Raw genomic sequence first — 57,671 nt, 5'->3', positions numbered from 1 at the left:
ACGCGACCAGTAAGATTATTCCAGCCATCGCAGCCCACAACCATTTTAGCTTAATTAAGGATCTAATCGACATCTGACCGTTAACTCTCCACCTTAAAATAAGCGGCGATAACTAGGCGATGTAAAGGTCTCGCTCGTTGGCTAATTTCCATCTGTTCAATCACGATTTTGTTAGAACTCGCTTCCAGCTGCTGTAAAAATTTGAGACTACGGGTAACATCGAAGGCCGTATCAATTTGACCTGCGATTCGAAAGACACCAGATTGCCCGTTAACGCCCAGTGGCTCCTCGAGTCGAATTTGCACATTATTCAATTCGTTTTGTTGCGCCCAGTCGGTCAATGTTTGGAACAAAGTAGCTTTAGCGATACCTGGCGAAGGGGCTTTCCAAAACGCGGCATCGATTGTTTCGGCAACTTGGTTCAATCGTTCGGCTCGCTGAAACCATTCTTGCTCGTTCGCAGTGCGTAAAATTCTGGCTTCTCGTGCTAGTTCTTTCTCTATGTCACTGTGAATATCCGCATTAAAATCGCTCAGTACTAACAATGGGTAAACAATGACTAACAGCGCGATAAACCACAAGCTAACGCGCAGCCGGGCACTAGAGGAAACTTGCTCCTTTGCTTGTTGCCAATGTTCGTTAAGTTGCTTTTTTAAAGTAGCCATGACTTATCTCTGCGACTCCAAGGTCAAAACAAAGCGATTCTGATTTCGGTTACGTAAAGATGATACGGATACACTCCTTACCCAATCCAAAGTTTCCATACTTTTAACTACATCTAGTGTGTTTACATTACCTTGCGATACAACCTCTAACGTAGAACCTTTGAAGTCCCATTCGTTCAATACTAAATTGAACTCCATGAATATTTTACCTAGCTCTATCATCATACTTGATTGTGATGGGTAATCGATGAGTAAGATCTGTGATTGAACTTGCTGATTGAGGGTTTCAGCTGTTGAGCGTGCATCTAAGACAGCCTCAACCTCCGCAGCGACTAAATCGGCACGCTGTGTTATCGTGCTGAGCGACATAGAAGCAAAAACCGTAGAAGATAAGACCCACACGTATCCAGCAAGTACCGCAGCAGCACCGGACAATAGAAGGCTGTGTTCCCATGGCAATTTTTGCACTATTGAAAGTGTCTTGTTCTTCGCTCCCCATGGCGTCGCAAGCCTTGCAATCTCCTCAAGTTCGGCGGCCTCGAGGCACAGCTTTTGCAGCTTCGCCCACTCCATGGCCAATGATGCCGGCAATGCTAATGAACGTAAGAAAAGGTCAAATTTAGGTGTGTCAGGCTTTTCCGCAAACCATTTTTCGGCGACTAAGACGCCGTTTAACCAGAGTTGAAAAATCTTGCCAGTATCGACTGATGGGAGCCATTGAGCTCTGGTTTCGTCTTGTCTGGGTAAATATACCGATTCGGGAAGAGTCGAAATAGCTTGAACGCCCACTTCTTCAATCGCTGATTCAACTCGCTGCGCATCCCACGCCCATACCCCTACACAGTGGTCAGTCCATACCGCGTGATATCCTACCTGGGAAAAAGGTGCCCAGCGCTTGACCAGCAAACTCAAAGCGTTTTCACGGTTTTTTTCAGGCAGTGCCGATAACTCAAAAGTTCGGTAAAGACACAGACTTCTGCCGATTATCCACTGAGCTCGCGTGGTCAGGTTCTCTGGGAAAATAATCTCCCGAGACGCTTGAACATACTGATTAGCGGAGAAGGTGTGTTTGAGATTCACGGGGTTCAACAAAGGCTTCAGATTCCGATACTGGGACTATTAGATCTCTGCTAATGACCCAAGGTAGATCACCAGCACGAACGACGACCGGGAAGTATACATCAAGTTCTCGTTTAAGTCTCGTTCCAGGATACCAAAATGAGAGCCTGAAACGCGACGAAGGATTAAACTCGAGTCTGTCGAAATAGGGGTGAAGGGGTAATCCGGTCCGGTCTACCATGTCTTTAAAATGACTGAATTTCTTTTGCTTCCCTTCTTCAACCAATAAACTTGCGTCAGCAGGCGATAGGCCTAAAACAACCTGCGCTAAAAGAGGACTCATTGCGTTGACGTTATATCGGTCAATTGTCGATGCTGCCAGTGAATTGTAAACAACAGAATTATCCCACAAGGTCTCAAGCTCTCGCCAGCCAATAACATTCTTTAGCTCGAATCGCGTGAGCAATTGACCGTTCGGCGGTGTAGGTAGTCCGCGCTGTTGATACTGGAATAATTCAGCGCCGTTGGCATTTAGCTCATTGTCTTTGTCTATGTAGTCTTGCAAAGTCATTGTGAGCTGCCGAATGCGAGCTGGCTCCAGATCTAAATGCGTTAAGAGCTCTGCGGTGAATAGTGGTGAAGTGGAGTTGATAGGAATCAATCCAGATAGGTCTAAAATCGAGAACAGAGAGTCGTTAATACCCTTATATGGACTGCCGTCAACGTACAACTCTGACCCTTCAATAGTCACAATTTTCGAACCCATATCATCAATTACAGCACCGCCCAAAAAGTCATCCAAGGTCACATTTGTCAGCTCGCCAGCTGACTGTTCAAGCGGTACTTTAATGCCAGCTTGAGTAGTTCCTTGAGTGGCAATTAGATATAACAAGGTAGACTGGGTTGAGGTGGCATGAATTTCCATATTAGCGCGATGGTTCTGACGCAGAGCCTTTTCTAAACTGCTCTCTACCCATATGGCAAACGCACTAACCATCATAATGAGAATGGCCATAATCCATATTGATGCGACAAGAATAAAACCTTGTTGTCGTGCTGGACGCGGGATCATAGAGCTAGATCAACCTCTGGCAGGGTGTTGTTAGAAATTGACACATACCAAAATAAAACACTTTCAGAAGCATCATCTATTATTGCCACACCTTGTGGCAAAGCCGTATTATCTGGATTTTCAAAAAGATCAAAAGGTAGCCCTTTGTCTTGACTATCATTTGGCCACGAACTTAGCAATTCCCCTTGCGCATCTAAAAACCGAAACTCTGGAGTCGCATTTTGCCAGACCATGATAGGAATGGGGTCATGGTCGGCTTCACTATAGAATAGGGTGGTTTTATCCTGCTGCGGCTCGAGATGCCAAGTGACTTTGGTTGGTAATCCAAGTTGTTGGACGAGAGGTTGTAGAGTTAAACCGCTAAATTCGCTACTGTTGCCAGTAAATTGCGCGTTATCAGACTTTCTCCCTCGGTGCATGGCCCGCACCGCGATACGAAACCACTGCTCTCGAAGCTCCACGTCTTGAACTTGCACAAGTTGCTTGCGTATTCTTTCCTGTAGGCCGGTAACAAAACTAAAGCCCTGCATCATCAAGACGGTGATCAAACTCACTAATACTAGGACTACCATCATTTCAAGCAGTGTGAATCCACTGACTTGCGCTTGAGAATAAGCATTAGGAGACTTAGAAAATGCCATCTGAAAGTGCTCTATAGCCGACTTGTGTGAGCTCAAATACGGCTCCCTCTCCTTTGATATCTTCCACGCTCACTGATACCCGGTATAAACCAATTTCGAATGGTGTTTTACCACCATTAACACTTTTCCCTCTTTTGATTGGCTCAACTAGATTAGCAGTCCAATTGATTGTGACTCCACCATAACTTTTACTACCCTGCGGTTGCGCCATCATATTTACATCAGACAGATATTCGGTCACGTTGCGTTTCATAACATTGCGGTAAGCATTGTCTTCAATTTTGCTGATGGACAACAGTAAATTACTTATCCAAGCAAACGTTGCCATGCTTACCATGGTAACTAAAAGCAGTGCAACTATTGCTTCTAATAAGGAAAACCCGTGGTTTGAATAAATCGGAGTTGCTCGCATAGATGCTAGTTACAACACGGTTGGTCGACACATAGGAGCATCTAATTGTACTCGCAGGCGTCGATTCTCTTTAATAAATGTTGCTTCGCCACCTGAGCAAAATCCCAGTGAATTATAGGTCACATCAGTAGTGCCAATTTCGTCTAATTGCCACCCGTCTGGCAAGGTAAGGATATCAGCTGTTGAAGCGTCATTAAGCTCTAATAAACTGAAGCTCTCCCCGCGTTGAAATACGATAAAAGGAATGCTTTGTAATTGGAACAGCAGGTCGTCTCGTTGTAATGAGAAGTTTACTGAATCATACATTTGCGCTAGCCGTGGCGCCGTTAGGCCCATAAGCAAACCCATCAACACCAGAACGATCAGTAACTCCAACAGTGTGTACCCGTTGCAAGATTGCTTCTTTGCTAAATGGTGCATGGCTTGTGCTCAATCACTATCGCTCTGCAATATAGCCTATATCGGCGTCATAATCGTCGCCACCCAATTTCCCATCTGCACCATACGAGAAAAGCTCAAACGGCTGGTTTCTGGTCTTTTGCGAAGAGTACTGATAAGGGCGATCCCAGGGGTCGAGAGGCACTTCATCATCTAAATAGGGGCCATCCCAATTTGGATCTGCGGGATTACTATTGTTGATCAACAGCCCAAGTCCTTCTTCCGTCGTTGGAAAGCGATTGATATCTAAGCGCATAGTTTGCAGCGCGCCCTTAAGCATTGTGACTTGAGCTTCTGCAGTTTGTACTTTGGCTTTGTCAGCTTGCTTAAAGACTCTAGGACCAACTAATCCCATCAACAAACCAATAATCACTAGAACCACAATCATTTCCAGTAATGTGAAACCAAGATTTCTAACTCTCCGCATTACAACCTCTTCAATAGATAACGTTAACTTCTTAATTAAATGGCGATGTCATTCGCACTAGTAATGGCTAGAATGATACCCATAATAATCACGCCAATCACTACTCCGATCACTAAGATGGCGATTGGTTCAATCAAGGCCAAGAGAGTTTGCATACGTTTTTTGCTCGCTTGGTCGTAGAGACGCGAGACCGATGCCAGTGTCGAAGACATATCGCCAGATTTTTCGCCGACTTTAACTAAATTGACGGTAGTTGCAGACACTACCGCCTCTTGTTGCAGAGCAGCTGATAGCGATACTCCTGATTTAACGCTAGCCTTGACTTGTGCTAAACGCGCTTTTCGCCACGGAATTCTGCTGGATTTCGCGGCGAGTGTTAGTGCATCTAACATGGGTACTTTGCTCGCTAGTAATATGCCGAGCATTTTTGACCATACGGCCATATCGCTCTCATTAAGCCAATTACCAATCACCGGCATTCTACTCATGAAATTCAGCAAGGGGATCCTGAAACGTTCCTGAGTAAACACCATGAACACTGCGAAAAATAAAGCAATGAGACCTACTAACATAGCTAGCTTATTATCATTCACCCAGACACCCGATGAGATGACCAACCATGCGAGGAAGGGCATTTCGTCAGCGCTACTAAGCAGCGACGAGAACTTTGGTACAACAAATAAGAACATTATCCCAACGGCAATTACGCCAGATAACACCAGTATACTCGGATAAATAAGCGCACTGCGGGTTTCTGATTGAACCTTAAGATCATACTCCATTTGCTCAACGCCTTGCTCAATTGATGCAGCCAAACGCCCTGTGATTTCACCCGATTCAATTAAATAGTACATGTAGTCGGGCACTTTTAGCGCAGTATTGCGCACTGCGACGGAAAATGCGGTACCACTTTTCAATTGCTTAAGTAAGCTTTGAAATATACTCAGCACTTGCTCGGAGTGACTTGAATCACATTGGGCTTCAACTGCTTCTTTTAGGCTAACGCCGGCTCTGAGCATGGTGGCAATCTCGTAAAAAACAAGAATTACATCATTCTTAGAAATGGCTTTTCTTGACGATTTGACTGATTTCTCTGGATTGCTACTTACTGGATCTAAAGCAATAATCTTCAAATTTCGACTTTCAAGTTGTCTTGCAGCTGCACGAAAGCTGTCGGCATTGACCACACCCGTGGTTTTTTCGCCCGTTTTATCAACACCCTCGTAAGCAAATTGACTCATAATTCGCTCGCTTCACTGGTGCGGCACACTCGATAAACTTCTTCCACACTGGTAAGACCCATATAGGCTTTGAGCATGCCATCTTCATACAAGTTCCGATAACCTTGAGATTTGGCCAATCGATACAACTCACTGGCTGGTTTTTGATCGAGTATTAAGGCTCGCATCTTTTCTTTAATCTCGATTAATTCGTAGATACCTATTCGCCCCTTATAACCGGTTCCCTGACACTCTTTACAGCCAACAGCAACCTTCCAGTTAGCTGGTTGCTCAAGCCCCATTTGTTGTGCGATAGCTAAAGTTGATTCTGCATCCTGAGGGAGCGAGGTTGCTGGTTGCGCACAGTGCGTGCAGAGTTTGCGGAGCAGTCGCTGTGCTTGGGTTGCGATAATTGGGGTTGCTGCCATAAATGGCTCAATGCCCATATCGATTAAGCGGGTAAATGAACTCAATGAGTCATTGGTATGCAATGTAGACAACACTAAATGGCCGGTTATTGCTGCTTGCATGGCTATTTCGGCGGTTTCTAAGTCACGGATCTCACCGATCATGATTACATCAGGATCTTGGCGTAAAATGGTGCGCAAACATGCTGCAAAAGTGAGCCCAATTTCCTCATTTGTTTGGGTTTGGGTAATACCCTCTAGTTTGAATTCGACCGGATTTTCTACCGTTATGATTTTCTTATCATTCTCATTGGATTCATCTAACGCGGTATAAAGCGTGGTTGACTTTCCTGAGCCGGTAGGTCCGGTGACCAAGATAATTCCATGGGGCTGACGAACTAACCGCTCCATCATTGTCATCTGATCAGGAAGCATGCCTAGCTTTTCCATACTTAAACGCTTTTTATCCTTTGGCAGTAGGCGTAAAACCATGGATTCACCGTAAACGCCGGGCAACGCGGATACACGAATATCAATCTCTAGCCCGCCTGCACGAGTTGATATGCTGCCATCTTGCGGTAAACGTCGCTCTGCAATGTCCATTCCTGAAATCAATTTGATCCGAGATACCAGCGCATCAAATTTCTCTTTGCCCAAGGTGAGTTTGGTGGTGAGTACACCATCGCTTCTAAACCTAACCCGAAAACTGCTTTCTTCTGGTTCAAAGTGAATGTCAGACGCACCGGCATCGACTGCTTGGGCGAACAAGTTGTTAACTAATTCAATCGTGGGGGCTTCTTCCGCCAGTTCCTTTAAGTAGGATTCGCTTTCGGATTTACTGCCGGAGTAATCGCCCTTTATTTTGTCGATACTGCGGGTGAGTGAGTCAAAATCTTGAGAGAATATAAAGCAGGGTATAATTGATGCCTGCGGGCAAATCATTTCCAATGACGATAGTAAATATTCTGACAATGGGTCACGCGACGCGCAATAGATTGTTAGGCCTGAATTATCTTCTGACCATAGAATCGCTTGTTGGTCGAGCATCCACTCTACGTCTATCTTGGCATCGCGGCACGTATCTATCACGCGAGAAACGTCGGGAAGTTGCAAATTATCACCGACTAGAGGCAAATGTAGTTGCGCGGCAAGTGTGCGCACAATAATGTCTTCTGATGCTGCGCCAATCCGCATCAGGATCGCGCCGAGTTTACCGCCTATTTCCGATTGAATGTTTAAGGCTTTTTGTAAATCTGCGTCAGAAAGAATGCCTTTTTCTTGTAACAATTCACCAATGGGTTTAGTCATCTATTATCGTGCCTGGGTAATTTAAGATGTTTGGCAATGTAACAGCCAGCGCGCAATGGTAATGCAATCGAATTATTAACTCAATGTGATTACCATCTCAACACACGCAGTTACTTTTTGTTCTATGGAGGTGGTTAATTAAGACCAATCGAAAGCGTCTATCACAAAAATGTCCATAAACTCACTTATTGGTAAAAATAAATACTTATATTTTGCTATACGCTGTTCTACGTAACGAAACTTTCAATTGCCCCGCGTCACTTAATTGCCAATGCTGAAAATAAGTGTGCTTTCGCTGATGAATATCGAGATAGCATTTGCAAGAAAGCTTATGTACAAACACAAAATGCCGACTATAATATGAACGATAAGGGGCGCTCAAAATCATTTAAAGCTTTACATTTCAAGGTTTTAAATCGCTTTTTTGAGAATGTGGGAGTTCTTACATTCCCAGTCGATTGGGAGGGGGGTTAATATTAGCCGGAACTCTGGAGAGAAAATCCTTGATTCCGGATTAACTAATTAAGAGCATAAAACATTAATAGCTCAGTAATTAGAACTGACTATTTATCTGAAAAACTTAATTTAATTAAGGAAGAGCCCGAATCAAAGGGTTGACTTCTGAAATGGTAATAATAGAATCGCTCTTTGTGAAAGGCGCATCGATTAACCGGGTGCCCTATCTCAATTGATGCGTTTAGTAACATGTTTAGGCATTTAAGCCGGTGCGCTAACTGTGAATTAAATGATCTAAACGGCTATAGCTTTATAACTATATTTAAGGATTTACAAATGAAACTATTTAACAAGACAGCACTTGCAGTAGCATTGTCTGCCATGGCAGCAGCTCCTGTTGTTGCTAAAGACTTGGTGTTTACTAACAACATCGCGACAAACACAGATGAGACCGTGGTACTTGCTGATGTTATTTTTGGTAACAACAATCCGGGCGTTGGTTCTGAAGAAACGCTAATCACAGCTCCAGAAGTATCCTTCGATTTGACGCTAGGTGCTACAGAGCCAGGCGATATCGGTGATGCGGCATCCGTAGCCACAGTTAAGTTTACTCTAGGTGGTGGTGCTGTCTTCGGTGAAGATTTGTCGACTACGGCTTTGGTTGATGCAGCTAACGGTACTAATGGCGTATTCCACTTGGTGGATTCTACTGGTAGTACGTACGCAGGTACGAACGTAGTTACATACTCAGTGGTTCAAGGTGGTGCTATCGGTGATAATACAATCACTTTAGAGCTAGACTTTGGTGGTGGTGAGACAGTGACAAGTGTTTCTTTGACTGGTTACGCAGTTAAGAATTTAACGAGTGCACTTAACCCTAGCAGCTCATCTAAGATGGTTCAGTTGGGTGTTGAGTACGTTGAAGCGGTAGATGCAGGTAACACTGACGCTATTACTAACACAGCGACTGATACGCCAATTGTAATTTTTGGTTCTCAAGCGCCTACTGATTTGACTGCCACCCCAGTTGATTTTGTTGGTACCGCTCCATTCCTTCGTATCAACGTAGGTGCAAGCGAGCAGCTATTTACTTCTGGTACAGGTGATGGTCGTTCTGATTTCGATGGTTCGGATGACATTTCTTTGATCACGTTAGGTACGTTGGAGTTGAGTCTTGAAGCTATTGATTTGGTGACTTTCCCGCTCGCAACAGCCGGCATCATCAAGAAAGAAAATGGCGATGACTTTGATTTCCAAGGTGGTGATTCGCATGAAATTACTTTCTCAGTAGGTTCTGGTTCACTTCAAGCTGGTTCAACTGTTTATTTGCATACAAATGCGGACTGTACATCTGGTGATACACTAGCTGGTTCTACTACAGTATTGACGGCAGCAGAAACAACCTCTTTCAGCATGACTGTTACAGGTACTACTGACGAGTTAACAACACCTTATAATGTATGTTACTCAGTTAAGACTGGTGTAAATGCAGACACAATCCCTGAAGTTGGTCAAATTTCTGCTACTTGGAACGTTGATTTCTTCAACGCTCGTTATGACAACATCGCAGAGCAAGACGGTGTGTTTGGTGATTTACTACGTAATGGTTGTATCGCAAGCTTCTTCAATGTTCCTGCTGTAGGTAATGCTGATACTGCTTACATTCGTTTGACTAATACGTCTACCACTAACGAAGGTGATATCCGTGGTACGCTTTACGCGCAAGACGGTACTGTTCTTGGTGAAGATTTGACTATCGCTCCAGACCTAGCAGTTAGCGCAACTCAAGTATTCTCTACTGAAGGTGCTAACCGTACTACTGCAGCTGGTCAAGACATCATCGATATCGAAACTGCATTCGGTGTAACTGGTTCAACTGACTATAAAGGTCGTGCACGTCTAGTACTTAAAGGTGCATTCGATACTTGTGAAGGTCTAGGCCTAATCCGTACTGGTGAAGGTTCACTGTTCAACATGACAGCGACTACACAAGGTAACGAAGCAGGCGGTGCTAACGACGGTAACAACGGTAACTAATAGTTACTGCGTTACAAACGTTAATGTGAAAAAGGTGGCCTCGGCCACCTTTTTTGTTTTCATTTGCAAATTTTCGAAACTCACAATTGTATGTAAATACGTGTTTGTGTTAACTAACTGCGCATATATTCAACCTATCCTTATACCTAAAGGCTACTAACACATTTCTTCGTGTAACGTTATGGACGATGTAGAAGCCTAAATTGGTCCGTCGCATTGTTTACTTATAGTAATGTGAGATCAATTGACCTTTCCCCTGAACTAGCACCGCTCTCTCGATGAGATTTTCATATTATGCTGCCTGTTTTGCATACTCAACAGGCGGCAGATAATTCAGTGAGCTATGTGGCCGAACATGGTTGTAGTGCTCACGCCATAGGTCTATTTCGTATCTTGCCTCGTCCATTGTTCTAAACCAGTGCTGATTCAAACATTCGTTTCTGAACTTGCCGTTAAGGCTTTCCACGAAGGCATTTTGTGTCGGTTTACCAGGCTGAATAAAGCCAAGCTCAACACCCGTCTCCTTACTCCAGAAGAACATCGCCTTGCTGGTAAACTCTGTTCCGTTGTCGCAAATCACCTTTGCAGGCTTTTCTCTTTGCTCGATGAGCTGACTAAGGAAGCGTGCAACCTGACGACCGCTGATAGAAACGGACACAAGCTGCCCAACCATTTCGCGCGAGTAATCATCCACCACGTTTAGCACTCTGAAGCGCCTGCCATTACTAAGTTGATCAGATACGAAATCCATTGGCCAGCGTTGATCTGGTGCTGTTGGCACCTCAAGTGGTTGTCTTGGTCGAGTCAGCTTCTTGCGCTTCTTCGTCCGCACCTGCAACGCCTCTTCGGTATAAAGCCGGTAGGTATGCTTGCGGTTTACAACAAGCCCTTCGCCTTTTAACAAGCCATGCAGCATCAAATACCCATACCTAGGATACTGTGACGCTAATTCTTTCAACCGTGCGCGCACAGCGCTATCTGGCTTTGTCTTATGGCAATATCTGAAAGCGGTTCGGCTTACACCAGCAAGCTTACAAGCGACCCGTTCACTGAGCTTAAACGCATCAATAAGGTGACGGGCAACAGGTTTTCTTGCTGCTGGCGTTACCACTTTTTTGAAAGTACATCCTTCATCGCTTCCACTTCTAAGAGCTTGTCAGCCAGCATCTTCTTCAGCTTGTTGTTCTCAGACTCAAGCTCTCTTAAACGCTTCGCTTCATTTACTTCTAGGCCCGCATACTTGCTGCGCCAGTTGTAAAATGTTCCTGTTGAGATACCCATCTCACGGCAAATGTCGTCTACCTTCGCACCTGCCTCATGCTGTTTGATGGCTCTGATGATTTGTTCTTCGCTGTAACGTTTCTTCATTTTGAGATCTCCATTGTCTCCAGTTTATTGGAAATCTCATCGATGTCATGGTGTTATTTTTGGGGGAAAGGTCACAATGAATCATTGAAAAGGGTTGATGTACGTCCTGGTCATCTATAAAGTCACCGCTTTATTTATCAAAACATCATGTGAATATTTTTATAAGGAATCATAGAGTGGCAATGAAGTTTCTTTTTGGAATTGGAGTAGAGAAGTGTGGTACCACTTCTCTAAATGACTTTTTTAAGCGTGAAAGTCAATTTTTAACTCCGCCTAAAAAGGAAACGTTCTTTTTTAATTCTCACTATGGCAAGGGATTGGAATATTATCAGCAGCAATACAATACTGACTGGGGGTCCGTGCCTGACGGGGATTACATCGTTGATATAACACCGTCTTATTTTCGCCGCGTTGAAACGCTACAACGCTTGAATGAGTTCGAAGCAGATAAAAAATACTTGATTTGCCTAAGAAATCCTATTAAGCAGGCTTTTTCCTTGTATGTCCATGATTTGATATTTCATTATACCAAAGGTCAATACTCTCAGAACTTTGAACAATTTATAGATGCTAATTTCAAACGGTATTTTAAAAAACGTCATCGGTATTATTTTATCCGCTACAGCGAGCTTTTGGTCAATGCGTATAGCATTTTAGGCCGAGAAAACTGTCACGTGATGCTGTTGGAAACCCTACTTAGCAAGCCGAAACAGGAGCTAAGTCTTTTGTCTGAATTCCTTGAGCTCACGAACGAATTCGTACAAGAGAAGTTGCCGCACAGTAATGAGGCGAAACTCATACCTCATTTCGATGACTACGAAGTGGATGGGCAAGGGAGCTACGAACTGTTGGTTTCTAGAGGAAAGAGTGACTTTAATTTGGTTGGCTTATCATGGCAGCAAGTCGTTAACGCTTTTGCGATGCAAGGTACTTATTCTTTGGCACTAGATGAGCTCTATGTACAGAAGATGCTCGATGATTTTTATACAGAAGATATTTTAAAAACCCAAGATATCCTGAATACAGATTTATCAGATTGGTTGGCACCCATTCCTTTGAGTGCCCAAATGGCAGGCTAACTTAACAACTATTTTTGTTGTTGGCCTCTTATTTCCCAACAGTAATAGCCTTTACCTTGGTTGACCTTTGAAGAATGTTTAGATGAATAAAAGTAGGAAGGGTTGCAGTTTTTAGGGCAATAGTGAGTGACTAGACTTTTACGAGTATTGTCAGTCGTCACTTTGCTCCCACCATGCGCTAAGTCCGCACTCCAAATAAGTACATCTCCCTTTTTAGGCAAGAATTTTTGTAGTGGAAGCCCCATTTTTTTTGCGTGTTCATGTAGCGAATTTAAGAAAGCCTTACCTTCTCCTGCACTTGGCGCGTTATTAGGTTTCCATTTAGCGTCTTTGTCCCACAAAAAGTCAGGAAAGAACTGGCTTCCAGGGTAGTACTCTAGTTCCCCTGAGCCCTCTACAATATCCTCTAGCGCTACCCAAGAAGCACACAACTCCATAGGTGAGGTGACCTTTACGTAAGCGGTATCTTGGTGAACAGGTTGTTCAGTACCACGCCAAAAAGATAAACTTTGGAATGCTAATGGAGGACGTTTGAACACAAGACTAAGAAAATCAACAATGCTATCGTTCAGTGAAATGTTTCTCGCTGCGTCTGAGACACTATATAGATCGAGTAACTTTACATTATCATTTTCATAAGTTTTTGTGGCAGGTAGGAATACTTTTTTATTATTCTCAAATGTTTCTATCCATACGTTTGGACGCTTCCCTTCCACAACTTCTTGCCACTCATTTAGTACGGTATCGATATGCTCTGGTTCAATTGCTTTTCTTAAGATCACAAATCCGTAGTCGATCCAGTGGTGCAAGAGTTCACGTTTAGCATCGTCGATGTCTCCCAATTCGTACATACCCTCTGTAACATCATGAGCGTTGTCTAGATCTGTCCAGAGGCCTGAAAACTTACTCCTGAATTTGGGTATCCAGGGGGGGGGTAACTTGCCTATCGGGCCTGATGATTTGGGAGTTTCAACAGATGAATCTATTCTCAACGCTTTTTCATTAACTTTTAATTCTATCTGGCCGCACGTTATCTTTAGATTTTTTACTTGATAGTCTGAAAGTTGGCGGTCAAAGGTGATTCTGAAACCCCCGCCTTTTTGAGTGAGCCCACCTTTAACTAAATCTGGCCTTTCTACGTCATTTTCAGTTCTACCTATACAGTATTTCCCGTCATAGACTGTTATTTCTAAAGGGCCTTCTGCTGTCGGATCTATGATCCATCCACTGAGTCGGTAGTTGTCGAGCAATTCGACGTTGTATTTCATTTTCTATCCCTTGTTTCCATGTATGGCTATAAGTATATTCAAATTGGCTGCAAGACTTACAATGTTGACCATATTCAACTTCGCAGACGATGCTTTGTTGCCGTTATAAAAGCTGCTCTCAATGCACCTTTTTGTTGAAAAAATCATTTTATTGTTGCTTGAATAAGCGAGTGTTTTTTCTGAATGACTAACAGAGTTTATCGCTTCCAGCTTAACATGATTTTGGAGTGAGGAAGAGAACCAAGCCAGTTATAAGCGCTATATTTGATGCAAATCAAGAAGCAAATTAACCGTATTCACCGGTGTAAATTAATCGATTCCAATTGTTCAACAAATTTTACCTCAAATCCGTTTTGCTGAGCGACTAAATGAATGATTCGCTCCACCGCATGCATCAAAGTGCCATCAGTTTGTCCCTCTTCTGTAGGAAAGATCAGTCCATCAGTTTCATATTCAGTCAAACTTCGAAGAGCCGCAGGGCGGTACCAGAACATAGAGCCGGCGACAAATTCACCTACATGCTCCTCCAACTTCAATCCTAACCGCCGTGCCAACTCTTTTGCATGTTCGAGATTGTCTCCCCACGTTAAACTACTGACGATACGAGGGTGGTAGTTCGGCATAACCAAACCCAAATTAGGGTAGGATTCAAATGCGCGTAAAATGTGGGTGCTGAAAGCCGGATCCGTTAACTGCCATAGCAGTTGGCTTCGCCAACCTCGAAGTGACGGTTCATGCGGAGTTTTTTTAGTATGCAATTTCAATACTAGCTCGCACTGGTTAAGCTCAGAGTTAGCAAGTTTGAGCCACGGAAGTATATCTCTACCTTTGTTTTCAAAAGCTGTAACTTTGATTTTTGGATTACCGCTAAATAGGTGACGGAGTTCATCTTCGAAACCTAAAGGGCAGGAAATAGCAATATGCTTAATATTAGGTATTAACTTAATGTTGGCAAAAATTTGTGGAAGCAATTGAGGATAAAATGCGTGAATACATATACCGACTTCAGGGGAACTGGCCCGATCAATTTTAGGCAATGAATAAAGCGTTGGATCCCGCCATACAATTTCTTCAGATAACAAAAACTCGGGCCACAAGAAGTTCTTATCAAAAAGTCTTTCGAAATGAGAGAATAAATAATCGAGATAACAAACTTGTGAATATAACGGTAATTTTGATGTTGCTTCTATTATCCAGTTACGGTTTTCACGAAGTACGAACGCGCTTTGACACATATAACGATCTAATGCCATGCCCTCACTTCTATCTGAGGTCATAGCATCCACAACCTGCTCATAGTGATCGATGGTTAGCATTAATCCAGTTTGTGTATTCTTTTGTTGGTGCTCTTTATTATTTGAAGCCTCATGCGCAGCTAGCATTTCTTCGAAGTACTTTTTTGAATGCAATACCGCCGGTTTAGTTTCGTCTAGGGTTTCGGCCTTATGCAAATACTCTTTAGCTAAAGGGAAGTTTCGCTGTGTAGTCGCGAGTGAAGCTAGCCGAGCGAAGCACGTTGCATTGTCTGGGGCTAATTCAAGTGCTTTGTTGAAAAACTTGCTCGCTTCCTCAAACTTTCGAACTCTCATATAGATATCACCGGCATTTAAGAATCGCCATGGTTGTGGTTTGATATCTAAAGCTCTCAAAGCAACATCTTGTGCAAGGTCATGCATACGCCACTTCATTAGTAGTGGAAAAACCTTATCTAACTGGTTTGGATCAAGAGTATTGATCATCTCTAACCAATTTACCCTACTAGCCTGTTGAGCTGAAAACGACCGTAAGCAATCCAATGTATCTTGCCATGAGAGACTGTCAAAATTTGGTCGACAACTAAAAGCACTGGGTAAATCACCAACGGTTTTTGACTTTCTCGCCTCATTTAATAGAGCTCTACTTAAAGTGTGGCGGGGAGAATAAGTAATGTTTTCGTGTTCGCAAACATCACTTAATTCTTGTAGTTCAGTTTGCAGCGATTCACACTTTTGTATTACGTTTGGACTTAAAGCATCGAGCAATGAAACAGGAATAGTTTGTTGTAGTAGCGATTTTTCAAATGTATTTGCGGAGAATATAGAGCAATCAAATCCCTTCTTTGCTGCTATTTCGGTTATGTCTGGCTGTTTAGTTATGAATGATGGTTGATCAAACAAAAGCGAGTTATCGCCGTGTCCTTTGAACCAATCAATAATGGCTTGTGAAGCATTTATCCACATTTGCGCTGCAAGATCAGGCGTTTTCCAGAACTGGAGATCCTCTTCTCTGTTTAGAGCTGAGCCGCTATATTGAATAATCTGCCTGCTGTGCCTTTTCAGTAATGAAGAAATAGAAAGACGCCAATCTCTGAATACAAAAATGAGTTTTAAATTGCCCTCTAGTACACTGTCCCACTGCTCCAAAAAGAGCAACGCTCGAGGATCTTTGGCACCTATTAGTTGCCCTTGTTTTCTGTCAGCTATGCGCTTTAAATAATAGTTTTCGAAATCATTGGTTAGGCAACTAGGGACGTGTAATGGCTTATCCATGCAATAGCGCCAGTCGGTAGCATTTAGATTTAATGCTCTGTCATGCAAGTCGACTAATGCGTTGTCTTCGAAATGCCCTTTGGGATTCGCGAAACTCGCTCCCATGAGGCTTTCACCCATATTGACGCCACTAGCGCTCATTGTTCCCGCCACCAAAGACGTGCCGCTTCTATGGAATCCAGTACATAAATAAAACGGTTGGGATTTCAATTTACGTCCTATTGCTCATACGTATATTCACGCTGTTTATGCGCCACTGTTTGCAAGTTTAAGCAACTCAGGGTTAACAGATAATGTGTTGGAGTGTAAAAATTCAACATAATTTTGGGCATTCTTGATTCTCACAGAATCATAGTTAGCTGCATCTTCTAATTTCCAACGACACGCAGCTATCAATGATTCAGCACCCATGTTTTCGACATCCTTATAGTGAACAACTGGGATCCCAGTTGTCACAGCCAATTCTTCAGTACGTGAATCGATGCTAATTACTTTGCCTGGTACGCCTGCCTGAATTGGTAAAGCAACGCCATGGTAGCGAGGGCCAATTGCTAAGGTAAAGTGACGCGAATAGTGCATCCAATTTTGTGCATCGGCAAAAAATACGCCGAAGCTCTCGAACCAACCTTTTATTTTGGTCCAGTTGCCAATACGTGAATATACCTTTTCTAGTAGGTCGACTTTGTTCTTGTCAATACTTTCAGCCTCGCCAATGGCTAATTGGATTAGAGCTGCTGGGTGCTGCAATATATAATCGCCTTTATATTTCTCAACAATTTCGGTGAGAACGTTTTCTAAGCTGGATGATGGGTGCCACGGATTTCCTGCAGCGGTCATGATTCTATCGTATTGAGTGCGTTGTTGATGTTGATAACAACGTTGACCTAAGCCGTTTTGTAATGAAATAAATTGAGATGGGCAACCAAACGGAGACGATTCAACTCCGTAGTGCTCAAGAACTTGGCTCGAAAATGTTCCGCGCGTAATAATGTTTGATTTATTGGGGTCTGCTCTCAATGAACGGCTCAACTGTATGAAATCTTTTGAGCCTTCAGGAATATTGGGTATTTCACCAATGGCGTTGCTTTGTGCACCTATTCCTATAAGCGTCGTTGGTAGATCAAAGTGTCGCAAGCGGTCAGCCCAACCACTTAAATCTACATGAGAGCCTATTTGATTGGCACAACAGATAACAAGATGGTCATAGTGCTTATTGACTGCTTTAGGATTGTCTCCCCAATATACAATGCCAATTTCGTTATCTAGGATATTTTGAACCCCCTCAACAAATGCGACGTTCCCAGTATTTCCACCGGTTGCCGTCATCCATTCCTCAGAGTTGGCTTCGAAAAGTCTGTTTTTGATAAACTTTTCAATATGTACCAAATTTGTGACGAGTCCAATTTTCATTCGTATATCCTAATTTTTAACAGCATGAAGACTACCCTATTACAATATTTTGCAGCCTCTTTTAATGGAGCTGAGTTTATCACTTTTGCTTGAGAAGTTTCTTTAAGTCACTATATTTTTTTAAAAAATACAATTGAATGCGCTGCCAGACAGTGAACTTAAGTTTTTCTATTAACTCTGGGGCTCTGGAGTGTGACGAGGTTTTTAGTTCTGATACTAATTGCTCGGCTAGACTAGGGTTAAATTGTTTTAAAGCCTTTAGCAAAGACGTTACGTCGACGTTTTTATCTAGAGAAACTTGTTCTTTGTTTGAAGCTATATTGGAGACTAAATAAGTAACTTTATCCAAATCTAGAGGCACGATAGTTGATACATTCTTGGCTATGTCAATTAGTGGGCTTATATGTTGCTCAATAGAGCACGTTTCCAAGAAAGAAAAAGGAGGTTTGTCTTTACTGTATTTTTGGAAAAATGAATCTAGTCGCTGACGTACTTCCTGACTGGCAAACTGATTTAACAAAAGCATTAGTTCGATCGCTTCAAGGCAATACTGACTATTGACCCGTTCTTCTTTAACTGAAATGTCTATTCGTTTTGGCAGCTTTGACTTGAAGTCGGCTAATAGGGAACCATTGAAGAAAAGCTCTTTATCGAAATACCCCAATGTTACTTTTGCTGGTAGCTCTCGAATAATTGAGGCTAAAACCTCTATTGATATAAAACGTACTTTTTTTGGTAATTCAAACCGGTTCGTTCTTCCATGGCGTTTTATTTCTTGGTGGAACGCCGACTCAATAATATCTAGCGGATTTCGTATATAAAAGACATAAGACGCGTCGGGCAAATGCGCGAATAGCCATGGTAAATAGTAATAAAAGTGTTCAGATGACAACAATAAAGTTTCATATTCACTTTCACTAAAAGCCTCTAACAGCTTTGTTGTTTTTTCTAAATCCAAATAGGCGACATTTGTTTTCGGATTGAGGCTTATAATTTCATCAACATTTCCGCCACTTACTTTATTCTTGTCGACCCCGTGGCTCGGATAGTACACACCTTCGTCAGCGAGCTTTGGAACGTTGCTGTTTAACCAAAACTGTATTGCAGACGTGCCTGTTTTAGGCGGCCCAACATGGATGACAATGCTTTTATTTTTGGGGATTGTGAGCTGCTTTTCTTGCTGCATTTTGCGAAAACGTTCCTCAAAGAGCACTTTAGCATCATTGAAAAGCGCTACATCTTTGTCATGCAGCTTACTAATATTATTTAGGTCTTCTTCCGATATTTCATTAAATAACGCGGACGAAATATTGTTGTATGGCAGTTTACATAAATCTAGCTTTAGCCAATTCTCAACTAAAAGTAAGCTCTGGTATGGGTGAGTGCCGAGCCCAATAAATCCAATTTCACTTATTGTTATATTGGACATGATCTTTGAGTATAAATTTAGTCGAGAAGGATGTGAGTAAAACTCCTCAAATGTAGGCTTGTTTTGTAATTCCCCGAACATTTTGCTGTAAGCTTGATGCAACCGTTTAGCCGGATGTGTAATAACAATCCCTACTTGTGATAGCGCCAAGTTTTGAGACGGTGATTTATGACCTGCTATAAACGTTTTGTAATCGATATTTTGCAGAATTTCCTCTTTGGACGGCGATGAACGCTCAATCACATCGTAAAGCGAAAATGGAAAACATGCCGGAATATCTATTAGCTTGTATGGAGTTTGAATCACTATGTTGAATTTCAATGGTTAAAGATGGCAAACAAAAAGCGTTTTTGCGACTTCTCACGAAGAAGGGCGTTGATTTTAGCGCAGCTTTGTAAAGTTTGGAATTCATTTAGGTAGAACCAAATAATCAGCTTTTATGATCTAAAACCGACCTTTCGGAAGTGATAAAAAGTGATTCTTCTTTGTGAGCTAGCAATAATGGATGATGAGCCGGTGACCTTAGTTGATGAAAATTAATGTTCACTACTATAGTGTTCTCTGACATTTATAAGATCTTCGTTAATATTTGACCGCCGAACGCCAAAATCCATCTTTCTCGCGCAGCAATCAAATTGATTCACAGACAACAACTATGCTACTTTAAGCCCCAAATTTCCTAGTCCCACCTTATTGAAGCACAGGGTAGTTGTCTTGAAAAAAATGAAATCCTTGGTGAAGCGTCTCATTGGACGATCGGGTACAAATGTATCACCAATTACCGTCGACATTTGCGCAGAAACTGTAAGCGGTTTTGTGGTTATTGGCTGGTATTTATCAGAGGTGGTGAGAGACCTTTCAATGGTTGATGATGCGGGGAGAGCGTTAGATACGGAAACATCTGAAATTACCCGAGATGACGTTATCGCGCAAATAGGCAAACCTGCAAAGGGATTTCAACTCGTTTGTGTCACAGACAAGCCTCTGTCAGAAATAAAGTTAGTCATACATTTAGTCAATGGAGAAACGCAAACCTTAACGCTTAACTTAAGCAGCGGGGATTCTTTCGCTATGCCCACTGTCGCAACGGAGTCTGGTGGCTCAAATATTACGGCCGCTGCATTGGCAGCGAATGCATCATGTGAGTTTGCGATTGTGTCACCCACTCATATGTTGATTAGTGGCTGGATAGTGGACCATGATGTAATTATTGATGGATATCTGTGTAATAAAGGTGGTGATGAAGTAGCGTCAGTGACGAGTCAGTTACGCAGTTCTCGCGAAGATGTTCAGGAAGCGGTTGGTGGTAACACAAAGCTTCAAACGGGTTTTCTAATGTTACTTGAGCGCAAAGATACTAAAACGTATCGAGAAGGCGCCTTGTATATGTCAATTGAAACGGGGGGGCGAAAACGGCTACAAATCCCTGTGAATGAAATATACAGCACCGAATACGATGGCATGATGAACCTCAAGCGTATGCTGTTGCCTTGGGCTCCCCATATTCCGAGTCATTTGAAGCAAGCTGATATGTTTGAACCCATCATAAGAGCGATGTATCCAGCGGATAAAACGGCGAGTGTTAGAAGAGAAGATTTTGGTACAAGGGTTGAAAACCCTAGGGCATCAATCATTATTCCGCTATATGGCCGTTACGACTTTATTAAGTATCAGATCTCACATTTCGCTCGATATAACAACTATCGAGATATCGAAATAATCTATGTCGTTGATCACCCCAAAATTGCCAAACCAGCGAAGTCTCTTGCCAATCGAATGAGCCAATGTTTCGGACACTCTTTTACGATGTTGTTTTTGTCCGACAATGTAGGGTTTGGCACCGCCAATAATATCGGCGTGCAGCATGCAGCCTCTGAAACTTTGATATTAATGAATTCAGATGTATTACCGAAAAATTCTCGCTGGTTGGATCAGATGATGGCGGTAGCGTCTGACGAAAATGTGGGTATCGTTGGTGCTCGTTTACTCTATGAAGACGACACCATTCAACACGACGGAATGGCACCATACACGGTGAACGAGTACCCCGGTTTATATTTTAACGACCATCCGTCTAAGGGATGGCCTAAGCAACTGGCAACCTACAATCATGAGGTAGAAGCGTGTGACTTGTTAACCGCCGCATTATGGGTAATGAAAAAATCAACGTTTGAGCAAGCAAAAGGGTTTGACCCAGCCTACGTGTTGGGGGATTTCGAAGATTCAGATTTGTGCTTTAAAGTTTTGGCGCAGGGAAAGAAAAACTACATTCATCACGGCACCGAGATTTACCACTTAGAACGTCAAAGTCAAAATTTGGTCGAGTCAGGCGGTTGGAAACATAATTTAACAGTGTTAAATGCAATTACATTTAATCAGCGGTGGAGTGAAGAAATTAAACAGCTCGCTAATGCTGGAGTAGCAGATAATGAATAAGGTCGCTTTTATCTCTCACGGACATCCTGAGTTGAGTAAAGGTGGTGCTGAAGTGGCATCATGGAATCTATACAAAACGCTCAAATCAGAGGGCGTTGAATGTCTTTATATAGCTCGAGCTGAAGAGTCTAGCCACGGTGGCTCTACGTTTTCGCAACGTGGTGATGAGGTACTTTTTCATACTAGCATGCACGAGTGGTTTACCCTAAGCACTACAAATACCAAAGAGTTGTTCAATGATCTGGGCAAAATGCTAAAAAAGTTCAATCCAGACATAGTTCACGTGCATCATTATGCCCATATGGGTATCGAAATTTTTGCTGCGATTAAACTGGCTGTTCCCAATGCTAAGTTGGTGTTTACAATCCATGAATTTATGGCAATGTGTATGCACAACGGTCAAATGGTGACCAAGGGAACACTTAAATTGTGTAACAAGGCTGTTTACTCAGATTGTCATAAGTGTTTCCCTCAACACTCACCCGGAGACTTCTTTTTGCGCAGGCAATATTTACTCGATCAATTTGCACACGTTGATGCATTTGTATCGCCTAGTGAGTTTTTGGCGCAGCGATACATAGAGTGGGGATTGCCGGCCAGCAAGATGAATGTCATCGAAAACGTACTGCCAGATATTAACGCTATACCTCCTCGTACATTGGCCGAAGATGAAAAACGCTATAGATTTGCTTTCTTTGGACAGATCAATCCTTACAAAGGAATAGACCTGCTGCTTCAAGCTATAGCATTACTACCCAAAGACATTCGAGCAAAGCTTCGCGTTGATTTGCATGGCGCTAACTTGGATGCTCAAGAAAGTAGTTTCAAAAAGAAATTTATTAAATTATACCGAGAAGTTGAAGACGTCGTACATTTGCGTGGTCAATACGAGGCGGAACAATTACCTAGTCGAATGGCTGAATGTGATTGGGTCGTCATTCCTTCAATTTGGTGGGAGAATTCCCCAGTTGTTATTCAAGAAGCCATCCGCTTAGGACGCCCCTTAATTGGCGCTAATATCGGTGGCATGAAAGAGAAAATTGAGAATATTGCAGGGCTAACTTTCGAAGCGAGAAGCACTGCTTCACTAGCCGATACGATGCTAAAAGCTATGGAGCAGGATGTGTTTGACTATTGGCAGTCGAAGTTGGCTGGACACAGCTGCTCGAAATCCGAGCACTTGGCATTTTTGCGCAGTTTAGCCTAGTCCAATACATTGTTTTGTCATATGTTACTGTTATATATGCAGTCAGTCATTGGTATTAAGAAGTGTAGATAGCGATGCGGATAACAGTATTCGGTGCAGGGTATGTGGGTTTAGTGCAAGCGGCCGTGTTGGCTGAAGTGGGTCATGATGTGCTGTGCATTGATGTCGATGAAAAGAAGGTTGATGGCCTAAACACTGGTAATGTTCCAATTTTTGAGCCTGGTCTGGCCCCCTTAGTCAGTAACAATATTGAGGCCGGCCGCCTGAAGTTCGCTACAGACGCTCAACAAGGTGTTTTGTTCGGTGAGACCATTTTTATTGCGGTTGGCACGCCGCCCGATGAAGATGGTTCTGCTGACCTTTCTCATGTTCTAGATGTCGCAAAAATGATTGCTACTCACATGCATGACCACAGAATTATTGTGGTTAAGTCAACAGTGCCAGTGGGGACTAGTGACCAAGTTCAAACGCAAATCAGAAAGACATTACAACAGCTAAAAAAATCTTGTGGTTTTGATATCGTTTCAAATCCTGAGTTCCTCAAAGAAGGTGCAGCAGTCAACGATTGCATGCGACCTGACCGAATTATTATAGGCACAGACAGTGACTACGCTGAAAAGCGCCTACGTGAGCTTTACGCGCCGTTTAACCGCAATCATGACAAAGTCATCGTCATGGACGTACGTAGCGCGGAGTTAACCAAATATGCCGCCAATTGCATGTTGGCTACCAAAATCAGTTTTATGAATGAAATGTCGAACTTGGCTGAGGCATTTGGTGCCGATATTGAACACGTGCGGCGCGGTATCGGCTCAGATCCTCGGATTGGTTATCAATTCATATATCCTGGTTGCGGTTATGGCGGCTCTTGTTTCCCTAAAGATGTGCAGGCGCTCGCAAAAAGTGCAAAGAGTATCGGGATTAATCCAGAAATCCTGAATGCGGTTGAGTCGGTAAATCAGCGACAAAAGCAAAAACTGTTTGGTTATATTCAAACGCATTATGGGCAAAACCTGAAAGGCAAAACATTTGCATTATGGGGGCTGGCATTTAAACCTAACACCGATGATATGCGTGAAGCATCATCACGCACCCTGATGGAAGCGTTGTGGCAGGCCGGTGCTAAAGTTCAGGCTTACGATCCTGAGGCGATGGAAGAAACTCAGCGAATTTATGGAGAGCGCTCAGATCTCGAATTGGTCGGCACAAAAGAAAGTGCGCTCAAGGGTGCTGATGGGCTTATTATTTGCACTGAGTGGCAGTCGTTCAGAGCGCCGGATTTTACCATGTTAAGAGAGAAATTGGCCGACGCCGTCATTTTTGATGGCCGAAACTTGTATGAACCAGAGTTGATGCTGGAATATGGATTGCATTACTATGGGATCGGTAGAGGATTATCAGTTAAGGAACCACACTCATGAGTCAAGTTAAAAAGGCGGTTATTCCTGTAGCCGGACTAGGAACACGAATGCTGCCTGCGACCAAGGCGATACCTAAAGAAATGCTGCCCGTTGTTGACAAACCATTGATACAATACGTTGTTGCAGAGTGTGTGGCGGCGGGTATCAAAGAGATCATCTTGGTGACTCACGCCAGTAAAAACAGTATTGAAAATCACTTTGATACCAGTTTTGAACTTGAAGCCACGCTTGAAAAACGGGTAAAGCGTCAGCTATTAGCTGACGTGCAATCGATCTGCCCAACCGATGTAACTATTATGCATGTTCGCCAAGGCGTCGCAAAAGGCCTTGGGCACGCGATTTTATGTGCGCGCCCAATGGTTGGCGATGCGCCATTCGCGGTCGTGCTGCCTGATGTAATTATTGATGACGCGGCGTCAAACCTGAAGAAAGACAACATGGCAGACATGGTCGCAAAGTTTAATACCAGTCGTGTCAGCCAAATCATGGTAGAAAAAGTTCCGCACGAAGAAGTGAACAAGTACGGAGTTGTCGATCTGGAAGGTCTTGAATTGAAAGCGGGAGAATCTGGTAAAATTCATGCCATGGTTGAAAAGCCGCCGATTGATGAAGCGCCATCTGACTTAGCCGTAGTGGGGCGCTATGTGCTGTCGGAGGGTATATGGGATTGTCTAGCGTCTACGCCTCCAGGCGCGGGCGATGAAATCCAATTGACTGATGCAATCGCCACATTGATGAATAAAGAACAAGTGGATGCCTATTATATGAAAGGCAAGAGTCATGACTGTGGTAGCAAACTTGGATATATGATGGCGAATGTGGAGTACGCGATGCGTCATCCTGAGTTAAAAGAAGAGTTTAGCGCGTTTATTAAAATGATTTCAGGCAATGAATAGCAATTAAAGAACGTTACTCAACGACTGATATGTTAGGCGATTCGCATCTACTAAGTACATTAAATGCGGGTCGCTGAGCCTGACTTTTATTAAAGCTTTCATACGGTGAGTGATCGCTTTATCTTTACACCTTTTCGTTTAATGAATCATGTTTCCTCATATGAGCCGTACAAATAGATCTGTTGTAACTCTTATACTTACTTTTCTACTCCTGAGTTGTAATGAAATGTCAGAAACAAGTGAGACTAGTAGCAAGCAATGTCCAGACTTAGCCGAGAAAGACATTAGCTTTGATGCTGGTGAGTTCATTATAGGAGAAGCGGGTATATATGATGAGGAAGTTGGAAGGCGCACTGCGATTGTGAATGCCTTCGCAATCAGTCATACCGAGGTCACCAATCAGCAGTTTAAAACATTTGTTGATGCCACGGGCTACAAAACTAGAGCTGAGAGGGGCCTAGACAAAGCCGTTGCGCCGGATTTACCTGAAAGTGCTAGAGTTCCGGGTTCACTCGTATTTGCACCCTTCGCATCAGATGATTATCTTAACCAAATGCGCTGGTGGATTTTTGTACCGGGGGCCAACTGGAAGCACCCATACGGCCCAGCTAGTAATATTTTAGGAAAGGAACGCCATCCTGTTGTACATATCACTTATGAAGACGCAATTGAATATGCCAAATGGGCTGGACGACGGTTACCTTCCGAAGCTGAATGGGAATACGCTGCGCGCAATGCTGGTAAAACTGCTCCCATTTTGGACAGAACGGCCCCTAAAAATGCTAATGTTTGGCACGGAAAATTTCCCTATCATGAAACCACGCTAGATGGATTTCAAGGAACAGCTCCGGTCGGGTGTTATGCGCCAGACAGTAATGGCCTTTACGATATGTTGGGCAATGTATGGGAATTAACCGATAGTACTTATTATCCTAATCATATGCGTGAAAGCCCGCCTATGAGAGAAGGTGCGGTGGATTTTTTCCATTCTGAAGAAGTGCCATTGGTAGTGATTAAAGGGGGATCACATTTGTGTTCAGAAAACGTATGTGCAAGGTATAGACCAGAAGCTCGCCAACCTCAGGATAAATATCTTGGAACATCCCATGTAGGCTTTAGAACAGTAGCGCTCAACTTTCTTTCTCAATAAAGCAGATCTTGATACAGCAAATTCAATATCAAGTGATCGGTTTAAATTAAATACCTTTTCTTGCCAATTGATATGAAATTAAACATCATATCTGCAGTATATAAATTTGCCTCACGTTCTGGGAAACATATGGTCAACAAGGTCTCAGTAGTAAAGTCAACGGTCATATGCTTCATTCTTACAGTATTGATTGGTTGTGGTGGAAGCTCAGGCGACGAAGAAACGCCCAATACCCCGATAATAGACACTGACAAGCCAAACTTCATTTTTGTTCTTGCTGATGACTTAGGTTATACCGATGTGGGTTTTTTTGCATCGCACTTAACAGGCATTCCGGTCGATCAACAGTATTATGAAACGCCTAATATAGATCGACTTGCACAACAAGGAGTGGCATTTACAAATGCATATGCCAATCCACTCTGCTCCCCAACGAGAGCTGCTTTACTAACAGGTAAATTTGCTAGCCGAATGGGTTTTAATACTGCAACACCAAATAGAGAGCGAACATATTTTGGGAATGGTTTAAATCCACCTGAGGGGGTACACCCCTTTGATTTTACCTATTCTAATCGAGCTGGGGCACAATATGCTTTAGCAAACGGTTCCACTCAAACAGCATTAATTTCCGGATCGAGGCTAGATGAAGGCAAGGATGAAATCGTCATTGCGGAAGTTTTACAAGGTTATCGTTCTGCGTTTTTGGGTAAATGGCACCTAGGGGGGCATGGTGCCGAAGGGTATCAACCGAAGGACCAAGGGTTTGAGGAGCTCGCCTACTTTGATGCAGGTGGTTCCGACTATTTTAATTGGCGCGCCAGTTGGACTGCCGAATACTTCAGCTCACTGGAAGTTGGGACTGTTCCTCTGGCAAAGGGTCAACTAGGAAAGGACACAGGTCAATCATTTTTAACCCGGGAACTGACTTCACAAGCAATAAATTTTATTGAAGAGAGCGCTAGGCTTCGTGTGCCTTTTTTCTTGTTTGTCTCCCATTTTGCTGTTCACACTCCTATTCAAGCAGAGGCTAATACAGTTAGTTATTACAGCGCCAAGCAAACTAGAGGTTGGAATCAGCACAACAATCCTACCTACGCGGCGATGGTTGATAGTTTGGATGAATCGATAGGCCGATTGTTTGAGCACCTTACTAGATTAGGGATAGATGATAATACTTACGTTGTGTTTATGTCTGACAATGGTGGGGTAGATTACATTCTCAATCGCAGTGATATTCCACAAAAGGGGGACGCGGATAATCCCCCGCCGACATCAAATACGCCGCTGAAAGGAGGAAAGGCAACGCTTTATGAAGGTGGGGTTAGAGTTCCTCTTCTTATTTGGCATCAAAATAAAGTTGCGGTGGGGAAAAAAGTGAACACAGTAGTAGATGCAACCGATCTGTTTCCAACTATCATGGACCTCTCAGGATTAGATTCTGATGCTTATTCTGAGCAGCATGAAGGCACCGATAATGCGTTAGATGGCCAGAGCCTTTTGCCTTTTCTGACAGATACTAATCAAGAGCAAGAATACCGAAAAGATACTATATATTGGCATTATCCCTTCAATGTGATTGTCAATAATCCGAGCGACGGACTACCTCTGAGTCCCCATTCCGCCATCAGGAAAGGTCCTCACAAGCTGATTTTAGACTGGCATGGTGTTGTGTCACTGTACAATTTAGAGATCGACCCGTTTGAAACGACTAATTTAAAGGATTCGCACATAGAATTGGCAAAAACATTGTGCATAGATTTACTGGAGTGGTTAGATAGTAATGTAGAATCTCATTACTTTCCGCAAGAAAACGTCAACTATGACGCAGATCTAGAACGAAGACTTATACCCTACAAAAATGTGCGAACCCTCAATGAGTGCACAGTTGACTAGCCTCACCATTAATGTGCTAGTTAAACTGTATGATTGGCCTCTCAGTTAGTCTTGCATAGTTGGTGGTTTTTGCTAAATTTCCAGGTAACAAAGGCCTTATTGCTTGAACATTGCAATAAGGCCTTTTCGTTTGCAGCGCGGTAAGCACCTTTTGCCGTTTTACTAAGAAACGAAGCTTTTCAAGTCGGGGCGCGACTCACACTTTTAGTTGCGGCTTTAACTTAGCCAGTAGTTTATCGCCAATACCCCGAACTTCAGTTAATTGATCCACATGGTGGAATTTTCCCACACTGTTGCGGTAATCAACGATTGCTTGTGCTTTGGATTGTCCAATACCTTTGAGAGCAGATAACTGTTCAACAGTTGCAGTATTAAGATCCAGCGCGCTGGGTACAGCGGGGGTAGACGCTACCGTGCTCTCGACCATGGTCTTTTTCGCGGCGACTGCGGGGGAAGCACTAAGTAGGGCTGTTAATGCAATAACGCTAAAGGTTATCAATGTCTTTTTCATATCAATCTCCATTTGATGATGTAGTTAATGGCATACAGTCATGCCCAACGTAGCAATTTATGGGTATCCAATGAATTGCAACATTGTGGCGGTAGCATAAAGAAATTGATTCTTGCTGACGAGATCAGGTTTAGATCAGTTTTATTTATGTGATTTTATGACGCCCAACATAAAAAACGCCCGGTATTCTGACCGGGCGTTGCTTACACATTTTGCCGCTTGTGGCTAACGTACTGCCTTGTGCTTAACTATTCAGGGCTAAGTTGCCTTGCGTTTAGGCACCGCTTGGAAGCTTATAATCTCTCTAATACTGCTTCTGTGAACTCTGTAGTACCAGACTCACCACCAAGGTCGCGTGTGGTGCGGTCACCAGATTCAATCACATCTTTTAGTGCACTGCGGATCTTGTCAGCTTTGTCTGCCATATTGAGGTATTCAAGCATTTGGATCGCCGCCAAAATAACCGATGTAGGGTTGGCTAGGTTTTTCCCTGCGATATCAGGAGCAGAGCCGTGAACAGCCTCGAAAATCGCGCAGTCTTCACCGATATTAGCGCCAGGAGCCATGCCTAAGCCACCAACAAGGCCTGCACAAAGATCGGACAAAATATCACCGAACAGATTGGTGGTTACAATGACATCAAATTGATGCGGATTCATCACGAGTTGCATACAGCAGTTATCCACGATCATTTCTGTAGACTCAATGTCTGGATAACGCTCACCAACTTCACGGGCCACTTTCAGGAACAAACCTGAAGTTGACTTAAGAATATTCGCTTTATGCACGGCGGTGACTTTTTTACGCCCTTCGCGGCGGGCCAGTTCGTAGGCAAAGGTCACAATCTTCTCTGCGCCTTCGCGCGTGATTTTACTCATCGCTTCAGCTTCAGTACCATCTTCGGAAACTACTTGGCCTAATCCTGAGTACATACCTTGCGTATTTTCGCGAACGGTAATGATGTCGATATCTTCGTAGCGTGCTTTTGTGCCTTTAAATGACAAAACTGGGCGTAAATTCGCATACAACTTAAACTGTTTACGCAAACTAACGTTAATTGAGGTAAATCCTTCACCTACCGGCGTAGTGAGTGGCCCCTTCAAGGCAACCTTGTTTTTTGCTATCAAGTCGAGGGTTTCTTTCGGTAGCAATTCGCCGTGGTTTTCCAACGCCATCAAGCCAGCATCAGCATAGTCATACACAAAATCACAGCCCGCTTTTTCTAAGATTTTGATCGTCGCGTCAATAATGTCTGGGCCGATGCCGTCACCACGGATCACCGTGATACGTTGCTGTGTCATGTAATTTCCTCTTTTCTTTCATCAATACTTACAAAGCCGAGCATTTTACTTGATTGGAGGAGTTGGTAACAGAGCTAATCGTCGAAATAAACAGCCGGAATGAAGGTTTAAGCAGCAGTATTACCTAGTGGACAATATAATTGTTCACTGTGGGACAGTCTTAGCGCCTGAAGGGTTGGCTCAGCTATCCCCAAGCGAGCGCACTCTACACCGAGTTCTGCCAAGATCTGCTGATTATTCGAGGAGCCCTGATGCAGCCATTGTCGGGTGAGATAAAGAGACACTCGTAAACAGTCCTGCAGCATTTGGCTGACACGAGTTTTACGCCCGTCTGCCGAAAAGGCACGGATAATATCTGCATCGATATGCCAGGCGCGGGCCAATGTATGAGCTTGCTGGCTATAGTCTATTTGCATGTTAGCCGTCAACAACGAAGCAACATCGGATAGCTCCTTAGTTCCATATTGCCATTCATGTAATAGACGCAATGGCGCAACGGTAAATAGCGCAGAAATATGCAGAAGTGCGGCTAAACTGTATTGTTGCGGGATCCCGACCTTACTCTGCTCAGCCACTTGAGCAGCAAGACTGCGATACAACGCACTGAACGTTTTAAATTGCGGCGCTAACGGAAATTGATTTGCGGTTAAACGTTGCCATAACACGTGTTCAGTTAAAACGGCAGCAATGCGTTCCATGCCATGCGTCATAATTGATTGCTTTAAGCTTTTCACATTGATATTGAGACGGTTCAACTGTGTGGCAGAGCGGCTGAGGATTTCACAGAAAAATGGGTTTTGTTCAATCACGGTGACTAAATTTGCAGGCTCTGAGTTGGGATTACGCAGTGCATCCAACACCTTTAATAAGTCCTGTGGAGGATGCTGGAGACTGAAGTTGGAGATAAAATGGGTGTTGGCTAGCGCGGGCAATTGCAGTTGTTGCAATAAGCGAAAGAACCGGGAGTAGGGCAGACGTTGGGTTAGGATTACATTCGGTAAAAAATCGGCATGGCGAAGTTGTCTAACCGGAATACGTTGTGGGTTTTCAGAGCTTGGTTTTAGCGCGGCGAGGGTAATCTGAGTTGAAGATGCCGCGACTGCAACGTAGATAGATTGTTGCTGTTTAACTAAGAGGCCCATGAACAGCGGAGAATCCGGGCTAAGCAACGGCTCTAACAGGGCAAACACGCGTTTATCCTGTTTGGCATAGCGCCCAATAGTTTTAAACAATAGACCCGAGTCAGGCTTGTCCGTATTAGACAATTGGCGAGCGATAAGCGTCGCGCTGCTGACAATCTGGTACAGATCAGTATTGTAGTGTGTCTGAGCAACAGGGAGCGCGGGGCGTTTGCCGCTTAACGCAAAACGTAGTGACCACAAATATACCTGAAAGTGTTGATTTTGAGTTGCCTGCAAACATTGTTTGCTAAACTGCTTTTTATGCTGTGGTTCACGTAACTTTTTCAGTCCTTCAGCTAAGATTTGCCCTGCGAGTACATGCTGTAAAAACGCGTCACTTACCTGATTGGCTTTGCCTAATAATAGTGTAAGCGCTAATCGTGCCAGCCACTGACACGCTTTATGTTTGCTATAAATGGCTTCACAATGAGGAAAAAATAGAGCGGGGTTAGTTTTCAGCGAACGCATAAAGCCGTCACTGAGTTTTAACGATTCCTGAATCGCTGCACTTGCTGCTGTTGCCTGATTGCAAGCGCGATGAAACTGAACGCTTGCATGCACCAGGCTATCAATAGTGATTTCTTGCGGCTGCGTCATCCTTCAAGAAAGTTTAGATACACGCCATCACCCCAAGCAATAAGGATATCGTCTTCAAACAACAGCGGCGTACATTCATTTTGTGTTGTTATGCCATCGGATTTCATGTGCTGGGTACGATAAAACATGACTTGCATCATGCCATCGCGGGTTTTCTTGGCCTCAGTGATATCTGGCGAACCTAACAGGGCCAGAATTTCCTGTTTCGATGTGCCTAAATTCAACTTTGCTATTTGCACTTTGTTATATTGCTCGCGATCCTCCCAATCCATATCATCCGGACTGTCTGGAAAGAAAGATACAACGGAATAAACAAATATGGCATAAAGAGCAAAACCGGTGATGACCATTTTGATGACTTTGCTATTCATGATTTTCCGTTCGACTCCACGTAATTCTTAAAACCCGTCAAGCTTAAAGTGTGTTTTTAAAAAATTAAACATTAATTGTGTAACAAGGTTCGTATTTACTACCCGGTAGTTTCATCCGCTGCTGATCAACAAAAGATTGTAATAGCTGGTCAATCATTTTCATCAGTTCCGGATCACCTGACAAGCTAAATGGGCCTTGCTGCTTAATCTGTGCGACTGTTGACGATTTGATATTACCCGCGACGATGCCTGAGAATGCTTGACGTAATACTGCCGCCAATTGTGCAATCGGTTGATCGCGGTGCAATGGAAGTGCAGCCATCGCAGCATGAGTAGGCTCAAAGCGCTGTTGAAAGATGCCGTCAATTTTGAGTGACCAATTGAAACTGAACGCGTCGCCAACAGCCCGCCGATACTGTTCTACTTTTTCTCGGCCCAAACTCATACTGCGGGCAACTTCACGCGGATCATCGATAATTATTTGATAACGTTGTTGGGCAGCTTTACCGAGGGTTGCACCCACAAATGCATCGATGGCCTCAAAATAACTCGCACTGCTGGCAGGTCCAGTAAGAATCAGTGGGAACGGATGCTGGGCGTTATTTTCATGCAATAGAATCCCAAGTATGTAGAGCAGTTCTTCCGCGGTCCCCACACCTCCAGGGAACACCACAATGCCATGTGCGGCGCGCACAAATGCCTCTAAGCGCTTTTCAATATCCGGCATGATGATCAGTTCATTGACAATGGCATTAGGGGGTTCGGCGGCAATAATGCTAGGTTCAGAGATCCCAATGTAACGACCTTTGCGGTAGCGCTGCTTAGCGTGACCAATGGCCGCTCCTTTCATGGGACCTTTCATCGCACCTGGACCGCAACCGGTGCAAATGTTCATTTCACGCAGTCCCAATTGATAACCCACTTCTTTGGTATATTTATATTCTTCAGTGCCAATTGAATGGCCACCCCAACAGACGATAGTGTTTAGGTCATCATTACCCTCAAGCGCATCGGCGTGGCGCAGCATATCAAATACCATATCGGTAATGCTGGTCGCTGTGACATCAGATAAACGACGCACGGCAGCAGGTTCACATTCCGCGATACCATTGTATTTAACGTGCATGTACAACAAATCACGTAACACTGAAAACAAATGTTCATGCACACCTGCGATCAAACGTCCATCGACAAAAGCCACGTCGGGTGGATCAATAAGCTCCATTTTAACGCCACGCTCTCGCCTTAGTAAGCGTACTTGGAAAGACTCATAGGGGGCGAATAAGGTTTCTGAGTCGTCTTCATCGACACCACTATTCAAAACGGCAAGGCAACAATTCCGAAAAACATCATACAGTTCACTGTTAGCTGTGTCGGTTAATAGGGTAACTTCACCTTGTGAAAGCTGGCTGATCCAGCCAACGGGATTCAGTTGCACGCGTGTCATAGTATTCAATGTTTAATCACTTATTATTTGGTTACGGCCATTCTTCTTGGCTTTATAAAGGTGAGCATCTGCGCGTTCGAAGACGCTTTCGATGGTATCGCCTTTAACGAATTGAGCGACCCCGAAAGATGCGGTGATACTGACGGGTTGTTGTTTGAATTTAAAGGGCAAAGCGGCCAGCTTTTCTCGTAGTTTCTCTAATGGCGGTAGAATGTCCGTCACTGAACTATCTGGGAATAACACCACAAACTCCTCACCACCCCAACGCGCGAGAAAATCGGTTTTACGCAGATTACTGCGTAAATGTTTGGCAATGACTTGTAAGGTTTTATCGCCTGCGGCATGGCCATATTTGTCATTGATCTGCTTAAAGTGGTCAATGTCGACAATGGCAACACTAAGCGCGGTATTATGCCGTTGCCAGCGATTATATTCTTGCTCCATGCGCTCGTTATAGGCAATACGATTGGGTACACGAGTGAGTGGGTCGGTATGCGCTTGCGCACGTTGGTCAGCTAATTTTTTGCGATATTGCAGCGTTTGCGTTTCCATTGCATTAAGTTCGCGCTGGAGGTTTTCCAAAAGGTTAATTAGCGCTTGCTGCTCTTCTTTATCGCTTTCCTGACGCTCATTTAGCGTCGTTTGCATCTTGGTTAAGTATTGCTGCGCCTGTTGCTTGAGGAGTTCTAAGTCTTTCGAATCGGTAACCACTTCACCCAAATCATCAATGTGGGTTTGCAAAGAATTGTCTTGTGCGACGCGCAAGTTGAGTTTTTCTTGTGCCGCACTCAAGGTCGAGGTGACTTCCTTATTCATTTTCACTAATGAACGGTGAAGTTGATCGACGATTTTGCCATTGACGCCAGCTTCCTTAATCACTTCTTTAACAATCAAGCGAATAAAGATCAGACAACATTCCATGAGTTGATTCGGTGACAAGCCGTTGATTAATTTATTGCGCACATCCTCGAGACGCTGGTCGCCAGGATTTTTTTGATAGTACGGCTCGATGAGTTGTTGTAACTCCTTGCTAATGGTTGCATGCAAGGCTGCATCTATCGGTGTGTTACTTTGCTTAGCCTCCGCTTTGGAGGGTTTTGCTTGTGGCTCGCTGGCATTCTCGGTTTGCGTATTGTCCAAGGCTTGCTGATATAGCCCTATGGCCTTTTCAAATTGCGGTAGTGACGCAAACATATCGCCACTGTGCATGCTTAACGAGGAAAGAAACCGTGCCGTTTCGCTTTTTAAATTAGGCGGAATTGATGCCACACCCTGTAAGCGTTTGATCGCCGACTCTAAACGGCTGATGGTTTGTGATGTTTGTTTTTTGAGGCTATCAGCATTTTGCATCAGTAACTTATTAAGTTTACCGATACTTACTGTAGCCAGTGTGATATTTGGCTTGCCTGAGATATGCCCACGTAAAATCTGCAATTCGTGGTCAATTTGTTTATTCGCACCTTCATAGAACTTCGACAGCCGAATAATAAATTGTGCCAGTTGCTCATTGTGTTTTGTGAGCGACTCGATTTGTTTCTGCTCCAAGCGACCCTTCTTGTTTCGCGTCCACCCGATAGCCTAAGCATTGCCCGAAAAAACACGGAGGTCAATGCTTAAACAATCTTTGTTACATGTCTACTGCCGTGCCAGACGCCAGTTTGCGTAGGGAGCTTCAAAGTTGGAACGGAAGGGGTTGATATCCAAGCCACCACGTCGAGTGTAACGCGCGTATACTGTTAGCTTTTCAGGCTTACATAAACGATAGATATCGAGGAATATGCGTTCGACACATTGCTCATGAAATTCATTGTGCTGACGAAAGGAAATCAAGTACTTCAGTAAAGCCTCATGGACTAACTTTGGACCTTTATAGTGGATTAAGACACTGCCCCAATCGGGCTGGTTGGTGATCAGACAATTGGATTTAAGCAAATGACTAACCAGTGTTTCAGTGCCATGTTCAGCTTCATATTGTAATAAAGATGGCGCGTAATCATAGTGCTCAACGCTAACATCTAAATCATCGATGCAATTCCCCGTCATTGGATGAATGGCAACTTGATTGAAGTCGCGGGGCGAGATTAAGGTCACGTCGACGGGCTGCCCGGCACAGGCACTCAAGTCTTGCTGAATAATCATCTGCACCTCGTTTTGCGAGGCAAATTTGGATTGATTAAAGCTATTTAAATATAACTTAAAAGATTTGCTCTCGATGAGATTTGGCGATGTGGCCGGCACTGAGCATTGCAGTATAGCAATGCAGGGTTTGCCTTTGGGGTTTAACCAGGATAGTTCGTAACCGTTCCATATATCCACTCCGCGAAAAGGCAGGGCGTCGTCACTTAATTGGATTTCAGCACGGTTTATACTGCGCGGTACTGCTTGTAATAAGTCAGGCGTGTAGTGCTCTTGATAATCAACAGCTTTTCCTAGCACTAACGCATGCATGGCGTCTTGTTCAATAGGTTTCTTTGTCATAGAGGTAATGCTTACTACGATTGAGCGTTTCGCGGTATGATACCAGCAGATCGCACAGGAGCTTACATTGATAGAAAAAAAATTAAATCAGGCATTAGATGAATTTTTTGCGCGGTTTACTGCGTTGCCCAACGAAAAACGCACGGAATTTGATCCTGACTGGCAGTCATTGTGTGTAACGGAGTCTGTAGCAGCAGGTGAACTGGCGCTCTGGAAGCCGGTATTACAACAACAGCCGCGCGGTTTTGAGGGCATGGAGCAAGCGCTGGAATTAACGTTGGACCCGCAGTTTAAAGCCTATTTCTCTCGCTATTACAGCGATCATATTGAAGCCCAAGCGCCACAGGGGAAATTGACCTTATTGCAAGTCTGGAATGATGATGATGCCGAGCGGTTACAGCAAAATTTAATCGGTCATGTGCTGATGAAACGGCAATTAAAGCAACCCGAAACACTATTTTTTGCGCTTACTGATGAGGAAGATTTCATCGTTAGCGTAGATAACGCCTCGGGGCAAGTGGTGCTTGAGCCAGTGGGTAAACCCGCGCAGCAAGTATTAGCACAAGATATGGCTGAGTTCTTAGCAACGTTGCAACCATTGGCAGAATGATTAGGCATCGCGTTGAATGCCTTTTAAAAGTTGCTTAATGTCTGACAGATCTTGTTCTACCTGAGCGATGCGATTTAGGGCCTCGTTTATCGCGGCCTGTGGGTCAAGTACGGCAGTGGTATTCGGCTCTACCGTATTTGCGTTGCTGTCGTCCACAGCATTCGCGAGTTGGAAGCGTTGCAACAGTGCGGACTTGTCTTGCTGTTGCCACCATCGGATAGCATCGATAGCCTGCGGCAGAGAAGGCTTACTCAAGGCTCGTGCCCGCAGCAGGCTGGAGCTGGGCTCTAATCCTTGCGCATATAGTTCTACGCATAGTTGTTGTAAAGCAGACATCATTGCAATCAACTCGTTACAGAAAAAGAAATGACCTAAGCCGCTAAAATAACATATCCAGTTGTTCAGCGACTAGCTGAATCAAGATCTCTACATACAACCGGTATTAGCTTGCTCGATGCACACTAAATTTCACTTGTTCGCTGGTTGATTTTCCACCGTTCCTCGTCAAATCCACCAAAAAGTAGCGAAGCAGACTCATCGCCATGAATTGCTTTCACATGATATTTATATAAATTTCATTTAAAACAATAAGTTAAAAATTTGGCAAGCATCTTGTAAACACCGCTGTGATTGAACACTTAATAGCAACACTAAGGAATATTGCTCATGCTTAAAAAATCATTACTGCTTTGTGCACTTTGCGCGCCATTGTTTTTATCAGGTTGTGTCGTTTCTGTTGGTGGCGACGGCGATGGTTATTATCAAGGTGACTGGGAGAAGCGTGAAGCTAACAACCGCCGTCATATCAGCCGATTAGATACGTCTATGACGCTAGAAGCAGTATCTTCACGGATGGGAATGGCAGATTTCGATGAGTTTTATCAACGTGATGGCTCTGATTTCCGGGTTTTATATTACCGTACTCAGCGTTCCCATGGCGATGGCATTACCAGCAAAGATGAATGTACACCGTTAGTCTTCAAAAATGGTCAACTGGTTGGGTGGGGAGAAACCGCTCTGCGCGAATACTTGTAACCGGTGAAATCCTGCGTTAGCGCTGATTTATTGCGCTAGCGCAATAATCCACTAAATTTTCACATTTACCGCTTTACAAATTGTTAACAAAGCTCCAGTGTATGAAAACTAGTCAAGTTAGTTATCAATGTGTCAGGAGCACTCGATGGGCCATCAAGCGGTAAAAATTTCCCCCGCACAAGTGAAAGCCAGTTACCTTACGGCTGAAGATCTTAAAGTAGCAGCATCTATTCTTTATAACGCGTATTTTGACGACCCGCTTTTTGTTGACATATTTGAAGCTGAACGCGAGGGTTATGAGAATCGGTTGCGCTCAGCAATCCGCGAAGAGCTCCACGCGTTTTGGATTGGCAAGCAACCGATTATCGGCCTATTTGATGACCAGCGCTTGATTGCGGTGGCTTGTCTTATTGCCCCTGATGCGGCCTTTGGGGCTGGACGGTATTGGCATTGGCGCTTAAAAATGCTGTTAACGGCAGGCTTTCTAGGCACCAAGCAAATGATCGAAAAAGAAGAGAAAGTGCGAGCTTGCATGCCAGCCGAGAATTATCACATGCTGTCGTTTATTGGTGTGCATCCCGATTATCAGGATCAAGGACTTGGCCACGTGCTGATGAGTGCAATCGATAGTGTCATGCTTGAAGACGCAAAAAGTCAGGGTGTGGGGGTGTTTGTGACTCTTCCTAAGTGCTTATCTTTCTTCAAAGGTGGGCATTACGAACATATTCAAGAACTTACTTTCAGCCATATCACTGGCTACATAATGTTTCGATCACGTAGTCAATAATATTTAGGGTTAGACCTGTGATTGACTCCAGGTCTATCCTTTGTAGGAGATCGCTTACATGAGCGTAGGTAATAGAGGTTTTTTTACTCGGTAACCTTCTCACCGTTAATTTATAACTAATTGAAAAATATATAATTAATAAATTCCCCCAGCTTATCTTACGTTTTTCATCACTTTCTTATTGAAATACACCCAGCACATTTTTTTTATCCGCGTATATTTAACTCGTCACAAGGAAACACGACTTGTCAGGAAGACATATGGACAGCTCAGGACGCTCTAAGGATTAGAGCTGCAAGTCAGGAAGACTTGTTTAAAAGGAGTGAGTCAGGAAGACGTGGATTAGATTGGACAGTCTCAGGAAGAGACCCCCATTGCAAGGATGAATGGGATTATTGGAATAATGGAAAGGACCTACTCAGGAAGAGTAGCTCACTTAGGAAGAGTGAGATTAGATGGAAAGGGGTGTATAAGGATTTTAATCGGGAAGATTTTAGTCGCAAAGGAACGCAGAGAAGGATGCTCGAAATTCGAAAGGCGAAGCTGTTTAGCTTCGCCTTTTTACTTTTTAGTATGGTCTGCTCAATGGTGTATCCAATCTCTCTACTCAACCTGTCCCCGATTGGTACGTGCCTATTAAAGAATCATTCCGTACCTAATGAGGTTGTAAGGCAAAGCCTGCATGCATTCGAGGAGGGGTCAATTTATCGGATATGCGGGTACATCAATATTAGTGACAGTTTTACCTTGCATTAAAAACCAACCTTGATTTAGCGATTCACGGTTGGCCGAAAATTCGAAAGCAAACCAGCATTGCCACACCGGCCTACCGCGGTAAATGCCAACTCGCGTCTTATCCCGCGCCACACTGACGAGTTGTAAGCCATGTTGCTTGCAATAGCCCGCAGCATAACGATTGGCGAGTTCGGTCATGGCTCGGATCTGCCAAAACTGCAGTCCGATCACAACCAACACTAGCAAGATGATTAAGTCATTAAGATTCATGTAGCGGGCTTTTGTTGAAACAACCATCCAATTGCATTTGACAGCTGGGCTGACCGGTTTGGGTTTCTAATTGCATTCAAAACTTGCGCACGAATGTCAGGCAGTTGCACCAAGTCAGCAAATAAACTGACGAAAAAGGGCGGTTCAGGACTTAACTTCGCGGTGTGCTCTAGAAACTGCATCAAGCGATTTTCCAGTAAAGTTTGCCAATGACGCCCTGCAATAACAATTAATCGATCTTGGGTCTGTTGTGGTAAGGCTAGCAGCCGATCAACGGCTTTAGCGCGTAAATCATGCTCTGTTGTTTGGGTTAATGCTCGCAAGCACCAAAGAGCAAACTCTGAATCCGCTTCTTGCGCGTTCATCAGGTCAAAAATAGATTTAGCCATGGTTGCGTCGATGGCGCGATTTTCAAGTGAACAGAGTAAATGTTTTTGCACCATCTCAGGGTATTTATTGGGTAAGTTGTCTAACCAATTCATCCAGTCGTCAGACTCACAAAAATGTGCACAGTCTGCAATCCCTTGGAGCGTAATGGTCTCCCAATCAATCATTTGTGGTGCATCGAGGTACTGCTTTGCGGGGGCAAAGTCTTTGCCCATGTGCAGTCCACTGGCTCTGCGCGAGAGTGCGTTGAAGTCCGCTAATACCTGTTGATTGGGGGTAAAAATATAAGGGTTATCATGAACCTTGCTGGTGGCGTCTAACGTTTGCTGAGCATCCTTTTGTTCTTTGGTGAGCGCGGTAATGATTAATTCAAGAAAATGTTTACGAGCGGCATCAACAACCCGGCCTTGCTCATCAAGCGGCAGTTTCAAGAACCAAATATACTGTTGCTCGGATAACTGTTGATTCCAATAGGTGATCCCGACCCAAAAATGTTGCTGGCGTGGGAATGGCGCCGGGCGCTGGGCATTTTCGATTTCCAGAAAATCCTGTGACTCCAGAGTACGGATGCCGCGGCCCATATCAAATACTCGATAATCGGTGCCAGCATGCAGGAGGAATTCACTGATGGAATTAATACTTTTGGACAATTTAACTTCTCGCAATGAATAAATTTTTGGCATTATACACCTTCGATAAAAAGACAGCGACAGCAATGGCGCAGAGTAATTGGGAAGGGTGTAATGCTGAACGTGATTTATCAGGATGAGCACCTGATTGCGGTAGATAAACCTGCTGGACTGTTGGTGCACCGCAGCATGGTTGCAAAGCGTGAAACGCAGTTTGCGCTGCAATTGTTGCGTGATCAAATCAACCAACATGTTTATCCAGTCCATCGTTTAGACCGACCCACTTCCGGTGTGCTATTGTTTGCTTTAAATAGCCACACCGCGGCGTTAATCACCCAACAGTTTACCGAACGAAGAGTGGCTAAAAACTATCAAGCGATTGTGCGTGGTCATATGCCCCAGCGCTGGGATATCGACTATCCCTTGCGCGAAATATTGGATCGTAAAACTGACCGTAAGGCACGCCAGGATAAGCCGCCGCAACCTGCCCAAACCAAGTGTCGCTGTATACAGCGGTTCACAATCCCGTTGCCGGCAGGGCGTTATGATTCTGCGCGCTTTTCACATATTGAGTTGCAGCCGCAAAGTGGGCGTAAGCACCAATTGCGCCGTCATATGGCGCACATTCGTCATCCAATTGTGGGCGATACTACGCATGGCGATGGCAAACAAAATCAATTTCTTCGTCACCACTTTAATTTTCAACAATTGGCCTTAACATGTACTTATATGGCGATAGAGCATCCGCACACTCATCAGCAAATTGAATTACGCGCGTCGCTTGCGCCCGAGTTTTCATCCTTGCTGGCCAATTGGCAGGTGTTTAACGCAGTAGAAAATCCTAATTTAGCAATTCATAAGAAGACAAACGAATGAAAAAAGTGACCTTATTCGCCGGTTCCGTTTATGGCAACGCGCAACATGTGGCAGAGCAAGTACAACAAGCGTTAGAAGAGAAAGGTATGAGCGTTGAATTGTTTGAAGATCCCGCGGTGGATGACTTTAAACAAGCAGAGGCAATCATGGTGATCACATCAACGACGGGGCAAGGTGACATACCGCCAAATTTAGAATTTTTCCACTCAGAGTTACGTGACCAGTTTCCTTTGATGGACGGTAAACCTTTTGCTGTAGCTGCGCTCGGTGATAGTAGTTATGGCGATTCGTATTGCGGCGGTGGGCGGCAATTCCAAGAGTTATTGACTGAATTACAAGGTAAGGCAGTGACCGACATGCTTGAGGTTGATGCCATTGAAACACTGGAGCCAGAGAGTGAAGTGGTGCCTTGGGCCTTGGCCGCAGTCGAGAAAATGTAAATCTGTGAGGGAAAGGTGCAAATCGCCCAAAGGGCGATTTGCATTTACATTACGAGCTATTCTGCAGCGCGTAACAGTGCGTTAATGCCAACCTTTGCGCGGGTTTTTGCGTCAACTTTCTTTACGATAATTGCGGCGTACAAACTGCATGAACCCTCTTTGGACGGCAAGGTTCCACTCACGACCACTGAGCCAGCGGGAACTCGACCGTAATGGATTTCACCGGTTTCGCGGTCAAAAATTCGCGTACTCTGACCAATATAGACACCCATAGAAATCACGCTACCTTCTTCGACCACAACACCCTCAACAATTTCTGAGCGCGCGCCTATAAAGCAGTTGTCTTCAATAATTGTCGGATTAGCTTGGAGCGGCTCTAATACCCCCCCAATGCCCACACCACCGGATAAATGCACGTTTTTGCCGATTTGGGCGCAAGAGCCAACGGTAGCCCATGTATCGACCATGCTGCCTTCATCGACATAGGCACCAATGTTCACGTAAGAGGGCATCACGACAACGTTCTTACCCACAAAGCTGCCAGTGCGAACCGTTGCCGGGGGGACAACTCGCGTACCGTCTTGCACAAACTGTTCAGCTGTATAATCGCTGTATTTTAGTGGCACTTTGTCATAGTACTGGCTGACGCCGTCCGTCATTGGTGCATTGTTGTGCAAGCGGAAATACAGGAGTACGGCTTTCTTTAGCCACTGATGCACAACCCATTCACCAGCAACTTTCTCTGCGACACGAGCTGCGCCAGTGTTGAGCATATCAATGGCTTGCTGCACGGCTTGCTTGACCTCGTCATGGCCAGAAGTGGGAGTAATTGAATCACGTTGTTCAAACGCGCTCTCAATAATGGATTGCAACTCATGCGTCATGTTGTATATCTTCCAGTTGGTCTAGGTTGGTTAGGATTTGTTTTTTCAATTTCACTTGTTCGTCGGGGCTTAACGCTAAGCCATCGGCGTTGGAGACAATAAAAATGTCTTCTGCGCGCTCACCAATGGTTGTGATCTTGGCTAATTTTAAGGTCACATTGCTATCGACAAATGCATGTCCAATTTTGGCCAAGATACCCGGCGCATCCAGAGCTTCTAATTCGATCAACGTGGCATCTTCAGAGCGGTTATAAAAGCGGACCTTAGTCGGTACGTTTAATTGCTTTAACTGCCGCGGGATCTTGCGCGCGTTGGTATGTGCGCGGCCCGGCGCTGCCATTTGTGTCTTGACTGCATCTTGCAATGCCGTCAGACGTTGTTCGGCATCAATCCGGTTGCCGTCATTGTCGAGAATAATAATGCTGTCACAAACAAAACCATCGGCAGTGATGGTGATTGTGGCATCGTGGATCGATAAATTACGACTATCAATCACTGAAGCTACTTGGGCAAACAACGCTGGGCGATCTTTACCATAGATAAACAGCTCAGTACCCGCTTTGGTGGTCGTGTTATTGGCTTTGACCAATAAGTCATCGTCATGCTCACGCTTAAAACCGAGGATTTCCTGAGTGTGCCAGGCAATTTGTTTCGGTTTATAGCGTGCAAAGTAGTCATGATCAAAGCGTGACCACAAGGCATCTATGGCATGGTCAGAATAAGCACTTTCAGCTAACAGTTTGCGCGCAGCATGTTTATTTTCTGACACGCGTTCAAAAATCGTTAGCTGGCACTGCAAGCCATTGTCTAAGGCTTTTTGTGTAAGTAAATAGAGCTCTCGTAATAAGGACGCTTTCCAGTCATTCCATAAATTATCGTTAGTGGCGCGAATATCCGCGAGGGTTAGCGCGTACAACAAATTCAAGTGGTTGTGACTTTTTATCTTGTTGGCAAATTCATTCACGACATCTGGGTCATAAATATCCCGACGCTGGGCGACCACTGACATTAGTAAATGATTGCGTACTAACCAAGCAATTACATCAGTGTCCGATTTGCTAAGGCCATGGGATTGAGCAAACGCCAGCACATCTTCTGCACCTAACTCGGAATGGTCACCGTTTCGCCCTTTGCCGATATCGTGAAAAATCGCAGCTAAATAGAGCAGTTCGGGCTTGTCTAAATTTTGTGCAATCCGTCCACAGCGAGGGAAGCGCGTATTTTCCGGGCTAAAATAGTGATTCACATGTTTGACCAGGCGGTGGGTATGTTCGTCCACGGTATAGGCATGAAACAGGTCAAACTGCATCATTCCGACGATGTGATTCCACTCGGGCAAATAGGCCTGCAAAATACCGTACTGGTGCATGATGTCCCAGCCAAAGTCAAAAAAGTGCGGATGTCGCATCAATTGCATAAACTTTTCGCGACAGCTGGGGCGTTCATTGAGATAGGACTCTTGAAATGCGCGGCGAGCATTGCGCAATTGACGAATACAGTCGGTATCTAATCCAGACACCTCAGGACTGTCAGCGATCAATAACAGGAAATCAAATATGGCTTCAGGAGTTTCAAACACATGGGCGTGAGTCGGCGAAATTAAGCCATCATGGAGTTCAAAATCACGATTAAGTGCAGTATTGCCATAGTCTTGCTTACCCAGAATATCGTGACTAAAGCGCTGCATTAACATGCGATTCAGTTCGTTCACGCGACGAACAGTGCGGAAAAACGCCTTCATCATGCTTTCTACTGAGGCTTTGCCGGCAGAGCCATACCCCAACATTTCGGCAACGTCCGTTTGGTAATCGAATAACAAACGGTTTTCACTGCGCCCGGCGGTAATGTGCAAGGCGAAGCGCATGCGCCACAAATGTGAGCGACATTCGATCAGTTCAGCATGCTCTTGCTTGGTAAAATAGCCATGTCCAACCAAGCTCCAGCCATCGTATTCTTTAAAGTGTTTCTTAGCGACCCAACCAATGGTCTGAATGTCACGCAAGCAGCCTGGATTTTCTTTTACATTGGGCTCTAGATTGTAAGCGGTGCCATGAAACTTGGCGTGCCGGTTTTGTTGCTCTTCGAGTTTCGCGACAAAAAAGCGATCACTGGTCCAGACTTTTTTATCATTGACGCTTTGAACTAACTTTGCAAAAGTTTCAACGGAGCCCGCTAGACGACGACTTTCGACCAAGTTGGTAGCGATGGTAATATCACCTTTAGCTAAGGCAACAGTTTCTTTGATAGTGCGTACACTCTGCCCGACATCCAGTTTTATATCCCAAAGCAGAGTAATGAATTCGCCAATTTTTTCCTGCGTACTTTTATCTGGCGTTTTATTCGATAGGATAAGCAGGTCAATATCAGAGTATGGCTGTAACTGAGCGCGACCATAGCCACCAACAGCCACGAGCGACAAGTCTGTGACTTCGTCGAGTCCATACAAATGCCATAGATGTTGGAGTAAATTATCGACAAACACAGCGCGGCCTGACACCAGTTCATCGACTACAGATGTGGAAAAAGCCTGTTTTAACCAGCTATAGCTGTTTTTTACCGTTTGCTTAAATGCGGCGATGTTATAGCGATCATCGATAGCTAGAATGTCGTCAATGAGTTGCTCCAACGTCGCTACTGAATGTGCTTCGACCGCCGTCATATAACCTCGGTTTAGTGTTCGATAATACGGGGAATAGTTTCTTCTTCGCGCAAGGTTAGGATCTCAACGCCGTTTTCAGTAACTAACAGGGTATGTTCCCATTGCGCACTCAGGCTGCGATCTTTGGTCACCACCGTCCACTGATCCGGGAGGATTTTCGAGTAACGTTTTCCTGCGTTGACCATGGGCTCAATGGTAAAGCACATACCGGCTTCCAACACCTCGCCAGTATTCGGACGACCATAATGCACCACCTGCGGATCTTCGTGGAATGTCGCGCCAATCCCATGCCCACAATATTCGCGTACAATAGAATAATCATGGGCTTCGGCATGTTGCTGAATAATGTGGCCAATATCGCCTAAGCGCACGCCCGGCTTCACAATTTCAATGGCTTTATAAAGGCTTTCCTGGGTAACCCGGATCAGACGCTCTGCCATGATCGAAGGCTTGCCGATCACAAACATTTTAGAAGTATCGCCGTGGTAACCATCTTTCTTAACAGTGACGTCGATATTGACGATATCACCCTCTTTTAATTTTTTATCCGACGGAATACCGTGGCATATAACATGGTTTACCGAGGTGCAGATAGATTTAGGGAACGGTGGGTGACCGTAATTTAATGGCGCAGGAATGCCGCCCTGCACATTGACGATATAGTCATGACACAAGGTATTGAGTTCATCTGTTGTCACACCTTTTTTAACGTGTGGTGTGATCATCGTTAATACTTCGGCAGCCAGTTTACCGGCGACACGCATTTTCTCGATTTCTTCAGCAGTTTTGATAATCGCGCCCAAAACGAATCTATCCTATCTGTGATTTTTGATTTAGCGCTGAATGTTAGCGTTATCAGACGGACCTGTACAGGTTCTCAACACAACAATAACGCATAAGACATATGTTTCTGACAGGTTTGGTTAGCATGGACTTACTCGCTGATGTATCAGAATGCGCAAATAAAACCGTTAAAAACTTGAGTGGGCCTGCTAGTCATGGTATAAAGCGCGCGCTTTTCGTACGCGACAAGCAAATTAAATTAAATACACACATACATCGGCACTGATATCGGGGTGCTTGCACATAATGCGAGTCGGTATTGGGGATGTATGGAGGCCTAACCCAAATTGAGGACAATTTAATGGCAAACGTATCAATGCGCGACATGCTACAAGCAGGCGTACACTTCGGTCACCAAACACGTTACTGGAACCCAAAAATGAAGCCTTTCATCTTTGGTGCACGTAACCGCGTTCATATTATCAACCTAGAAAAAACAGTTCCGCTTTTCAACGAAGCGTTGAACTATATTTCAGGTGTTTCTGCGAAGAAAGGTAAAATCCTTTTCGTGGGTACTAAACGCGCAGCCGGAGAAGCGGTAAAAGAAGCAGCACTTAACTGCGGCCAATTCTACGTAAACAAGCGTTGGTTGGGTGGTATGTTGACTAACTGGAAAACCGTTCGTCAATCAATCAAGCGTTTGAAAGACCTTGAGCAGCAAAGCACTGACGGTACTTTCGAAAAACTAACTAAAAAAGAAGCGTTGATGCTTCAACGTGAAATGGAAAAGTTAGAAAGCAGCCTTGGTGGGATCAAAGATATGGGTGGTCTACCAGACTGTATCTTTGTAGTTGATGCTGATCATGAGCACATTGCAGTAAATGAAGCGCGTAACTTGGGCATTCCAGTCGTTGGTGTAGTTGATACCAACTCAGACCCAGATGGTGTTGATTACATCATCCCTGGTAACGATGATGCGATCCGTGCGATCCAGTTGTATTTGAATGCAGCCGCTGATGCAGTTAATGCAGGTCGCGATAACAACATCGAAGCTCAAGCTGAAAAAGACGACTTCGTAGAAGCCGCAGAATAATTCAAAGGCGTTTAAAATCGCCTTTCACGAATCTAAATGAAGGGGCTAAACAGCCCCTTTAGCTTATAACTTACTAATTATTGAGGATTTTAACCATGGCAGTGACTGCAGCACTGGTAAAAGAGCTTCGTGAGCGCACTGGCGCTGGTATGCTTGATTGTAAAAAAGCCCTTGTTGAAACTGACGGCGATATCGAGCTAGCGATTGAAAATATGCGTAAATCAGGTCAGGCAAAAGCGGCTAAGAAAGCCGGTCGTATTGCCGCTGAAGGTGTTATCTTAACGACTATCGAAGGTAACCGCGCAACAATGATGGAACTAAACTGTGAAACTGATTTCGTTGCTCGTGACGAAGGTTTCCTAAGCTTCGGTAAGAAAATTCTTGCAGTTGCAGCAGACAACAACATCAATAGCATCGAAGAACTTAACGCAGCAGACCTAGACGGTTCTACTGTACAAGAAACGCGCGATGCACTAGTGGCTAAAATCGGTGAAAACATTAGCCCACGCCGTGTTATCAACATCGACGGTGACGTGCTAGGTGCATACGTGCACGGTGGTCGCATCGGTGTTGTGGCTATTTTGCAAGGCGGTGATGAAGACTTAGCGAAAGACATCGCAATGCATGTTGCGGCAGCTAGCCCTCAGTACGTCAAGCCTGAAGATGTGCCTGCTGACGTAGTAGAAAAGGAAAAGCAAATTCAAGTTGAGATCGCGGTTCAGTCAGGTAAGCCTGCAGAAATCGCTGAGAAAATGGTTGTTGGCCGCATGAAGAAATTCACTGGCGAAATCAGCCTTACAGGTCAACCTTTTGTTAAAGACCCATCAATGTCTGTTGGTGAGTTATTGAAGTCTAAAGGTGCTGATGTAATCAACTTCGTACGCTTTGAAGTGGGTGAAGGTATTGAGAAGAAGTCAGAAGACTTCGCGGCAGAAGTTGCTGCACAAATGGAAGCTGCGAAGAAATAATTCAGCTTCTCGACTTTTGCATCCAGTGAATGTCAGATAAACTACGGGCACCTAAATACAGGTGCCCTTTTTGTGAGTGCGATTTAACTATTTTGCCATTAATTCGCACGTTGCATTGCGAGTAACCCGTTTTCAAAAGGAAACCATCGTTCATGAGCGTATCGTCAAAATCAGCCTATCGGCGAATTCTTTTAAAATTAAGTGGTGAAGCCTTGATGGGAGATGAAGACTTTGGCATCGACGCCAAAGTGCTCGACCGGATGGCACAAGAAATCAAAGAGCTGGTTGAACTCGGTGTTCAAGTCGGTTTAGTGATCGGCGGGGGAAATCTGTTTCGTGGCGAAGGCTTGGCGAAAGCCGGCATGAATCGCGTTGTGGGTGACCATATGGGGATGCTCGCGACAGTAATGAACGGACTTGCAATGCGTGATGCACTGCACCGTGCGTTTGTGAATGCTCGTTTAATGTCAGCAATCCCGCTGAATGGCGTATGCGATGCCTACAATTGGGCAGAAGCGATTAGTTTACTTAAATCTGGCCGTGTGGTTATTTTTGCTGCCGGTACGGGGAATCCATTTTTCACCACGGACTCAGCCGCTTGTTTGCGTGGTATTGAAATTGAAGCCGATGCGGTTCTTAAAGCCACCAAAGTTGATGGGGTCTACGATTCGGATCCGGTGAAAAATCCCGACGCAGTATTATACGACCAAATCGGCTACAATGATGTGTTAGAAAAAGAACTAAAGGTGATGGATTTGGCTGCGTTTACTCTGGCACGCGACCACAACTTGCCAATCCGCGTATTTAATATGAATAAACCGGGCTGCCTAAAACGCGTTGTGATGGGCGAGTCGGACGGAACCCTTATTGCAAACCCAGAACAAGACTAAAAACAGGACATAATTGTGATAGATGAAATTGAATTAGATGCCGAACAACGCATGGAGAAAAGCATTTCTGCGTTGAAATCTCAATTTAGTAAGATCAGAACAGGACGTGCCCATCCAAGCTTACTTGACTCAATTCAAGTGAATTACTATGGCGCAGATACGCCGTTACGCCAGTTGGCTAACGTGGTTGCTGAAGACAACCGTACGCTAGCGTTAACGGTATTTGATAAAAGTGCTATCCAAGCGGTTGAGAAAGCCATTATGCAATCGGATCTTGGCTTAAATCCGATGAGCGCTGGCGCGATTATCCGCATTCCAATGCCACCGTTAACTGAAGAGCGTCGTAAAGATCTAATCAAGGTTGTTCGCGCAGAAGCCGAACAAGGGCGTGTTGCCATTCGTAACGTGCGTCGTGACGCGAATAGCGACATCAAAGAGCTACTCAAAGAAAAAGAAATCAGTGAAGATGAAAGTAGAGCGGCTGAAGAAAATATCCAAACACTGACCAACACGTTTGTGAAGAAAGTCGATGTTATGTTGGCCGACAAAGAAAAAGAATTGATGGAAGTGTAACGCGTTTGGATAACTTCATGGATAACAGCGACGCGATACCGAGCAACTTAGATAATCCAGCGAAAGAGGGGGCGTTTCCTCGGCATGTCGCGATTATCATGGATGGTAACGGTCGCTGGGCGAAGAACAAGGGAAAGATCAGAACCTTTGGCCATAAAGCCGGGGTTGATGCTGTTCGCGCTGCGGTTAAATACGCCCGTACGCATGGGATTGAAGTGCTAACGCTATTTGCGTTTAGTAGCGAGAACTGGAAGCGACCAGAGGAAGAAGTCAGCGTATTAATGGACTTATTCAATCTGGTGCTAAACAGTGAAGTGAAAAAGCTGAATAAAAATCAAGTACGCCTTAGAGTGATTGGCGATTTGAGTCGATTTGACGACAAACTCGTGGAGAAGATCCATAAAGCTGAAGCTTTGACGGCTGAAAATAGTGCCTTAACGCTCAACATTGCTGCCAATTACGGTGGCCGCTGGGACATTGTTAATGCTGCAAAGCAGTTAGCGCATGCGGTTGCAAACGGTAACCTAAAGCCTGAACAAATCAGCGAAGACAGTTTTGGTGAATATGTGTCAATGGCAGAATTGCCGCCGTTGGATTTGCTTATTCGAACTGGCGGTGAACACCGTATCAGCAATTTTCTGCTGTGGCAGTGTGCCTATGCTGAATTTTATTTCACGGCAACGTTGTGGCCGGATTTTAATGAAGAAACGTTTGCCGCTGCAGTTCATGATTTTAATGAGCGACAACGGCGTTTTGGCCTGACCGGCGAGCAAGTCTCATGTTGAAACAACGGATCATCACTGCGGTCATATTAGCGCCTCTTGCGCTGATAGCGATTTTATTTTTACCTGTTTTTGAGTTTCAGATTGCGATTGCTGGCGTGGTGTCAATCGGAGCCTATGAGTGGGCAAAAATGTCCGGTCTTAATAGCCGTATGTATAAGGCCGTGTATACCTTGCTGGCGCTGACGATTTGTATTTTCTTTGCGCAGGTGGTTGAGCAAAATATGATCTGGTATCAGGGCCAGCTGAACGCCGTTTATCGCTATATTCTTGGAGTATCCTGTGTTTGGTGGCTATTTTCTTTAGCCATGATTATTGCCTACCCACGCTTTAGTGCATTTTGGAAGCACAGTATCGTTATTCGCGCAATTTTTGGATTGTTCACACTCATTCCCACTTGGGTTGCAGTAGTATCTCTGCGTACGAGTTTATATGAGGTTGATCCATTCTACGGTGCGTCGCTAATTTTTTATGTCCTGGGGATCGTCTGGGCAGCGGATATAGGCGCTTTCTTTGTTGGGGTTAAATTTGGCAAACATAAGTTACGCCCTAACGTGTCGCCGGGCAAAACTTTGGAAGGCTTGCTCGGTGGTGTAACCGCGTCCATTGCTATTATTGCATTTGCGGCGTTGCACTATCAGGTAGACCCTTCGCGGATATGGTTGCATATCGTGATCGGGGCTTTAACGGTGGGTGTTTCGGCGTTAGGTGATCTCAACGAGAGTATGTTTAAACGGTGCGCTGGGATAAAAGACAGCGGTAAGATTTTACCTGGGCACGGCGGTGTAATGGACCGAATCGATAGTCTTACGGCAGCTTTCCCAGTCTTTGCCTTCTGTTATGTGACTTGGATGGCATAGTGCAAACAATTACAGTATTGGGCGCAACGGGCTCGATCGGTTGCAATACACTCGATGTCATTAATCGTCACCCTAATCGGTATCGTGTTTTTGCGATCACCGCTCATCGTCAAGCCGCAAAGCTTATTGAGCAGGCGCGTTTATTTGCGCCTCGTTATGCGGTGCTTACCGATCCAGACGCTTTTGAAGAAGCGCGTGAACTTGCTGCAGGGCTAGCACTTGAAACTGAAATTTTGTTTGGTGCAGATGCGTTAGCCTTTGTTGCCAGTGACAGTGCGGTAGATAGTGTAATGGCTGCTATCGTAGGCGCAGCCGGCTTACTACCGACCATGGCGGCGGTTAAAGCGGGGAAGCGTGTATTACTGGCCAACAAAGAATCATTGGTCATGAGCGGTGAGTTATTTATGCAAGCGGCGGCTCAGTATCACGCTGAAATCATTCCAATTGATAGTGAACACAACGCCATATTCCAAGCGTTACCTAAAGATTATCAATACGGGGATTTGGCGGGTAATGGGATTGCTAAAATCTTATTGACTGGATCGGGCGGCCCTTTTTTACAGACCCCGCTCGATCGTTTCGATAGCATTACGCCAGAAGAAGCGTGCGCGCACCCGAACTGGGATATGGGCCAGAAAATTTCGGTTGATTCAGCAACCATGATGAATAAAGGCCTCGAGTTTATAGAGGCGCATTGGCTTTTTGGTGTTGCCGCGGAGGATATCGACGTTGTGTTACATCCGCAGAGCACGATTCATTCTATGGTGCAGTACATTGATGGTTCGGTCATTGCACAGTTAGGACAACCGGATATGCGAACCCCTATCGCGTTTGGCTTGGCCTACCCAGAGCGAATTGATGCCGGTGTGGATTTTCTGGATTTCGCCCAGCTGCGTGATTTTACGTTTACTACCCCTTGCCCTAAACGCTATCCCAATCTGTTTTTAGCGATCGCAGCCTGTAAAGCCGGGCAATATGCAACCACGCAATTAAATGCGGCCAATGAGGTCGCGGTAGCAGCATTCTTAGCTAACCAGATCAAGTTTAGCGATATCGCTAAAGTGAACCAGTTGACCTTGAAACAATTGGAACCAAAAGCGGTTTCCTCTATCCAACAGGTTCTTGATCTTGATCAGTTAGCCAGACGCGAAGCAGAGAAGGTAATTCAGGCGCACTGTTATGTTTGATTTTTTATGGAACTTAGGCTCGTTCATAGTCGCCTTAGGGATTTTAGTCGCGGTACATGAGTGGGGACACTTTTGGGTCGCGCGACGCTGCGGTGTGCATGTCGTCAGGTTTTCCATTGGTTTTGGTAAACCTCTATGGCGCACGCAGGATAAATATGGCACAGAGTATGTGATAGCAGCGATACCGCTGGGTGGTTATGTACGGATGCTGGATGAGCGCGTTGATGAGGTTGCGCCGGAATTTAAGCAGCACACGTTTAACTGTAAGTCTGTGGGTCAACGCATGGCGATCATCGCGGCAGGACCAGGCGTCAATTTTATTTTTGCCGTATTTGCTCTGTTTTTGATGTACTTGATTGGCGTGCAAACGGTGAAGCCCGTGCTGGGCGAAGTTCCTGCTGCGAGTTTTGCTGCGCAGGGTGGTTTGACAGCCAACGATGAGATAGTGCAAGTCGGTGACCGCGATACGTTAGATTGGTCCGCCGTCAATTTAGAATTAATGAGCTATATTGGAGAGGCGCGCTTACCGATTACCGTTAAACGCGAGAACGGTGTCACTCAGCAGGTGGTTTTGCCGATTGCCGATTGGAAATTTGATCCTGAAACAGATTCGGCTTGGCGCAGTTTAGGTTTGATTCCGTTCCGTCCTGACGTCACCCTTGAGGTGGCTACGGTGGCCGAGGATAGTCCTGCCAGTTTCGCTGGGCTAGCGGTTGGCGATACGCTATTAAAAATTGGAACCGAGAGCATAAACTCGTGGCAACAAGCGGTTGAAATCATCACGGCGAACCCCGGTGAGTCCATGTCTTTGACCGTGCGTCGTGAAGGGCGCGAAGAAATCCTTGTGGTGACCTTGGATAGTGTTGCGACAGAGCAGGGCAGTCGGGGTTATTTAGGAATGGCACCGCGAGTTGAACCTTGGCCAGAAGGTATTGTCTTTATACACCAGTATGGGGTATTTGCTGCTGTAAGCAATGCAATCGACGGCATGTGGCGGTATACCACGGTCAGTCTTGACATGCTGGCCAAACTCTTTACGGGTGATGTCTCAGTTAAGAATTTAAGCGGGCCAATCTCGATTGCTCAGGGAGCTGGGATTAGTGCGGAATATGGAATCGTCGAATTTTTACGTTTTTTGGCGATTATTAGCGTAAGTTTGGGCATAATAAACCTTTTGCCCATTCCGCTGTTAGACGGTGGTCATTTACTCTATTTATTGGTTGAGTCGATCACGGGTAAGCCGGTCTCTGAGCAAACTCAGGAGCTGGGCTTTAAAATTGGGGGCTTATTGCTGTTAACTCTGATGGGAGTAGCAATATTTAATGATATTGCCCGCTTAGCATAAATATAAATAACGTTAGCAAACGTGCGCAGGAAGAATAGTAATAAATGAAGTTTAGTCAGTATGTTGTAGCAGGGTTGTTTTTGTCTGCTGCTCACCTCGCCTCTGCAAATGAAAGCGAATTTACCGTAGAAGATATTCGAGTCGAAGGTCTCCAACGTGTGGCCCTTGGTGCCGCTTTAACTTATTTGCCTGTTCAGGTAGGTGATGAGTTAAACGATTTTCGGGTTTCGCAGCTTATTCGTTCACTGTACTCATCAACGCACTTTGAGAACATTGAGATTTTACGCGACGGCAACACGCTTGTGGTCAGAGTCTCAGAACGCCCCACGATTAGCGATATCATTTTTGAAGGTAACGATGATATTAAAGATGAGCAGTTACAAGACAGCTTAGATGGCAACAATATTCGTGTGGGCGAGCCGCTCGATAAGACGGTGTTAACGTCGATTGAAAATGGCCTGAAAGACTTCTTTTACAGCATTGGTAAATACAGTGCTGATGTGAATGCGATCATTACCCCACTTCCGCGTAACCGTGTAGAGCTGAAATTGTTGTTTGAAGAAGGTGATGCGGCCAAAATTCAGCAAATCAATATTGTGGGTAATGAAGTGTTTTCTGATGCCGAGTTATTCGAGCAAATGGAGCTTCAGTTTAATACCCCTTGGTGGGATTTCTTGTCTGAAACACGCTACCAACAACAAACCCTGTCAGGGGATATGGAAACCATTGAGAACTATTACAAAAACCGGGGTTATTTGCGGTTCGCGGTAGAGTCTACACAAGTCTCAATGACACCAGAGAAAACGGGTATTTATATCACCATGAACGTTTCTGAGGGTGAGCAGTATACAATTTCTGACGTTGAATTAGTGGGCGATGTTATTGGTCATGAAGAGTACATCAAGACCGTATTGCCGCTAACCCCTGGTGAAATGTACAACCAGGCTGAAGTTACCTATACCGAAGAGTTTATTAGTAAATACCTTGGCCGTTTTGGCTATGCCTACCCCACAGTCACCACGGTACCTGAAATCAACGATGAAGATAAAACGGTTAAATTAACGTTATCTGTTGACCCGGGTAAGCGTATTTATGTGCGGCGCCTGAATTTTGAAGGCAATGTTATTACGGCTGATGACGTTTTACGCCAAAACGTGAGTCAAATGGAAGGCACTTGGCTATCGAATGCGTTACTAGAGTCATCCAAGAATTCACTCTCGCGTTTGACTTACATGGAAGAAGTTGAGTTCGATACCGTACGTATTCCCGGTGAAGACGACAAAGTCGACGTTAACTTCACGGTAAAAGAGCAGCCATCAGGGTCTTTCAATGCCGGCATTGGTTATGGCGATCGTACTAAGTTGAGCCTGCAAGCGGGTATCCAACAAGACAATTTCTTGGGTACAGGTAAGCAAGTGGGTATTAGCTTAAATACCGTGTCATACCAGCAATCAGCACAGATCACCTATCAAGATCCGTTCTTTACTATCGATGGCATTAGTTTAGGCGGGGTGCTTAGCTACAGTGAGTTTGATGGTGAAGACTTCAACGTTATTCGCTTTAATAGTAAGCAATATAAGGTCGGGGCTAACATTGGTTATCCAATCGATGAGTTTAATCGTATCAATTTCGGTTTAACCTATTCAAACGTAGAGCTATTTAATCGTTCACAGTATGAGCAAACGGACCGTTTTTATAATCAATTCTTGGATATCGATGATCCTGACGCGTCCATTAAGTATCAGAGCTATCAAGCGTCTATTTCCTGGCGCCGGTCGACCTTAAACCGAGGCGTTTTCCCAACCGCAGGTTCATCACAAAGTGCGTCGTTTAGTATTACTACGCCGAACTCGGATGTGAACTACTTCAAAACTATCTTTGATACTAAGTTTTATTTCCCGCTATCGCGTGATCAGCGCTGGTCGTTCTTAGCGCGCTTACGTCTGGGTTACGGTAATGGGTATGGTGATAAAAACGGCAATGAGCAAATCCTACCGTTCACCGAAAACTTTACGGCGGGTGGTGCAGATACGCTGCGTGGTTTTGAAAACAACACCGTAGGTCCCCGTGGTGTGCAGCGTTTCTCGCAAGGTGAAATTGTTGGACCGGATGGGAATATCATTCCTGGCAGTCCAGAGAATGATTCGTACTTGTTGTCTAATCGAAGCCTTGGTGGTAACGCTATGGCACTTGGGGGCTTGGAATTGATTGTTCCGACCCCATTTGTGGAAGAAGATTTTGACAATTCTGTACGTACTAGTGTGTTCTTTGATATTGGTAACGTATGGGATACTGAATTTGATTATGATGAGTACGCCAGACTTTCCAACGCCGGTGCTGGGCGGAATGACTTCGATGAACTGTTAGATTACAGTGACTGGAAGCTCTATCGCGCTTCAGCCGGTATTTCGGTACAATGGCTATCACCAATGGGTCCGATGGTATTCAGTTTCTCTAGAGCCATCCAAGAGCGTGAAGGTGATGATGCAAGATTCTTCACATTTAATATCGGGCAAACATTTTAATAATAATTCACGCTGACGCAGTCAGTGGCTAACACTATTGTGAATAAAGGAGTTTCAATTGAAAACATTCGCTAAACACATCGTCGCAAGTGCATTGCTGAGCAGTGCAGTTATCAGTGCACCAGCAGTAGCTGAGATGAAAATCGCTGTCGTCGATGCACAGTCAGTATTTCAAGCCATGCCAGAAGCAGCGGCAATTGCTGAGCAAATTCAAGCCGAATTCAAGGACCGTATCGAAGCGATCCAGCAATTAGAGCGTGATATGCAGTTTTATGCTGAAAGCCTACAGCGCAATGCAGCGACTATGAGCGAGCAAGAAAAAGCTGAGATGCAAGAAAAAATCCTAGCAGCTCGTCAAGAGTACGCGCAAAAAGCGCAGCCACTACAACAAGAAATCCAACGTCGCCAAGCGGAAGAGCGCAACAAACTGGTCGCTTTGATCCGTCAGTCAATTGACAAAGTGGCAGCTGATGGCAATTATGACATGGTCATCGATGCCGGTGCGGTTTCTTTCACTAAGCCGAAATTTGATATTTCTGCACAAGTACTCGAAAACGTTAATAAGTTAAACTAAATCGGTCGATGAAACACAGTCAGACCAAACACTTAACGGTTTGGTCTGATTTGTTTTTTGGCTTTTTGCGCGTATTGTTGGCAGCCAAAATTAAACACTGACGCATAATATAGAGTGTTATAGCGTTAATCTGCAGCGGAGGCACTTTGGCCAACTCACTAAATCCCATTGAAATTCAAGAAATTTTGGATTTACTTCCTCATCGTTACCCGTTTTTGCTGATCGATCGTGTGACTGATTTTCAGTCAGGCGAAAGGATTAAAGCGTATAAAAACATCACTTTTAATGAACCTTGTTTTATGGGGCATTTCCCCGGCCATCCCATTTTCCCAGGGGTCTTGATTTTAGAAGCTATGGCCCAAGCAGCGGGTGTGCTAGGCTTTAAGACAAAAGGCAAAAGCGATGAACTTTATCTCTATGCCGGGATTGACAAAGCGCGCTTCAAGCGACCGGTTACGCCGGGTGATAGACTTGATTTTGATGTTAAGCTTATCAAAGAAAGACGCGGGATCTGGAAATTCCACGGTGTGGGCAGTGTGAATGGCGAGGAGGCCTGTTCTGCCGAATTCATGTGTGCAATGCGAGCTATTTAAATGACAATACATGCCACTGCGATTATTGAACCTGGTGCCAAATTAGGCAATAACGTGTCTGTTGGTCCATTCA

53 protein-coding genes (2 of these 53 only partly in view) are annotated in these 57,671 nt (G+C 44.5%); 25 read left to right on the top strand and 28 right to left on the bottom strand.

What is annotated here, in order from left to right; all coding sequences use genetic code 11:
- The 10 genes in view from AC121Z_RS12545 to AC121Z_RS12500 are tightly spaced (at most 35 nt apart) and all read right to left on the bottom strand, a layout consistent with a single transcriptional unit that may run on beyond the window.
- Positions 1–73, bottom strand: partial view of a hypothetical protein gene (locus tag AC121Z_RS12545; protein WP_498124361.1) — the beginning only. The gene continues 392 nt to the left of window position 1, outside the view; 73 of the gene's 465 nt are visible here — the first part of the coding sequence; the start codon lies at positions 71–73; its stop codon lies beyond the left edge, outside the window.
- A gap of 7 nt (positions 74–80) precedes the next feature.
- Positions 81–665, bottom strand: a complete 585-nt coding sequence (locus AC121Z_RS12540; protein ID WP_498124360.1) for a hypothetical protein — start codon at positions 663–665, stop codon at positions 81–83.
- Between the two features lie 3 nt (positions 666–668).
- The gene (locus AC121Z_RS12535; protein WP_498124359.1) at positions 669–1,745 is read right to left on the bottom strand and encodes a hypothetical protein; all 1,077 of its coding nucleotides are present in this window, start codon (positions 1,743–1,745) and stop codon (positions 669–671) included.
- Positions 1,717–2,796, bottom strand: a complete 1,080-nt coding sequence (locus AC121Z_RS12530) for a type II secretion system minor pseudopilin (RefSeq protein WP_498124358.1) — start codon at positions 2,794–2,796, stop codon at positions 1,717–1,719. Before AC121Z_RS12530 ends, AC121Z_RS12535 begins: the two co-directional genes overlap by 29 nt.
- The gene (locus AC121Z_RS12525) at positions 2,793–3,437 is read right to left on the bottom strand and encodes a PulJ/GspJ family protein (RefSeq protein ID WP_498124357.1); all 645 of its coding nucleotides are present in this window, start codon (positions 3,435–3,437) and stop codon (positions 2,793–2,795) included. Before AC121Z_RS12525 ends, AC121Z_RS12530 begins: the two co-directional genes overlap by 4 nt.
- Positions 3,424–3,849 carry a type IV pilus modification PilV family protein gene (locus tag AC121Z_RS12520; RefSeq protein ID WP_498124356.1) on the bottom strand — a complete coding sequence of 142 codons (426 nt, stop codon included), beginning with the start codon at positions 3,847–3,849 and terminating at the stop codon, positions 3,424–3,426. Before AC121Z_RS12520 ends, AC121Z_RS12525 begins: the two co-directional genes overlap by 14 nt.
- Positions 3,850–3,858: 9 nt before the next feature.
- Positions 3,859–4,269: a prepilin-type N-terminal cleavage/methylation domain-containing protein gene (locus AC121Z_RS12515; protein ID WP_498124355.1), complete on the bottom strand. Its 411-nt coding sequence runs from the start codon at positions 4,267–4,269 to the stop codon at positions 3,859–3,861.
- A 16-nt stretch (positions 4,270–4,285) separates the two neighbouring features.
- Complete coding sequence (gspG, locus tag AC121Z_RS12510; protein ID WP_498124354.1) at positions 4,286–4,714, bottom strand: type II secretion system major pseudopilin GspG; 429 nt, start codon at positions 4,712–4,714, stop codon at positions 4,286–4,288.
- Positions 4,715–4,749: 35 nt separating this feature from the next.
- Positions 4,750–5,955, bottom strand: coding sequence for a type II secretion system F family protein (locus AC121Z_RS12505; protein WP_498124353.1), 1,206 nt, complete (start codon positions 5,953–5,955; stop codon positions 4,750–4,752).
- Positions 5,952–7,649, bottom strand: a complete 1,698-nt coding sequence (locus AC121Z_RS12500; RefSeq protein ID WP_498124352.1) for a GspE/PulE family protein — start codon at positions 7,647–7,649, stop codon at positions 5,952–5,954. The genes AC121Z_RS12505 and AC121Z_RS12500 overlap by 4 nt, the downstream gene beginning before the upstream one ends.
- A gap of 792 nt (positions 7,650–8,441) precedes the next feature.
- Here AC121Z_RS12500 and AC121Z_RS12495 point away from each other — a divergent pair.
- On the top strand, positions 8,442–10,142 hold the full coding sequence (locus tag AC121Z_RS12495) for an autotransporter outer membrane beta-barrel domain-containing protein (protein ID WP_498124351.1): 1,701 nt from the start codon (positions 8,442–8,444) through the stop codon (positions 10,140–10,142).
- Between the two features lie 292 nt (positions 10,143–10,434).
- Here AC121Z_RS12495 and AC121Z_RS12490 read toward each other — a convergent pair.
- Positions 10,435–11,510, bottom strand: a protein-coding gene (locus AC121Z_RS12490; RefSeq protein ID WP_498124350.1) for an IS3 family transposase whose coding sequence is annotated in 2 segments (ribosomal slippage) — positions 10,435–11,261 and positions 11,261–11,510 — 1,077 coding nt in all. Because the reading frame shifts where the segments join, the coding sequence is not laid out codon by codon here.
- A 182-nt stretch (positions 11,511–11,692) separates the two neighbouring features.
- Between AC121Z_RS12490 and AC121Z_RS12485 the strand changes: the two genes are divergently transcribed.
- Entirely contained in the window at positions 11,693–12,589 is an 897-nt protein-coding gene (locus AC121Z_RS12485) for a sulfotransferase family protein (protein WP_498128244.1), read from the top strand.
- Between the two features lie 8 nt (positions 12,590–12,597).
- Here AC121Z_RS12485 and AC121Z_RS12480 read toward each other — a convergent pair whose 3' ends face one another.
- From AC121Z_RS12480 to AC121Z_RS12465, 4 genes are all read right to left on the bottom strand, one after another.
- Positions 12,598–13,857 (bottom strand): phytanoyl-CoA dioxygenase family protein, encoded by a 1,260-nt coding sequence (locus AC121Z_RS12480; RefSeq protein ID WP_498124349.1) that lies wholly within the window; start codon positions 13,855–13,857, stop codon positions 12,598–12,600.
- A 296-nt stretch (positions 13,858–14,153) separates the two neighbouring features.
- Entirely contained in the window at positions 14,154–16,505 is a 2,352-nt protein-coding gene (locus AC121Z_RS12475) for a rhamnan synthesis F family protein (RefSeq protein ID WP_498124348.1), read from the bottom strand.
- Positions 16,506–16,631: 126 nt separating this feature from the next.
- Positions 16,632–17,795, bottom strand: coding sequence for a polysaccharide pyruvyl transferase family protein (locus AC121Z_RS12470; RefSeq protein WP_498124347.1), 1,164 nt, complete (start codon positions 17,793–17,795; stop codon positions 16,632–16,634).
- 79 nt (positions 17,796–17,874) lie between these two features.
- On the bottom strand, positions 17,875–19,530 hold the full coding sequence (locus tag AC121Z_RS12465; RefSeq protein WP_498124346.1) for a hypothetical protein: 1,656 nt from the start codon (positions 19,528–19,530) through the stop codon (positions 17,875–17,877).
- Between the two features lie 417 nt (positions 19,531–19,947).
- On the opposite strand from AC121Z_RS12465, the gene AC121Z_RS12460 reads away from it, so the two are divergent.
- The 6 genes from AC121Z_RS12460 (at position 19,948) to AC121Z_RS12435 (ending at position 28,227) form a co-directional block, all read left to right on the top strand.
- A complete protein-coding gene (locus tag AC121Z_RS12460) occupies positions 19,948–21,660 on the top strand; it encodes a glycosyltransferase family 2 protein (RefSeq protein ID WP_498128242.1) in 1,713 nt (570 codons plus the stop codon).
- The gene (locus AC121Z_RS12455; RefSeq protein WP_498124345.1) at positions 21,653–22,867 is read left to right on the top strand and encodes a glycosyltransferase family 4 protein; all 1,215 of its coding nucleotides are present in this window, start codon (positions 21,653–21,655) and stop codon (positions 22,865–22,867) included. Before AC121Z_RS12460 ends, AC121Z_RS12455 begins: the two co-directional genes overlap by 8 nt.
- A gap of 74 nt (positions 22,868–22,941) precedes the next feature.
- Positions 22,942–24,288 carry a UDP-glucose dehydrogenase family protein gene (locus AC121Z_RS12450; RefSeq protein ID WP_498124344.1) on the top strand — a complete coding sequence of 449 codons (1,347 nt, stop codon included), beginning with the start codon at positions 22,942–22,944 and terminating at the stop codon, positions 24,286–24,288.
- A complete protein-coding gene (gene galU, locus AC121Z_RS12445; RefSeq protein ID WP_498124343.1) occupies positions 24,285–25,184 on the top strand; it encodes a UTP--glucose-1-phosphate uridylyltransferase GalU in 900 nt (299 codons plus the stop codon). Before AC121Z_RS12450 ends, galU begins: the two co-directional genes overlap by 4 nt.
- 226 nt (positions 25,185–25,410) lie before the next feature.
- Positions 25,411–26,334 carry an SUMF1/EgtB/PvdO family nonheme iron enzyme gene (locus tag AC121Z_RS12440; protein WP_498124342.1) on the top strand — a complete coding sequence of 308 codons (924 nt, stop codon included), beginning with the start codon at positions 25,411–25,413 and terminating at the stop codon, positions 26,332–26,334.
- Positions 26,335–26,406: 72 nt separating this feature from the next.
- Positions 26,407–28,227 carry a sulfatase gene (locus tag AC121Z_RS12435; RefSeq protein ID WP_498124341.1) on the top strand — a complete coding sequence of 607 codons (1,821 nt, stop codon included), beginning with the start codon at positions 26,407–26,409 and terminating at the stop codon, positions 28,225–28,227.
- Positions 28,228–28,423: 196 nt separating this feature from the next.
- Here the strand turns inward: AC121Z_RS12435 and AC121Z_RS12430 are convergent, their stop codons facing one another.
- From AC121Z_RS12430 to queF, 7 genes are all read right to left on the bottom strand, one after another.
- Complete coding sequence (locus AC121Z_RS12430; protein WP_498124340.1) at positions 28,424–28,738, bottom strand: ComEA family DNA-binding protein; 315 nt, start codon at positions 28,736–28,738, stop codon at positions 28,424–28,426.
- Positions 28,739–29,031: 293 nt separating this feature from the next.
- The gene (locus AC121Z_RS12425) at positions 29,032–30,039 is read right to left on the bottom strand and encodes an isocitrate dehydrogenase (protein ID WP_498124339.1); all 1,008 of its coding nucleotides are present in this window, start codon (positions 30,037–30,039) and stop codon (positions 29,032–29,034) included.
- Between the two features lie 107 nt (positions 30,040–30,146).
- Positions 30,147–31,817: an HDOD domain-containing protein gene (locus tag AC121Z_RS12420; RefSeq protein ID WP_498124338.1), complete on the bottom strand. Its 1,671-nt coding sequence runs from the start codon at positions 31,815–31,817 to the stop codon at positions 30,147–30,149.
- Entirely contained in the window at positions 31,814–32,188 is a 375-nt protein-coding gene (locus AC121Z_RS12415; RefSeq protein WP_498124337.1) for a DUF3192 domain-containing protein, read from the bottom strand. The genes AC121Z_RS12420 and AC121Z_RS12415 overlap by 4 nt, the downstream gene beginning before the upstream one ends.
- Positions 32,189–32,252: 64 nt before the next feature.
- The gene (ppnN, locus tag AC121Z_RS12410; protein ID WP_498124336.1) at positions 32,253–33,635 is read right to left on the bottom strand and encodes a nucleotide 5'-monophosphate nucleosidase PpnN; all 1,383 of its coding nucleotides are present in this window, start codon (positions 33,633–33,635) and stop codon (positions 32,253–32,255) included.
- 12 nt (positions 33,636–33,647) lie between these two features.
- Complete coding sequence (locus tag AC121Z_RS12405; RefSeq protein WP_498124335.1) at positions 33,648–35,180, bottom strand: GGDEF domain-containing protein; 1,533 nt, start codon at positions 35,178–35,180, stop codon at positions 33,648–33,650.
- A gap of 90 nt (positions 35,181–35,270) precedes the next feature.
- Entirely contained in the window at positions 35,271–36,113 is an 843-nt protein-coding gene (gene queF, locus AC121Z_RS12400; protein ID WP_498124334.1) for an NADPH-dependent 7-cyano-7-deazaguanine reductase QueF, read from the bottom strand.
- Between the two features lie 67 nt (positions 36,114–36,180).
- On the opposite strand from queF, the gene syd reads away from it, so the two are divergent.
- Positions 36,181–36,723 (top strand): SecY-interacting protein, encoded by a 543-nt coding sequence (gene syd / locus AC121Z_RS12395; RefSeq protein WP_498124333.1) that lies wholly within the window; start codon positions 36,181–36,183, stop codon positions 36,721–36,723.
- Here the strand turns inward: syd and AC121Z_RS12390 are convergent, their stop codons facing one another.
- Positions 36,724–37,062 (bottom strand): hypothetical protein, encoded by a 339-nt coding sequence (locus AC121Z_RS12390; protein WP_498124332.1) that lies wholly within the window; start codon positions 37,060–37,062, stop codon positions 36,724–36,726. It abuts the gene before it with no gap.
- 327 nt (positions 37,063–37,389) lie between these two features.
- Between AC121Z_RS12390 and AC121Z_RS12385 the strand changes: the two genes are divergently transcribed.
- Positions 37,390–37,758, top strand: coding sequence for a DUF3192 domain-containing protein (locus tag AC121Z_RS12385; RefSeq protein ID WP_498124331.1), 369 nt, complete (start codon positions 37,390–37,392; stop codon positions 37,756–37,758).
- Between the two features lie 145 nt (positions 37,759–37,903).
- Positions 37,904–38,545, top strand: coding sequence for a GNAT family N-acetyltransferase (locus tag AC121Z_RS12380; protein WP_498124330.1), 642 nt, complete (start codon positions 37,904–37,906; stop codon positions 38,543–38,545).
- Between the two features lie 699 nt (positions 38,546–39,244).
- Here AC121Z_RS12380 and AC121Z_RS12375 read toward each other — a convergent pair.
- Entirely contained in the window at positions 39,245–39,550 is a 306-nt protein-coding gene (locus AC121Z_RS12375) for a DUF3301 domain-containing protein (RefSeq protein WP_498124329.1), read from the bottom strand.
- Positions 39,547–40,620 (bottom strand): DUF3549 family protein, encoded by a 1,074-nt coding sequence (locus tag AC121Z_RS12370; protein WP_498124328.1) that lies wholly within the window; start codon positions 40,618–40,620, stop codon positions 39,547–39,549. Before AC121Z_RS12370 ends, AC121Z_RS12375 begins: the two co-directional genes overlap by 4 nt.
- A 60-nt stretch (positions 40,621–40,680) precedes the next feature.
- Here AC121Z_RS12370 and AC121Z_RS12365 point away from each other — a divergent pair, with 60 nt between their 5' ends.
- A complete protein-coding gene (locus tag AC121Z_RS12365) occupies positions 40,681–41,442 on the top strand; it encodes a pseudouridine synthase (protein ID WP_498124327.1) in 762 nt (253 codons plus the stop codon).
- Positions 41,439–41,882: a flavodoxin gene (locus AC121Z_RS12360; RefSeq protein WP_498124326.1), complete on the top strand. Its 444-nt coding sequence runs from the start codon at positions 41,439–41,441 to the stop codon at positions 41,880–41,882. Before AC121Z_RS12365 ends, AC121Z_RS12360 begins: the two co-directional genes overlap by 4 nt.
- A 56-nt stretch (positions 41,883–41,938) precedes the next feature.
- On the opposite strand, the gene dapD is transcribed toward AC121Z_RS12360, so the two are convergent.
- From dapD to map, 3 genes are read right to left on the bottom strand one after another with little or no spacing between them, the layout of a single operon-like run.
- Positions 41,939–42,766 (bottom strand): 2,3,4,5-tetrahydropyridine-2,6-dicarboxylate N-succinyltransferase, encoded by an 828-nt coding sequence (dapD, locus tag AC121Z_RS12355; protein ID WP_498124325.1) that lies wholly within the window; start codon positions 42,764–42,766, stop codon positions 41,939–41,941.
- Positions 42,756–45,425, bottom strand: a complete 2,670-nt coding sequence (glnD, locus tag AC121Z_RS12350) for a [protein-PII] uridylyltransferase (RefSeq protein WP_498124324.1) — start codon at positions 45,423–45,425, stop codon at positions 42,756–42,758. The genes dapD and glnD overlap by 11 nt, the downstream gene beginning before the upstream one ends.
- An 11-nt stretch (positions 45,426–45,436) precedes the next feature.
- Entirely contained in the window at positions 45,437–46,228 is a 792-nt protein-coding gene (map, locus tag AC121Z_RS12345; RefSeq protein ID WP_498124323.1) for a type I methionyl aminopeptidase, read from the bottom strand.
- A 341-nt stretch (positions 46,229–46,569) separates the two neighbouring features.
- On the opposite strand from map, the gene rpsB reads away from it, so the two are divergent.
- The 12 genes from rpsB to lpxA form a co-directional block, all read left to right on the top strand.
- Positions 46,570–47,301, top strand: a complete 732-nt coding sequence (rpsB, locus tag AC121Z_RS12340) for a 30S ribosomal protein S2 (RefSeq protein ID WP_498124322.1) — start codon at positions 46,570–46,572, stop codon at positions 47,299–47,301.
- A gap of 95 nt (positions 47,302–47,396) precedes the next feature.
- The gene (gene tsf, locus AC121Z_RS12335; RefSeq protein ID WP_498124321.1) at positions 47,397–48,269 is read left to right on the top strand and encodes a translation elongation factor Ts; all 873 of its coding nucleotides are present in this window, start codon (positions 47,397–47,399) and stop codon (positions 48,267–48,269) included.
- A 152-nt stretch (positions 48,270–48,421) separates the two neighbouring features.
- Positions 48,422–49,159: a UMP kinase gene (pyrH, locus tag AC121Z_RS12330; RefSeq protein WP_100655887.1), complete on the top strand. Its 738-nt coding sequence runs from the start codon at positions 48,422–48,424 to the stop codon at positions 49,157–49,159.
- A gap of 15 nt (positions 49,160–49,174) precedes the next feature.
- Positions 49,175–49,732, top strand: coding sequence for a ribosome recycling factor (gene frr, locus AC121Z_RS12325; RefSeq protein ID WP_498124320.1), 558 nt, complete (start codon positions 49,175–49,177; stop codon positions 49,730–49,732).
- A gap of 17 nt (positions 49,733–49,749) precedes the next feature.
- A complete protein-coding gene (uppS, locus tag AC121Z_RS12320; RefSeq protein ID WP_498124319.1) occupies positions 49,750–50,517 on the top strand; it encodes a polyprenyl diphosphate synthase in 768 nt (255 codons plus the stop codon).
- Positions 50,511–51,374 (top strand): phosphatidate cytidylyltransferase, encoded by an 864-nt coding sequence (locus AC121Z_RS12315; RefSeq protein WP_498124318.1) that lies wholly within the window; start codon positions 50,511–50,513, stop codon positions 51,372–51,374. Before uppS ends, AC121Z_RS12315 begins: the two co-directional genes overlap by 7 nt.
- Complete coding sequence (ispC, locus tag AC121Z_RS12310) at positions 51,374–52,561, top strand: 1-deoxy-D-xylulose-5-phosphate reductoisomerase (protein WP_498124317.1); 1,188 nt, start codon at positions 51,374–51,376, stop codon at positions 52,559–52,561. Before AC121Z_RS12315 ends, ispC begins: the two co-directional genes overlap by 1 nt.
- The gene (gene rseP / locus AC121Z_RS12305) at positions 52,554–53,906 is read left to right on the top strand and encodes a sigma E protease regulator RseP (RefSeq protein ID WP_498124316.1); all 1,353 of its coding nucleotides are present in this window, start codon (positions 52,554–52,556) and stop codon (positions 53,904–53,906) included. Before ispC ends, rseP begins: the two co-directional genes overlap by 8 nt.
- 44 nt (positions 53,907–53,950) lie before the next feature.
- The gene (gene bamA, locus AC121Z_RS12300; RefSeq protein ID WP_498124315.1) at positions 53,951–56,431 is read left to right on the top strand and encodes an outer membrane protein assembly factor BamA; all 2,481 of its coding nucleotides are present in this window, start codon (positions 53,951–53,953) and stop codon (positions 56,429–56,431) included.
- Positions 56,432–56,489: 58 nt separating this feature from the next.
- Entirely contained in the window at positions 56,490–57,005 is a 516-nt protein-coding gene (locus AC121Z_RS12295; RefSeq protein WP_498124314.1) for an OmpH/Skp family outer membrane protein, read from the top strand.
- 146 nt (positions 57,006–57,151) lie between these two features.
- Complete coding sequence (gene fabZ, locus AC121Z_RS12290) at positions 57,152–57,598, top strand: 3-hydroxyacyl-ACP dehydratase FabZ (protein ID WP_498124313.1); 447 nt, start codon at positions 57,152–57,154, stop codon at positions 57,596–57,598.
- Positions 57,599–57,671, top strand: partial view of an acyl-ACP--UDP-N-acetylglucosamine O-acyltransferase gene (lpxA, locus tag AC121Z_RS12285; protein WP_498124312.1) — the 5' end (the start) only. 701 nt of this gene lie beyond the right edge of the window; only the first 73 of its 774 coding nucleotides appear in the window; the start codon lies at positions 57,599–57,601; its stop codon lies off the right edge, out of view.

The sequence above is a fragment of the Alteromonas sp. DYW1 genome (assembly GCF_059752595.1).
Note: the sequence above shows the minus strand (reverse complement) of the source record. Positions and strands in the feature narration are given on the sequence as shown.

Bases quoted from the DNA above. Each gene is read 5' to 3' on its own strand.
- AC121Z_RS12540 (WP_498124360.1), bottom strand. From the start codon at position 665: ATGGCTACTTTAAAAAAGCAACTTAACGAACATTGGCAACAAGCAAAG.
- AC121Z_RS12530 (WP_498124358.1), bottom strand. From the start codon at position 2,796: ATGATCCCGCGTCCAGCACGACAACAAGGTTTTATTCTTGTCGCATCA.
- AC121Z_RS12525 (WP_498124357.1), bottom strand. From the start codon at position 3,437: ATGGCATTTTCTAAGTCTCCTAATGCTTATTCTCAAGCGCAAGTCAGT.
- AC121Z_RS12520 (WP_498124356.1), bottom strand. From the start codon at position 3,849: ATGCGAGCAACTCCGATTTATTCAAACCACGGGTTTTCCTTATTAGAA.
- AC121Z_RS12515 (WP_498124355.1), bottom strand. From the start codon at position 4,269: ATGCACCATTTAGCAAAGAAGCAATCTTGCAACGGGTACACACTGTTG.
- gspG (WP_498124354.1), bottom strand. From the start codon at position 4,714: ATGCGGAGAGTTAGAAATCTTGGTTTCACATTACTGGAAATGATTGTG.
- AC121Z_RS12505 (WP_498124353.1), bottom strand. From the start codon at position 5,955: ATGAGTCAATTTGCTTACGAGGGTGTTGATAAAACGGGCGAAAAAACC.
- AC121Z_RS12500 (WP_498124352.1), bottom strand. From the start codon at position 7,649: ATGACTAAACCCATTGGTGAATTGTTACAAGAAAAAGGCATTCTTTCT.
- AC121Z_RS12495 (WP_498124351.1), top strand. From the start codon at position 8,442: ATGAAACTATTTAACAAGACAGCACTTGCAGTAGCATTGTCTGCCATG.
- AC121Z_RS12485 (WP_498128244.1), top strand. From the start codon at position 11,693: ATGAAGTTTCTTTTTGGAATTGGAGTAGAGAAGTGTGGTACCACTTCT.
- AC121Z_RS12480 (WP_498124349.1), bottom strand. From the start codon at position 13,857: ATGAAATACAACGTCGAATTGCTCGACAACTACCGACTCAGTGGATGG.
- AC121Z_RS12475 (WP_498124348.1), bottom strand. From the start codon at position 16,505: ATGGGTGAAAGCCTCATGGGAGCGAGTTTCGCGAATCCCAAAGGGCAT.
- AC121Z_RS12470 (WP_498124347.1), bottom strand. From the start codon at position 17,795: ATGAAAATTGGACTCGTCACAAATTTGGTACATATTGAAAAGTTTATC.
- AC121Z_RS12460 (WP_498128242.1), top strand. From the start codon at position 19,948: ATGAAATCCTTGGTGAAGCGTCTCATTGGACGATCGGGTACAAATGTA.
- AC121Z_RS12455 (WP_498124345.1), top strand. From the start codon at position 21,653: ATGAATAAGGTCGCTTTTATCTCTCACGGACATCCTGAGTTGAGTAAA.
- AC121Z_RS12450 (WP_498124344.1), top strand. From the start codon at position 22,942: ATGCGGATAACAGTATTCGGTGCAGGGTATGTGGGTTTAGTGCAAGCG.
- galU (WP_498124343.1), top strand. From the start codon at position 24,285: ATGAGTCAAGTTAAAAAGGCGGTTATTCCTGTAGCCGGACTAGGAACA.
- AC121Z_RS12440 (WP_498124342.1), top strand. From the start codon at position 25,411: ATGTCAGAAACAAGTGAGACTAGTAGCAAGCAATGTCCAGACTTAGCC.
- AC121Z_RS12435 (WP_498124341.1), top strand. From the start codon at position 26,407: ATGAAATTAAACATCATATCTGCAGTATATAAATTTGCCTCACGTTCT.
- AC121Z_RS12430 (WP_498124340.1), bottom strand. From the start codon at position 28,738: ATGAAAAAGACATTGATAACCTTTAGCGTTATTGCATTAACAGCCCTA.
- AC121Z_RS12425 (WP_498124339.1), bottom strand. From the start codon at position 30,039: ATGACACAGCAACGTATCACGGTGATCCGTGGTGACGGCATCGGCCCA.
- AC121Z_RS12420 (WP_498124338.1), bottom strand. From the start codon at position 31,817: ATGACGCAGCCGCAAGAAATCACTATTGATAGCCTGGTGCATGCAAGC.
- AC121Z_RS12415 (WP_498124337.1), bottom strand. From the start codon at position 32,188: ATGAATAGCAAAGTCATCAAAATGGTCATCACCGGTTTTGCTCTTTAT.
- ppnN (WP_498124336.1), bottom strand. From the start codon at position 33,635: ATGACACGCGTGCAACTGAATCCCGTTGGCTGGATCAGCCAGCTTTCA.
- queF (WP_498124334.1), bottom strand. From the start codon at position 36,113: ATGACAAAGAAACCTATTGAACAAGACGCCATGCATGCGTTAGTGCTA.
- AC121Z_RS12390 (WP_498124332.1), bottom strand. From the start codon at position 37,062: ATGATGTCTGCTTTACAACAACTATGCGTAGAACTATATGCGCAAGGA.
- AC121Z_RS12385 (WP_498124331.1), top strand. From the start codon at position 37,390: ATGCTTAAAAAATCATTACTGCTTTGTGCACTTTGCGCGCCATTGTTT.
- AC121Z_RS12380 (WP_498124330.1), top strand. From the start codon at position 37,904: ATGGGCCATCAAGCGGTAAAAATTTCCCCCGCACAAGTGAAAGCCAGT.
- AC121Z_RS12375 (WP_498124329.1), bottom strand. From the start codon at position 39,550: ATGAATCTTAATGACTTAATCATCTTGCTAGTGTTGGTTGTGATCGGA.
- AC121Z_RS12370 (WP_498124328.1), bottom strand. From the start codon at position 40,620: ATGCCAAAAATTTATTCATTGCGAGAAGTTAAATTGTCCAAAAGTATT.
- AC121Z_RS12365 (WP_498124327.1), top strand. From the start codon at position 40,681: ATGCTGAACGTGATTTATCAGGATGAGCACCTGATTGCGGTAGATAAA.
- AC121Z_RS12360 (WP_498124326.1), top strand. From the start codon at position 41,439: ATGAAAAAAGTGACCTTATTCGCCGGTTCCGTTTATGGCAACGCGCAA.
- dapD (WP_498124325.1), bottom strand. From the start codon at position 42,766: ATGACGCATGAGTTGCAATCCATTATTGAGAGCGCGTTTGAACAACGT.
- glnD (WP_498124324.1), bottom strand. From the start codon at position 45,425: ATGACGGCGGTCGAAGCACATTCAGTAGCGACGTTGGAGCAACTCATT.
- rpsB (WP_498124322.1), top strand. From the start codon at position 46,570: ATGGCAAACGTATCAATGCGCGACATGCTACAAGCAGGCGTACACTTC.
- tsf (WP_498124321.1), top strand. From the start codon at position 47,397: ATGGCAGTGACTGCAGCACTGGTAAAAGAGCTTCGTGAGCGCACTGGC.
- pyrH (WP_100655887.1), top strand. From the start codon at position 48,422: ATGAGCGTATCGTCAAAATCAGCCTATCGGCGAATTCTTTTAAAATTA.
- uppS (WP_498124319.1), top strand. From the start codon at position 49,750: ATGGATAACAGCGACGCGATACCGAGCAACTTAGATAATCCAGCGAAA.
- AC121Z_RS12315 (WP_498124318.1), top strand. From the start codon at position 50,511: ATGTTGAAACAACGGATCATCACTGCGGTCATATTAGCGCCTCTTGCG.
- rseP (WP_498124316.1), top strand. From the start codon at position 52,554: ATGTTTGATTTTTTATGGAACTTAGGCTCGTTCATAGTCGCCTTAGGG.
- bamA (WP_498124315.1), top strand. From the start codon at position 53,951: ATGAAGTTTAGTCAGTATGTTGTAGCAGGGTTGTTTTTGTCTGCTGCT.